General features: G+C 63.6%; 57 protein-coding genes (2 of these 57 cut by a window edge). 40 read left to right on the forward strand and 17 right to left on the reverse strand.

From position 1 onward, the window contains the following. A protein-coding gene (locus AC1D10_RS18415) for an ABC transporter substrate-binding protein (protein ID WP_477274272.1) crosses the window boundary here: on the forward strand, positions 1-989 show its 3' portion. 34 nt of this gene lie to the left of the window's left edge; the window shows 989 of its 1,023 coding nt (coding positions 35-1,023); its start codon lies beyond the left edge, outside the window; it ends in the stop codon at positions 987-989. Between the two features lie 137 nt (positions 990-1,126). Here the strand turns inward: AC1D10_RS18415 and AC1D10_RS18420 are convergent, their stop codons facing one another. Further along, positions 1,127-2,737: a tetratricopeptide repeat protein gene (locus tag AC1D10_RS18420; RefSeq protein WP_477274274.1), complete on the reverse strand. Its 1,611-nt coding sequence runs from the start codon at positions 2,735-2,737 to the stop codon at positions 1,127-1,129. A 281-nt stretch (positions 2,738-3,018) separates the two neighbouring features. On the opposite strand from AC1D10_RS18420, the gene AC1D10_RS18425 reads away from it, so the two are divergent. From AC1D10_RS18425 to AC1D10_RS18440, 4 genes are all read left to right on the forward strand, one after another. Continuing rightward, positions 3,019-3,654, forward strand: a complete 636-nt coding sequence (locus tag AC1D10_RS18425) for a methyltransferase family protein (RefSeq protein ID WP_477274276.1) — start codon at positions 3,019-3,021, stop codon at positions 3,652-3,654. 210 nt (positions 3,655-3,864) lie between these two features. Continuing rightward, positions 3,865-4,029: a DUF3309 family protein gene (locus AC1D10_RS18430; protein WP_379103714.1), complete on the forward strand. Its 165-nt coding sequence runs from the start codon at positions 3,865-3,867 to the stop codon at positions 4,027-4,029. 278 nt (positions 4,030-4,307) lie between these two features. Continuing rightward, positions 4,308-4,481, forward strand: a complete 174-nt coding sequence (locus AC1D10_RS18435; RefSeq protein ID WP_477274278.1) for a hypothetical protein — start codon at positions 4,308-4,310, stop codon at positions 4,479-4,481. A 19-nt stretch (positions 4,482-4,500) separates the two neighbouring features. Beyond that, entirely contained in the window at positions 4,501-4,986 is a 486-nt protein-coding gene (locus tag AC1D10_RS18440; RefSeq protein WP_477274280.1) for a pyridoxamine 5'-phosphate oxidase family protein, read from the forward strand. 6 nt (positions 4,987-4,992) lie between these two features. Here the strand turns inward: AC1D10_RS18440 and AC1D10_RS18445 are convergent, their stop codons facing one another. From AC1D10_RS18445 to AC1D10_RS18455, 3 genes are all read right to left on the reverse strand, one after another. Further along, the gene (locus AC1D10_RS18445) at positions 4,993-6,063 is read right to left on the reverse strand and encodes a sensor histidine kinase (RefSeq protein WP_477274282.1); all 1,071 of its coding nucleotides are present in this window, start codon (positions 6,061-6,063) and stop codon (positions 4,993-4,995) included. Between the two features lie 190 nt (positions 6,064-6,253). Continuing rightward, entirely contained in the window at positions 6,254-6,541 is a 288-nt protein-coding gene (locus AC1D10_RS18450; RefSeq protein WP_477274284.1) for a hypothetical protein, read from the reverse strand. A 209-nt stretch (positions 6,542-6,750) separates the two neighbouring features. Beyond that, on the reverse strand, positions 6,751-7,008 hold the full coding sequence (locus AC1D10_RS18455) for a hypothetical protein (protein WP_477274286.1): 258 nt from the start codon (positions 7,006-7,008) through the stop codon (positions 6,751-6,753). 71 nt (positions 7,009-7,079) lie between these two features. Between AC1D10_RS18455 and AC1D10_RS18460 the strand changes: the two genes are divergently transcribed. The 16 genes from AC1D10_RS18460 (at position 7,080) to AC1D10_RS18535 (ending at position 21,705) form a co-directional block, all read left to right on the forward strand. Then, positions 7,080-7,352, forward strand: coding sequence for a DUF982 domain-containing protein (locus AC1D10_RS18460; protein ID WP_379103703.1), 273 nt, complete (start codon positions 7,080-7,082; stop codon positions 7,350-7,352). Positions 7,353-7,563: 211 nt separating this feature from the next. After that, complete coding sequence (locus tag AC1D10_RS18465) at positions 7,564-8,289, forward strand: GntR family transcriptional regulator (protein WP_477274288.1); 726 nt, start codon at positions 7,564-7,566, stop codon at positions 8,287-8,289. A 3-nt stretch (positions 8,290-8,292) separates the two neighbouring features. Beyond that, positions 8,293-9,333 carry an ADP-ribosylglycohydrolase family protein gene (locus AC1D10_RS18470; RefSeq protein WP_477274290.1) on the forward strand — a complete coding sequence of 347 codons (1,041 nt, stop codon included), beginning with the start codon at positions 8,293-8,295 and terminating at the stop codon, positions 9,331-9,333. Beyond that, positions 9,330-10,301 (forward strand): PfkB family carbohydrate kinase, encoded by a 972-nt coding sequence (locus AC1D10_RS18475; protein WP_477274292.1) that lies wholly within the window; start codon positions 9,330-9,332, stop codon positions 10,299-10,301. Before AC1D10_RS18470 ends, AC1D10_RS18475 begins: the two co-directional genes overlap by 4 nt. Before the next feature lie 58 nt (positions 10,302-10,359). Then, positions 10,360-11,421: an ABC transporter substrate-binding protein gene (locus AC1D10_RS18480; protein WP_477274294.1), complete on the forward strand. Its 1,062-nt coding sequence runs from the start codon at positions 10,360-10,362 to the stop codon at positions 11,419-11,421. 67 nt (positions 11,422-11,488) lie between these two features. Further along, a complete protein-coding gene (locus AC1D10_RS18485; protein WP_477274296.1) occupies positions 11,489-12,352 on the forward strand; it encodes an ABC transporter permease in 864 nt (287 codons plus the stop codon). Next, positions 12,352-13,140, forward strand: a complete 789-nt coding sequence (locus tag AC1D10_RS18490) for an ABC transporter permease (RefSeq protein ID WP_477274298.1) — start codon at positions 12,352-12,354, stop codon at positions 13,138-13,140. The genes AC1D10_RS18485 and AC1D10_RS18490 overlap by 1 nt, the downstream gene beginning before the upstream one ends. Then, on the forward strand, positions 13,140-14,207 hold the full coding sequence (locus tag AC1D10_RS18495) for an ABC transporter ATP-binding protein (protein ID WP_477274300.1): 1,068 nt from the start codon (positions 13,140-13,142) through the stop codon (positions 14,205-14,207). Before AC1D10_RS18490 ends, AC1D10_RS18495 begins: the two co-directional genes overlap by 1 nt. A 71-nt stretch (positions 14,208-14,278) precedes the next feature. After that, positions 14,279-15,529 carry an aconitase X gene (locus AC1D10_RS18500; protein WP_477274302.1) on the forward strand — a complete coding sequence of 417 codons (1,251 nt, stop codon included), beginning with the start codon at positions 14,279-14,281 and terminating at the stop codon, positions 15,527-15,529. Beyond that, a complete protein-coding gene (locus AC1D10_RS18505; RefSeq protein ID WP_477274304.1) occupies positions 15,526-15,972 on the forward strand; it encodes an aconitase X swivel domain-containing protein in 447 nt (148 codons plus the stop codon). Before AC1D10_RS18500 ends, AC1D10_RS18505 begins: the two co-directional genes overlap by 4 nt. Before the next feature lie 321 nt (positions 15,973-16,293). Beyond that, positions 16,294-16,890 carry a thioredoxin family protein gene (locus AC1D10_RS18510; RefSeq protein WP_477274306.1) on the forward strand — a complete coding sequence of 199 codons (597 nt, stop codon included), beginning with the start codon at positions 16,294-16,296 and terminating at the stop codon, positions 16,888-16,890. A 30-nt stretch (positions 16,891-16,920) separates the two neighbouring features. Beyond that, positions 16,921-18,546, forward strand: a complete 1,626-nt coding sequence (locus tag AC1D10_RS18515) for an FAD-binding protein (protein WP_477274308.1) — start codon at positions 16,921-16,923, stop codon at positions 18,544-18,546. Continuing rightward, positions 18,543-18,869: a 4Fe-4S dicluster domain-containing protein gene (locus tag AC1D10_RS18520; protein WP_477274310.1), complete on the forward strand. Its 327-nt coding sequence runs from the start codon at positions 18,543-18,545 to the stop codon at positions 18,867-18,869. Before AC1D10_RS18515 ends, AC1D10_RS18520 begins: the two co-directional genes overlap by 4 nt. Before the next feature lie 32 nt (positions 18,870-18,901). Next, a complete protein-coding gene (locus AC1D10_RS18525; protein WP_477274997.1) occupies positions 18,902-19,738 on the forward strand; it encodes an ABC transporter ATP-binding protein in 837 nt (278 codons plus the stop codon). A gap of 12 nt (positions 19,739-19,750) precedes the next feature. After that, positions 19,751-20,650 (forward strand): ABC transporter permease, encoded by a 900-nt coding sequence (locus AC1D10_RS18530; protein ID WP_477274312.1) that lies wholly within the window; start codon positions 19,751-19,753, stop codon positions 20,648-20,650. A 35-nt stretch (positions 20,651-20,685) separates the two neighbouring features. Then, a complete protein-coding gene (locus AC1D10_RS18535) occupies positions 20,686-21,705 on the forward strand; it encodes an aliphatic sulfonate ABC transporter substrate-binding protein (RefSeq protein WP_477274314.1) in 1,020 nt (339 codons plus the stop codon). 55 nt (positions 21,706-21,760) lie between these two features. Here AC1D10_RS18535 and AC1D10_RS18540 read toward each other — a convergent pair whose 3' ends face one another. Further along, a complete protein-coding gene (locus tag AC1D10_RS18540; protein ID WP_477274316.1) occupies positions 21,761-22,789 on the reverse strand; it encodes a LacI family DNA-binding transcriptional regulator in 1,029 nt (342 codons plus the stop codon). A gap of 334 nt (positions 22,790-23,123) precedes the next feature. Here AC1D10_RS18540 and AC1D10_RS18545 point away from each other — a divergent pair, with 334 nt between their 5' ends. The 11 genes from AC1D10_RS18545 to AC1D10_RS18595 all read left to right on the forward strand — a co-directional run bounded on the left by AC1D10_RS18545 (position 23,124) and on the right by AC1D10_RS18595 (position 34,443). After that, the gene (locus AC1D10_RS18545) at positions 23,124-24,737 is read left to right on the forward strand and encodes an extracellular solute-binding protein (protein WP_477274318.1); all 1,614 of its coding nucleotides are present in this window, start codon (positions 23,124-23,126) and stop codon (positions 24,735-24,737) included. Positions 24,738-24,830: 93 nt separating this feature from the next. Then, a complete protein-coding gene (locus AC1D10_RS18550) occupies positions 24,831-25,679 on the forward strand; it encodes a carbohydrate ABC transporter permease (RefSeq protein ID WP_477274320.1) in 849 nt (282 codons plus the stop codon). After that, positions 25,676-26,635 (forward strand): carbohydrate ABC transporter permease, encoded by a 960-nt coding sequence (locus AC1D10_RS18555; protein WP_477274322.1) that lies wholly within the window; start codon positions 25,676-25,678, stop codon positions 26,633-26,635. Before AC1D10_RS18550 ends, AC1D10_RS18555 begins: the two co-directional genes overlap by 4 nt. After that, complete coding sequence (locus AC1D10_RS18560; RefSeq protein ID WP_477274324.1) at positions 26,632-27,723, forward strand: ABC transporter ATP-binding protein; 1,092 nt, start codon at positions 26,632-26,634, stop codon at positions 27,721-27,723. The genes AC1D10_RS18555 and AC1D10_RS18560 overlap by 4 nt, the downstream gene beginning before the upstream one ends. Position 27,724: 1 nt before the next feature. Beyond that, positions 27,725-28,786 carry an ABC transporter ATP-binding protein gene (locus AC1D10_RS18565; RefSeq protein WP_477274326.1) on the forward strand — a complete coding sequence of 354 codons (1,062 nt, stop codon included), beginning with the start codon at positions 27,725-27,727 and terminating at the stop codon, positions 28,784-28,786. 35 nt (positions 28,787-28,821) lie between these two features. After that, the gene (locus tag AC1D10_RS18570) at positions 28,822-29,907 is read left to right on the forward strand and encodes a Gfo/Idh/MocA family protein (RefSeq protein ID WP_477274328.1); all 1,086 of its coding nucleotides are present in this window, start codon (positions 28,822-28,824) and stop codon (positions 29,905-29,907) included. Positions 29,908-29,962: 55 nt separating this feature from the next. Continuing rightward, positions 29,963-30,877, forward strand: coding sequence for a sugar phosphate isomerase/epimerase family protein (locus AC1D10_RS18575; RefSeq protein ID WP_477274330.1), 915 nt, complete (start codon positions 29,963-29,965; stop codon positions 30,875-30,877). Positions 30,878-30,935: 58 nt separating this feature from the next. Continuing rightward, complete coding sequence (locus AC1D10_RS18580; protein ID WP_477274332.1) at positions 30,936-32,120, forward strand: aldose 1-epimerase family protein; 1,185 nt, start codon at positions 30,936-30,938, stop codon at positions 32,118-32,120. 61 nt (positions 32,121-32,181) lie between these two features. Then, a complete protein-coding gene (locus tag AC1D10_RS18585) occupies positions 32,182-33,276 on the forward strand; it encodes a fatty acid desaturase family protein (RefSeq protein WP_477274334.1) in 1,095 nt (364 codons plus the stop codon). A 17-nt stretch (positions 33,277-33,293) separates the two neighbouring features. Beyond that, a complete protein-coding gene (locus AC1D10_RS18590) occupies positions 33,294-33,608 on the forward strand; it encodes a MocE family 2Fe-2S type ferredoxin (protein WP_477274336.1) in 315 nt (104 codons plus the stop codon). A gap of 34 nt (positions 33,609-33,642) precedes the next feature. After that, positions 33,643-34,443 carry a 3-methyl-2-oxobutanoate hydroxymethyltransferase gene (locus tag AC1D10_RS18595; protein ID WP_477274338.1) on the forward strand — a complete coding sequence of 267 codons (801 nt, stop codon included), beginning with the start codon at positions 33,643-33,645 and terminating at the stop codon, positions 34,441-34,443. On the opposite strand, the gene AC1D10_RS18600 is transcribed toward AC1D10_RS18595, so the two are convergent. Together AC1D10_RS18600 and AC1D10_RS18605 are read right to left on the reverse strand one after the other, a co-directional pair. Beyond that, positions 34,408-35,925, reverse strand: a complete 1,518-nt coding sequence (locus AC1D10_RS18600; protein WP_477274340.1) for an HAL/PAL/TAL family ammonia-lyase — start codon at positions 35,923-35,925, stop codon at positions 34,408-34,410. The genes AC1D10_RS18595 and AC1D10_RS18600 overlap by 36 nt on opposite strands. Beyond that, complete coding sequence (locus tag AC1D10_RS18605) at positions 35,922-36,923, reverse strand: ornithine cyclodeaminase family protein (protein WP_477274342.1); 1,002 nt, start codon at positions 36,921-36,923, stop codon at positions 35,922-35,924. The genes AC1D10_RS18600 and AC1D10_RS18605 overlap by 4 nt, the downstream gene beginning before the upstream one ends. Positions 36,924-37,041: 118 nt before the next feature. On the opposite strand from AC1D10_RS18605, the gene AC1D10_RS18610 reads away from it, so the two are divergent. The 8 genes from AC1D10_RS18610 (at position 37,042) to AC1D10_RS18645 (ending at position 46,751) form a co-directional block, all read left to right on the forward strand. Then, complete coding sequence (locus AC1D10_RS18610) at positions 37,042-38,475, forward strand: DHA2 family efflux MFS transporter permease subunit (RefSeq protein WP_477274344.1); 1,434 nt, start codon at positions 37,042-37,044, stop codon at positions 38,473-38,475. Between the two features lie 270 nt (positions 38,476-38,745). Beyond that, positions 38,746-39,732 carry an ABC transporter permease gene (locus AC1D10_RS18615; RefSeq protein ID WP_477274346.1) on the forward strand — a complete coding sequence of 329 codons (987 nt, stop codon included), beginning with the start codon at positions 38,746-38,748 and terminating at the stop codon, positions 39,730-39,732. Positions 39,733-39,790: 58 nt separating this feature from the next. Continuing rightward, complete coding sequence (locus tag AC1D10_RS18620) at positions 39,791-40,816, forward strand: sugar ABC transporter substrate-binding protein (protein WP_477274348.1); 1,026 nt, start codon at positions 39,791-39,793, stop codon at positions 40,814-40,816. Positions 40,817-40,891: 75 nt separating this feature from the next. Next, positions 40,892-43,015 (forward strand): ABC transporter permease, encoded by a 2,124-nt coding sequence (locus tag AC1D10_RS18625; protein WP_477274350.1) that lies wholly within the window; start codon positions 40,892-40,894, stop codon positions 43,013-43,015. After that, on the forward strand, positions 43,012-44,061 hold the full coding sequence (locus tag AC1D10_RS18630; protein ID WP_477274352.1) for an SMP-30/gluconolactonase/LRE family protein: 1,050 nt from the start codon (positions 43,012-43,014) through the stop codon (positions 44,059-44,061). Before AC1D10_RS18625 ends, AC1D10_RS18630 begins: the two co-directional genes overlap by 4 nt. After that, positions 44,061-45,557, forward strand: a complete 1,497-nt coding sequence (locus tag AC1D10_RS18635) for a sugar ABC transporter ATP-binding protein (RefSeq protein WP_477274354.1) — start codon at positions 44,061-44,063, stop codon at positions 45,555-45,557. The genes AC1D10_RS18630 and AC1D10_RS18635 overlap by 1 nt, the downstream gene beginning before the upstream one ends. Before the next feature lie 225 nt (positions 45,558-45,782). After that, a complete protein-coding gene (locus tag AC1D10_RS18640; RefSeq protein ID WP_477274356.1) occupies positions 45,783-46,190 on the forward strand; it encodes a carboxymuconolactone decarboxylase family protein in 408 nt (135 codons plus the stop codon). 30 nt (positions 46,191-46,220) lie between these two features. Then, positions 46,221-46,751 carry an N-acetyltransferase family protein gene (locus AC1D10_RS18645; protein ID WP_477274358.1) on the forward strand — a complete coding sequence of 177 codons (531 nt, stop codon included), beginning with the start codon at positions 46,221-46,223 and terminating at the stop codon, positions 46,749-46,751. 57 nt (positions 46,752-46,808) lie between these two features. On the opposite strand, the gene AC1D10_RS18650 is transcribed toward AC1D10_RS18645, so the two are convergent. The 10 genes from AC1D10_RS18650 to AC1D10_RS18695 form a co-directional block, all read right to left on the reverse strand. After that, positions 46,809-47,696, reverse strand: coding sequence for an amidohydrolase family protein (locus AC1D10_RS18650; RefSeq protein WP_477274999.1), 888 nt, complete (start codon positions 47,694-47,696; stop codon positions 46,809-46,811). Further along, positions 47,696-48,814, reverse strand: coding sequence for a vWA domain-containing protein (locus AC1D10_RS18655; protein WP_477275001.1), 1,119 nt, complete (start codon positions 48,812-48,814; stop codon positions 47,696-47,698). The genes AC1D10_RS18650 and AC1D10_RS18655 overlap by 1 nt, the downstream gene beginning before the upstream one ends. 5 nt (positions 48,815-48,819) lie before the next feature. Continuing rightward, positions 48,820-49,701 carry an AAA family ATPase gene (locus AC1D10_RS18660; RefSeq protein ID WP_477274360.1) on the reverse strand — a complete coding sequence of 294 codons (882 nt, stop codon included), beginning with the start codon at positions 49,699-49,701 and terminating at the stop codon, positions 48,820-48,822. 9 nt (positions 49,702-49,710) lie between these two features. Further along, on the reverse strand, positions 49,711-50,715 hold the full coding sequence (locus AC1D10_RS18665) for a xanthine dehydrogenase family protein molybdopterin-binding subunit (RefSeq protein ID WP_379103644.1): 1,005 nt from the start codon (positions 50,713-50,715) through the stop codon (positions 49,711-49,713). A gap of 1 nt (position 50,716) precedes the next feature. Then, the gene (locus AC1D10_RS18670; protein ID WP_477274363.1) at positions 50,717-52,084 is read right to left on the reverse strand and encodes a xanthine dehydrogenase family protein molybdopterin-binding subunit; all 1,368 of its coding nucleotides are present in this window, start codon (positions 52,082-52,084) and stop codon (positions 50,717-50,719) included. A gap of 11 nt (positions 52,085-52,095) precedes the next feature. After that, on the reverse strand, positions 52,096-52,578 hold the full coding sequence (locus AC1D10_RS18675; protein ID WP_477274365.1) for a (2Fe-2S)-binding protein: 483 nt from the start codon (positions 52,576-52,578) through the stop codon (positions 52,096-52,098). A gap of 61 nt (positions 52,579-52,639) precedes the next feature. Further along, positions 52,640-53,434, reverse strand: coding sequence for an FAD binding domain-containing protein (locus tag AC1D10_RS18680; RefSeq protein WP_477274367.1), 795 nt, complete (start codon positions 53,432-53,434; stop codon positions 52,640-52,642). Between the two features lie 12 nt (positions 53,435-53,446). Beyond that, on the reverse strand, positions 53,447-53,890 hold the full coding sequence (locus AC1D10_RS18685) for an SRPBCC family protein (RefSeq protein ID WP_477274369.1): 444 nt from the start codon (positions 53,888-53,890) through the stop codon (positions 53,447-53,449). 137 nt (positions 53,891-54,027) lie between these two features. Continuing rightward, positions 54,028-54,855 (reverse strand): helix-turn-helix domain-containing protein, encoded by an 828-nt coding sequence (locus AC1D10_RS18690; protein WP_477274371.1) that lies wholly within the window; start codon positions 54,853-54,855, stop codon positions 54,028-54,030. Positions 54,856-55,091: 236 nt separating this feature from the next. After that, a protein-coding gene (locus AC1D10_RS18695; protein ID WP_477274373.1) for an ABC transporter permease crosses the window boundary here: on the reverse strand, positions 55,092-55,707 show its 3' portion. It continues 383 nt past the right edge of the window; 616 of the gene's 999 nt are visible here — the last part of the coding sequence; the start codon falls outside the window, past its right edge — the gene reads right to left on this strand; the stop codon is at positions 55,092-55,094.

The raw sequence follows: 55,707 nt of genomic DNA on the forward strand, positions 1-55,707 counted from the left end.
TGACCCTTGCCACGGGTGTTCCACTCATTGCCGGAGCGGGCCGGGCTCAAACGCAATCGGCGGTACAAAAGGTCACCGTCGCACTAGACTGGACGGTCAACACCAACCACATCGGGCTGTTCGTCGCCCGCGACAAAGGCTTCTATTCCGAAGCCGGACTCGAGGTCGACATCCTGCCCTACAGCGATACTGGGGCCGGCACGCTCGTTGCCAACCGCGTCGCCGATTTCGGCATCAACGGCACCATCAGCCTGTTCACCCAGAAAGCCGCCGGAGCTGACCTGAAGGGGGTCTATGCCGTGGTGCAATCCGAAACCGGCCGGCTGGTGTTCAACGCGTCGCGCAGCGAGATCAAAAGCCCGAGAGACCTTGACGGCCTGACCTATGGCGGCTTCGGCAGTGCCTGGGAAAACGCGCTGATCGGCACCATCATCCGCCACGATGGTGGCAAGGGCAAATTCGAGACGGTGACGCTCGGCACTTCGGCCTATGAGGCGCTGGCCAACGGTTCGGTCGATTTCACGCTGGAGGTCTCGACCTGGGAAGGTGTCGAAGCCGAGTTGAAGGGCGTCAGGCAGCGCAGCTTCATCTATGCCGACCATGGCGTGCCTGACGAGCACACGACACTGATCTCTTCGAGCGAAGCCTATCTCCAGGCAAACCCCAAACCTGCGGCCGCCTTCGTCCAGGCGACGCGGCGCGGCTACCAGTTCGCCGTCGACCATCCCGATGCGGCTGCCGCAATTCTGATCGCCGCCAACAAGGACGCGCTGACCAATCCGGCACTGATCGAGGCTTCGCTGAAGGCACTGATCGACGGCCATTACCTGCGCAGCCAAAACGGCGCCATCGGCACCATGGATCCGGCGCGAATGGACGCGATCGGCGACTACCTCTTCGCGTCCGGCATTCTGCGCGATGCCGACGGCAATCCGACCAAATCACGCCCGGATTTCGGGGGGTATTTCAGCAATACCTATCTGGGGTAGGTGACCAATCTGCCCCTGAGGGGAAGACCAGGAACTCGGGTGGTAGCCCAGTTGCTGGCGATCCAATAGAGCAGGGCGGTTTTGACATGTTCGCCCCGGCTCGCCCTGCAGCGACAAGGCAACCCTCCCCAAACCTGTTACAAGTCCTCGCCGGGTGCCTGTTCACGGCAGGTGCCGGCGCGTTTTGGATCAAGTTCGATCGCGCGCCGGCAGTCGTCGGCGGCGCTCTCATAGTTTCCCTGCGACGCCTTGGCGAGTGCGCGGTCATAATAAGCTTCGGCGTTGTAGGGATCCCGCTCGATTGCCCGGCTGAATTCGCTGATGGCGTCGCCGACGTTGCCTCGAATCTGCAGATCCAGCCCGCGCTGGATGCTCGAAGCTACGACGCCGGAATTATCCTGTTCGGGAAAGACGACAGGTTCGGCCGGCTTGGCCGCCTTGGGCGCAGCCGGGGATTCTGCGCCCGTCGCCTGCGTGCTGCATGCGCCGGTTTTTTTCGGATCAAGCTCGATGGCTTTTCGGCAATCAGCGGCTGCGCCGACGAGGTCTCCTTCGATCGTCTTGGCCAAGGCCCGATTGAAGTAAGCGCCGCTTTTGGGATCAAGGCTGATCGCCTTGTCATAGTCGGCGATTGCCCGGCCATGGTCGTTTCTGTCGGCCCACACCGTGCCGCGGGCAAAATAGGCGTTGGCGAAACGTGGGTCGATTTCGATCGCCCGGTCGAAATCGGCAATGGCGCCATCACTGTCGCCTTTGGCCGCCAGGTTGATACCGCGGTTGAGGTGAGGCGCGGCGTCCTTCGGATCGAGGCGGATCGCCTCGTCATATTCTGCCGTGCTCCTCTCCAGGTCGCCTTTTCGAGACCAGATAAAACCGAGGTTGTTGTGTGCCTTGCCGTTGTTCGGGTTGGCGATGATGGCTTGCTGGAAATCGTCGATGGCCCGTTCATTGTCGCCGCGGTTCATCCAGACAAGGCCCCGATCGAGGTAGGCCTCGCTGTTTTTCGGATCGAGGCCGAGCGCCGTGTTGTAGTCGGTCATGGCGCGCTGATCGTCGCCTTTTTGCGCCCAGGCATAGCCGCGAGCCGTGTAAGCCTTGGCAAATTTCGGATCGAGTACGATTGCCTGGTTGAAATCGAGCACGGCGCGGTCGCCCTTGTCTGTGCGGAACAGTGCCAGGCCACGCTTGTAAAAGGCGTCGGCGGCGCTCGGGTCGAGGCTGATCGCCTTGTCGAAATCGGCGATGGCGCGTTTATCGTCACCCTTCTTGAACCATGCCGTTCCGCGATTGAGATAGCTTTTGGTATATTGCGGATTGATGTTGATTGCCTGATCGAAGTCGATGATGGCGCGGTCGCTATCGCCCTTGTTGAACCACGCTGTACCTCTGTTGTAGTAGGCCGCCGGCTCGTTAGGGTCGAGGCTGACGGCCTGGTCGTAGTCGGCGATTGCGCGGTCATAGTCGCGCTTGTCATTCCACGCGATGCCGCGGTTGAAATAGGCGATCATGCGGTTGTCGTAGAATTCCCCCTTGTCCTCCGCGATCGGCGTGCAGGCCGCGATGCGCTGGTCCGGCTCGATGTCTTTGCCGATGCAGCCGGCATAGTCCTTCTCCGCCGCGAGAGCTGGTGCGTTCAGAGCGAGAAAGACGGCAAGCCCAGCCGACAGCGGCCAGCCGGGCGAAGTTTTCATCAGCGCACTCAATCCAATCGCGGCGGCAGCCAGCCCCACACCTTTCCAGCTCGCCATATATCGCTGGTCCTCCCCCCGAAACCCTTGTCCGCCTTGGCGGTAATCCTCGTATTGTTCCTTATTTGTTCCAAAATGCAAGCATAAATTGTAGACCTGCCCCCAAAGTGACTAAACCCGATCGCATGCTCGACGCAGAGGCGATTTAGCGAGGTTTCGACCTTGCCGGTTAACTGCCCGGCAATGGTTGCATGCAATGGTCGCCCTGAGGGATCATTGGGATGCTTGCGTTGCTCATATCAAAAAGTGAAGCCCTTTCGCACGTCAACGACGATGGAATTTTGTCCGCAGCCCGAAAGCGCGAAATCCTGGTCGACTTGCGGGAAGGCTTCTTTCGCGCCTGCGCGCTGGCTTTCGCGGGGCTGTTTGTCTATCGCGGCCTATATCACCTTATCCTCGACCCGACCCGTCTCAATGTGGCGCTGGTGGCGACTTCCGAGATTCTTACCTTCACCTGGCTGCTTCTGTCGCGGCGGCCGCAGGTTCGCGACTGGAACCCGCTCACGGTGATTGTCTCCATCATCGCCAGCTTCGGTGTCGGCTTCATCACCCTGGAGCCAGGCGCTGCCATCATCCCGGTCTATGTCGCGGCGCCGCTGCAAGCCCTGGCGTTGAGTTTCGTGATCTGGGGAAAGATATCGCTGGGGCGTTCGTTCGCCATCTTGCCGGGCAATCGCGGCGTGATGACCGGCGGTGCCTACCGCCTTGTACGACACCCGATCTATGCCGGTTATCTGATCGGCCATGTCCTGTATCTACTGTCGGCCTTTTCCTTCTACAATCTCGCCGTCTACGCCGTCATCACGTTCTTCCAGGTGCATCGCATCCTGCGCGAAGAGGCGCTGCTTGCCGCCACGCCGGAATACCGGGACTATATGCAGCGCGTCCATTACAGGCTGTTCTACGGGATCGTCTGACAACAAGGCGCCGCTAAGGCTGGAAAACGCCAGGGGCCTGCCGTCGCAAGGTGGTGGGCCTTTTTCATTTTGTCGGCGAATCTTCTTCATGCATGCGCCGGCGCGGCAATCTCGCGGAACGGTAAGGCCGCTCGAACGTTCACGTCATCGAAACATCGCGTACGACGATGTTCAAATCGGCGCGTCAGCGTCTACAGGAGCGGGAAAACCATGAGCCTTGGAACCATACTCATCATTCTTCTTGTCATTGCGCTGCTTGGAGGTTTCAGCGGCTTCGGCGGTGGTCCGTTCTACGGAACCGGCTACTATGGCGGCGGCGGCCTGGGGCTCGTGCTGCTCATCATCATCGTGCTTGTCGTGCTCGGGCGCATTTAGCCGTGCCGCTCGATCGTCGCCGGGCAATCGCAATCTCGTGACCGTGCCGATGCCGGCCTGCACCGGATTGTGATGTTTGCAAGCCGGCTTGTGATGCGGCTTGTTTCGAAACTTTTGTAAGATGGCCGCGGTCCACACCCCCCGTGGAAACAAGAGGAAAGGGTCCCACCCCTTGTCCTCCTCCAAGGCCCGCTCCGGTTTCGCCCGTGGCGGGCTTTTGCGTTGTGGTCGAGGGAACCGCCTTGCGTCGAGACAGTTGAGTTACGGAAGGCTGCCCAATGCCCGTGACGCTCCGGACGACACTCTGCGAAATTCGCGATGATCTTCACGTCCTGCGGCGGATGGTGGCGGCTCGCGGCCATATCGAGACCATCCAGGGAATCGATGCGCTGATTGGTGTGGCTGAAGCAGAGGCCGTCAAGGTCATCCGCCGCATCGATCGCGCTGCCTGAAACAGAAAGAAGGACCGCGATGAACGTCAAGGAGATGACGCGGCTGGACTGCGTCGCCCTGCTGAAGACCCAACGCCTTGGCCGCCTGGCCTGTGTGCGCGACCTCAGACCCTATGTGGTGCCGATCCATTTTGCCTTCGGCGACAACGCCATTTTCAGTTTCTCGCTTCCCGGCAGGAAGGTCGAGTGGATGCAGGCCAACCCCCGCGTCTGCCTGCAGGTCGATGATGTCGGTGGTCCGCACGGCTGGAGGAGCGTCGTCGTGGACGGCCTCTTCGAGGAATTGCCGAAAGGGCCGGACCTGGATGATAGCGCTGCCGGAGCCGAAAGGATGACTGCCACGATCGACAGCGAGCGCAAATTTGCCTGGTCGCTTCTTGCAAAGCATCCGAACTGGTGGGAACCGGGAGCCCTGAAGCCAAGCGCTGCGCCAGCGGTTTCGGGCAGCCATCTCTTCTATCAGATCAGGATCGAGGCGATATCCGGAAGGCAGGCATCGTGGTAGCGGCTTTTACGCCGCTCGCGGCACCCGCGAGGTGAATGTCGCCCGGGTCACCGACACGCTGGTGCCGTCAGCGTCGCTGATGATGTCCACCTTGGCCTCCAGCTGTTTGACGAGCGCCTCGACGATGGCCGTTCCAAGCCCGGTAGCCGGTACGTCGTTGGCGATCTTGCCGACGCCATTATCCGAAACCGTCAGTTTCCAGTCGCTGCCCGCGGTCTCGTAGCTGACCTGGATGCGAGCGTCGGCCTTCTCCTTTGGGAAGGCATATTTGATGGCATTGAGGACGAGTTCGGTGACGATCAGTCCCAAGCTGACTGCCCTTTGCGAATCCATCCTGCCGCCTTCGGCCGTCACGGTGACCGTGATCGGCTGAGCTTCGCCGACCATCGACGAGGCGAGGCTACTGCACAGTTTCGGCAGGTAGGAGCCGACATCGATCTCGTCGACACCGGCCGAGGTGTGGAGATGGCGTTGCACCTCCGCCACCGACAGAACGCGTTGATGGGCGTCCTTGAGGTGCTGGCGCGTCTCTTCCGATGTGACCGAGCGTGCCTTCAGCAACAGGATGCTGGCGATGATCTGCAGGCTGTTGGCGACCCGATGCTCCATCTCGCGCAGCAGGACGTCCTTCTGCCGAAGCAGATCCTCGGTGCGGCTGAGCAATTCTTCCTTTTCCCGCTCGATGACCCGACGGGCGGTTATATCGTTGAAGGCGAGAAGGATGGTGATGGCCGGACTGTGGTCGTAAAGCACCTTGCGGGCGTTGAGCAGCATGGTGCGGCGGCCGATGCGCGGGAAATCATGCTCGACCTCGAAGCCGTCCATGGCGGTCTTCTCGGGAATGATCGTCTCCAGCAGCAAGCGAAGTGCTGGAATATCCCACTGACCGTCGCCGAGCGCGTAGAGCAGCGAGCCCTGGGTCTGCGCGGGGTCGACTTCAAATGTCTTGTAGAAGGAGCGGCTGGCCGCCAGAACGCGAAACTGCTCGTCGAGGACGAGAAACGGCTCGGTGATCGTGTTGACGATCGCCTGCGCCAGCGTCTGCGCGTCCTCGATATTCGCAATGGGTTGAAACATGGGCACAAAGCCAAATGAGCGGCGTTCTGCCACCCCAAACAAGGACATTACACATTCGCTCGGCCATTGTCGCGAAGTGAATCCGCGGGCACGGTGATGTGATGTCTCACATCGCCGCTGAAAAAAGGCGGGCATTTGGCCCGCCTTTATCAAGCTGTTCTATCCGGGCATGCGCCCAAATCGCGGTGTGTCAGTTCGCGCCGCCGAGCTGCTTGGTCATCTTGCAGAAGTTGTCATGCAACTTGGCAATGGCCTCGTCGCCACATTCCTTCGTCATGCCGGCGCGGTCTTCTTCCTTCATGGCCATCCAAACGGTCTTGAATTCCGCCTCTGACTTCATGGTCTTCATGTCGGCATCGGTGAAGAAGGGCGACATCTTCGCCGGATCGTCGAGCGCGGATGTATTGCCAGCGGCAAGCGCCGAGCCAGTCATCATCGCAAGCGCCATCGCGCCCATCGTGAGCATCTTGAAGTTCATCTGGGGGATTCCTCTCTGTGGAGGTCATTGGAATAAACGACCTGCTGATTAACGGTATCGAGAGAACTCAGTTCCTTCAGATGTACGAATATTAAAACGAAGTTCTATTCTATGGGCTCTGTCTGGGACGCGGCCGAGCCAAATTGGAGGCGATATTCCCGCCCTGGCCGCCGACGTCGAGTTCGGGGCCAGGATCCCGGGCCAACAGACTACTCCATGTCAGGCACGTCGCCGCTGACGAACAGCGTGTTCGGCGGGCCGTACTCGCCAAGCGCCGGGTCCGCCTCGCGGCTCCAGGCGATAACGCCGGCATGTTTTACCGCCAGAGCCCTGGCGGTGCGGATGGCCCGGTCCTCGCTCTGCTGGTCGGCGGGTCCAAAGGCTGGAAACAATTCGCCATCCTCACCGCGATCGAACGCGACCACGACGATCAGTTTGGGACTTTTCTGGCCATTTGAATCGGACATCTTGCACCTTTCTTCCGGAACCTATCACAATACAGGAAATTGGGTCGGCACGTTCGATTTCGGGAGGTGGCGTGGTGCGAGACCAGCGTTTCGATGAGCCGGTCAGGATCGCGCTCGGCAGATCGCGAAACTCGATCTTCAACGTGGAGCGGGTCGCTCAGGCCGCCGATATTCTGATGAACCGCTGGCCGGTTGCGACAGGGCAAAGACACATGGCTGCCCGCAAGGTCTGCCTGGCCGTGCTTGAGGGCAAGAAGGAAGCCTCGGCGGCACGGGCAGCGTTCATCAGCGCCGCTATCGAGGCAGACATCCTCGTTGAACCTCGTGAAGTTTCGATGCCATAGAACTGTCGGGCCAAAATTGCATCAGGGCTTTGCTCTATCCTCTTGATTGATCGTTGTCTTTTCTGCGTTCGGATCGGTTTTTCGAAGTCCAAATTGCAGGAGTTTCCGCACCATTCAGTACCGGCAGGGCTTGCCTTCGGCATGCCGTTGACACGGCATCCTCATCCGTATATTGAACAGGACTATACAGGTTCACTAGACAGGTACGCATATGAAGCGCCGCGCGGTTCAACTGTCTCCTGGCACGGGCAAGCCCGAGCAGATCGCCACAGTCCTGGAGCACGAAATCCGCTCCGGCGTACTCGGTTTCGGCGACCGCCTGCAAAGCGAGAACGAGCTGGTCCAGCGCTTCTCCGTCAGCCGCAACACGGTTCGCAAGGGCCTCGAGGAACTGTCCAGCCGCGGGCTGATCACCACCAAGGTCGGCATCGGCTCGTTCGTCACCTTCGATGGCAAGCCAGTCGACGATGCGATCGGCTGGTCGCGGGCGCTCGCCGATGCAGGCGCCAATGCCGAGACCCGGACGCTGCGGCTGGAGGTGATCGAGGACGCCGACCTGGCCGCCTGGCTCGGCATTGAAAGCCCGTTTTTCATTGCCGTCGACCGGGTGCGCACGAACGCCAGCGACGGCCATGCGATTTCCATCGAGCGCAGTCGGCTGCCGCTGTCGCCGGAACTGGAGGACGTACCGCTGCGCGGCCTGCGCGAGGGTTCGCTGCACCAGACTCTGCGTGACGCTGGTCTCATTCCGGACCATGGCGAGGAATGGGTGGAGATCGAGATGCTCAATGCCGAGGACGCCGCCATCCTCGGCTGTCCGCAAGGCACGCCGTTCCTGCGCGGCCGCCGGTTGACCCGCGCCGCCGATGACCGGCCCATCGAATATGTCACCAGCCTGCTCAACCCGGCGCATTTCGCGCTGCATATGAGGTTCTGAGCGATGTCGGATGCAACCAGCAAGGCGATCGACCGCGCCATGGGCGCACTTGTCGGCGGGGCGATCGGCGATGCGCTGGGCATGCCGACGCAGCTTCTGTCGCCGGCCCGCATCGCCGAGCTCTATGGCCATGTCGACGATTTCGTCGCCCCGGTGGCCGACCACCCGGTGTCGAAAGGGCTTCTGGCCGGCACGGTCACCGACGACACCGAACAGGCGCTTCTGCTTGGCCGCATCCTGGTGGAGTCCGGCGACCGCTTCGACCATGCGCGCTGGGTCAACGCGCTGCTCGACTGGGAGCGCGAGGTCAAGGCACGCGGCAGCTACGATCTGCTGGGGCCGTCGACCAAGCGCGCCATCGATGCCATCAACAATGGCGTGCCGGCGGAAGAGGCCGGGCGCGGCGGCGACACCAATGGTGCGGCCATGCGTATTGCCCCTGTCGGCATCATGATGCCGCTGGAGCCGCTCGACGCGCTGGTCGCCAAGGTGGCGGAGGCCTGCCGGGCGACGCACAACACTTCGATCGCCATCGCTTCAGCCGCCGCCGTCGCTGCCGCCGTCAGCCGCGGCGTCGCGGGCAGCGGCTGGCGCGGCGCGTCCGACAGCGCCGTTGCGGCGGCCAGGCGAGGGGCGACGCTCGGCAATTGGGTGACCGGCGGCGACATCGCCGCGCGCATCGTATGGGCGCAGGATATCGTGCGTGGCAAGGCGCTGAAGGATGCGGTCCGGCTGATCACCGAGCTGGTCGGCACCGGCGTCGCCAGCCAGGAATCGGTTCCGGCCGCCTTCGCTGTGCTGGAAGTCGCCGGCGGCGATCCATGGCAAGCGGCGGTCATCAGCGCCAATCTCGGCGGCGACACCGACACGATCGGCGCCATCGCGGCGGGCATGGCCGGCGCCTGCGCCGGCTTTTCCCGATTGCCGCAACAGCAGATCGCCAGGCTCGTCGGCATCGACATGTCAGAGGTTCGCTCGCTTGCCGCCGATCTCGTGGAGGCAAGGTTGGCGAAAACCGGCTCCGGCAAGGACGCGGCGGCATGAGCGGGCGCCTCGTCCATATCGGCAGCGCCGTGGTCGACTATGTCTACCGTATCGACGCCTTGCCGGCGCCTGGCGCTGAGAAGACCGCATCCAGCTTCGCCCAGGTCGCCGGCGGCGGCTTCAACATGATGGTCGCGGCCTCCCGCACCGGCATGAGAGTGGTATTTGGCGGCCAGCTCGGCAGCGGACCGAATGGCGATTTTTTGCGCGCCGCCTTCGCCAGCGAAGGTATCGAGACGCTGACGCCGCCATCACCTGTCATGGACAGCGGCAACTGCGTCGCCATGATCAGCGCCGACGCCGAGCGCACCTTCGTCTCGTGGCCAGGAGCGGAGAGCGTGCTCAGCCTCGACATGATGGAGCCCGTGGGTGTCGCGTCGGGGGATTGGGTGTTCACCTCCGGCTATACGCTGAGCTATCCGGCAAGCCGCGACGCGCTCACCGACTGGATCGAGGCACTGCCGGCAGACATTCCCCTCGTCTTCGATCCGACGCCGGTGATATCGGACATTCCGCGCCCCATCCTGTCGCGGGTACTCGCCCGCACCACCTGGCTGAGCTGCAACACGACGGAAGCGGGCGAGATTGCCGGTTCGGGCGACGTTGAAACGGTCGCCGCGCGGCTGCTGGACGATCACTGCCCGAAGGCAGCGGGCGTGGTCATCCGCGCCGGCGCCAAGGGCTGCCTCGTGCGGCTGGCCGATGGCTCGGCGCGGACAATTGCCGGCTTCAAGGTTGCCGCCATCGACACCAATGGCGCCGGCGACACCCATATCGGCGCCTTCGTCGGCGCCCTGGCGCGCGGCATCCCGCCCTTCGAGGCAGCGCGCTACGCCAATGCGGCGGCCGCCATTTCGGTCACCCGCCATGGCGGCTCGTCGGCGCCGGCCGATCACGAAATCCAGACATTCCTTAGCCATGCCGCCGACCCGTCGCGCGCAGGCCGGACACAGGAGGCCAATGCATAACTGCCAGAAAGCCTGACAAGCCCGGGAAAGCGGGCAAACCCACAGAGAGGAACCAACCATGCGCATGCCTCACTTGACTGCTCTGCTGACGGCGACCGCCGTCTTCACCTCCGCACTCGCCTTCGCCGCCAAGGCCGACGACGTGCATGTGCTCAACTGGAAGGGCTACGGAACCGACGAGCCGTGGGCCGTTGCGGCTTTCGAAAAGGCCACCGGCAACAAGGTCATCAACGACTTCTTCAATTCCGAACAGGAAATGCTGACCAAAATCCGGACCAATCCCGGCCTCTATGACGTCGTCATGATCAATGCCGCCTTCAACGACCAGGCGATGGACGGAAAGCTGATCCAGCCGATCGACACTTCCAAGTTGCCGAACTACGCCGACATCAGCAAGGACAAGGCAGGCTCGCCAATGCTTGTCCATGACGGCAAGGTCTATGGCGTGCCGTGGGTGTGGGGTCTGACGGCGCTCGCCATCAACGAGAAATCCTTCGACAAGCCGCCAACCAGCATCGCCGAGATGTGGGATGCCGCCCACAAGGGACGTGTCGTCATTCGTGACGATGCCGTCGAGGCGGTGCAGTTCGGCGCCATCGCCACCGGCCAGAACATCAACGACATCAAGGATATGGACGCCGTCAAGGCGAAGCTCACCTCGCTGATGCCGCAGATCAAGACGTTCTGGAGCTCGGAGAACGACTGGAACCAGATGGTCGCATCCAACCAGATCGACATCGGTACCTATTGGAGCGGCTCGGCCGACCGCGCCAAGACGCACTTCAAGCTGCCGGTCGCGCTGGTTGTTCCGCAGGAAGGCGCCGTCGCCTGGCTCGACGCCTTTTCCATTCCGGTCGGCGCCAAGAACGTCGCTGGCGCCGAGGCCTTCATCAACTACATGATCGACCCGAAATTCTATGTCGAATGGGTCACCAAGGTGGGCGCGCCGGTGTCGGCGAACACCAAGGCAGTGCAAGCTCTGCCCGAGGATGCCTTCAACCGCAAGGTGATGGGCGACCCCGAAGTGGCCAAGCGCATCCAGTTCCAGGCGCCGATCACCGACGCACAGCGCGAGGCCTATCTGGCGCTTTGGCAGCAGCTCAAGGTCGACGTGAAGTAAAGCTCGCGTCCGGGCCAGCCGGCGGTTCGCGCCGGTTGGCACTTTCAATCCTGGGGAGGAGGGTATCATGGCAGCTGCGACAGCGTCGCGAAGCGGGCTGAGATCGGCATTGCCGCTGCTGGCGCCTGCCTATCTCTGGCTGACGGTGGCAATCTTCCTGCCGCTGTCGGCGATGGTCTTCTTCTCGTTCATGACCGAACTGCCGCTGTCGGGAAAGCCGTGGGCGTTCACGCTCGGCAACTATGCCGCCTTCTTCTCGCAAAGCCTCTATCTCACGCTGCTGCTCGCCTCGTTGCGCCTCGGCCTCGAGGTGACGCTGTGGTGCATCGTCATCGGCTACCCGGCTGCCTATGTGCTGGCCAAGGTGCTGAAGAGCCGCAGCCGCGAGGCGATCTTCCTGCTGGTCATCCTGCCGTTCTGGTCGAACGGGCTTGTGCGCATCTTCTCCTGGGCGATGGTGCTGCGCGAGGGCGGCATCCTCGACACGGCGCTCAACGCGGTGCTGCCGTTCAAGATCAACATCGACCTGATGTATTCCTATCCGGCCGTGATCATCGGACTGGTGCATTCCTACGTGCCTTACATGGTGCTGACCTGCTACCTCACGCTGCAGGCGATCGACGACTCGCTGATCGAGGCCGGACGCTCGCTTGGCGCCTCGCGGCTGCAGGTTTTGAAGCGGGTGATCATCCCGCTCTCCTTGCCCGGATTGGTAGCGGGTGCGGCGCTGATTTTTGTGCCGGTTGTCGGCTCGTTCATGGAACCGCGCATCCTCGGCGGCCGCACTGGCACCTTCTACGGCACGGTCATCGAGGACCAATTCGTGGCGGTGTTCAACTGGCCGCTGGGCGCGGCGCTCTCCTTCATCCTGCTGGCCGTCGTGCTGGTCATCCTGGCGGTGGCCTCGCCGGTGCTCAAGAGGGCTGCTTGATGGCGACGACCCGCATCCTTGAATGGCTCGGCCGCCTCTACATCTGGCTGTTGCTCGCCTTCCTATACCTGCCGATCATCATCATGGCCCTGATGTCGTTCAACGTCTCGCCCTTCTACCAACTGCCGTTCGAATGGACGACAGAATGGTACGCATCGCTGTGGCAGAACGATCAATTGATTGCCGCCACCTGGAACAGTGTCGAGATCGCCATCATCACCACCATCATCTGCACGGTGCTCGGCTCGGCGGCGTCGCTGGCGCTTTATCGCTATGAATTTCGCGGCAAGAAATTCCTGCAGGCGCTGCTGTTTCCTCCGATCGCCATTCCGTGGCTGATCACCGGCACGGCGATGCTGATCTTCTTCTTCGGCATCGGCATCGGCCGCGGCCTGCATGCGATCCTGCTCGGCCATGTCGCGCTGGCGCTGCCCTATGTCATCGTCGTCGTCTCGGCCCGGCTGCAGACCTTTGCGCCGGAACTGGAAGAGGCGGCGCGCTCGCTCGGCGCCAACCAGTGGCAAGTGACGCGGCGCGTCACGCTGCCGTGGATCATGCCCGGCGTCATTGCCGGCGGGCTGTTCGCCTTCGCGGTGTCGTTCGACCAGTTCGTGGTGTCCTATTTCCTGGCGACGCCGGGCCAGACCACGCTGCCGGTCGAAATCTACGCGGCGATCCGCAAAGGTTTCACGCCCGAGATCAATGCGGTCTCGACGATCATCATTGTCGTGTCGATGGCGCTGATGCTGCTCACGGCACGGTTCTTCAAATTCGGCGGAGAGAAGTAGTGGCTGGCGTGCAGGTATCGAATGTCTCGCGCAGCTTTGGTGCGCACAAGGCGCTGAACGACGTCTCCATCGATTTCGCCGATGGCGGCTTCTATGCGCTGCTTGGACCGTCGGGCAGCGGCAAGACCACGCTGCTGCGGCAGATCGCCGGGTTCGACTTTCCCGACAGTGGCCGCATTGCGATCGGTGGCGAGAGCGTCGAGCGGGTGCCGGTCGAGAAGCGGCGCATCGGCATGGTGTTCCAGAACTATGCGCTGTTTCCCAATATGAGCGTTGCCGACAATGTCGCCTTCGGTCTGTCGGTGCGTGGCGAGGCCAAGACGGTGATTGCCGACGAGGTGCAGCGCGCACTCGACCTCGTACAACTCGGCAAGCTGGGTGGCCGACGGCCGCATCAATTGTCCGGCGGCCAGCGCCAGCGCGTTGCGCTGGCGCGGGCCATCGTTACCAAGCCGCGCGTGCTGTTGCTCGACGAGCCGCTCGGCGCGCTCGACAAGGCGTTGCGCGTCGACATGCAGATCGAGTTGAAACGCATCCAGCGCGAGATCGGCATCACCACCATCTTCGTCACCCACGACCAGGAAGAAGCGCTGACGATGAGCGACCGCATCGGCATCTTGCGCGACGGCAGGCTGGTGCAGGAAGGCCCGCCCGAGGAGATCTACGACCGGCCGAAGAGCGAATTCGCCGCCACTTTCCTCGGCGACGCCAACATCTTTCGCGGCGACACGACCGGCGACGGCATCCGGCTGGCGGACGGCACGGCGATCGCCGCGGGTGCTGGCCCCAAGCTTGCCGCCGGCACCAAGGCCAGCTGCGCCGTGCGGCCCGAGCGGATCCGCATCGCCACCGATGCAGGGGCTTCGGATGCCGCGAACGCGAATGTGCTGCGGGGGCAAGTGTCGAAACGCATCTTCGCGGGCAACAACAGCACTTACTTCGTCGAGCGTGCCGGCCAAACGCTCAAGGTCATCGTGCAGAACACCGGCATCGAGCGACTGGCGGAGGGGCAGGACGTGGTGCTGCGCTGGTCGCCGGAGAGCACGGTGCTGATCGCTACAAACTGACACGTGCTGGGTCTTGCCAGACTGTTCGTAATCAGGGACACCATAACCGGGCACGAGCCCGGAGCACATCAATGACGCTGGAATTGACGGCCGAGGACCGATCCATGCTCGACGGCGAGCGCGGCCCGTCCGTAGCCGCCGCGATGAAGATCTTGGCCGCGTTTTCCAATGCGGTCGGGGCGGGCAGCCTGCTCGATATTGCCGGCTCGCATATCGACGGCTGTCTCTACCACGGCAAGGCAGGGCTCGATTTCGTCGAACGGCTGGTCGAGGGCGGCGGCCGTGTGCGGGTGCCGACGACATTGAATGTCGGCTCGTTCGATCTCATCCATCCCGGCATAGTGAAGATGCCAGCGGCGGAAGAGGTGCCGGCGCGGCGGCTGATGAAGGCCCATCTGGAGCTTGGCTGTCAGGCGACGTTCACCTGCGCGCCCTATCAGACGCGGTTCCGACCCGGCTTCGGCGAGCAGATCGCCTGGGGCGAATCCAACGCCATCGTCTTTGCCAATTCGGTCATCGGCGCCCGCACCAACCGCTACGGTGATTTCATCGACCTGTGCTGCGCCATGACCGGGCGCGCGCCGGCCTGGGGGCTGCATCTAAGGGAGAACCGGCGCGGCCGGATCCTGTTCGAGCTGGCCGTTGCCGAGCCGGAACCGAGCGACGGCCTGTTCGTCGGCGTCGGGCTGATCGTCGGGCAAGCGAGCGGCGACCGCATTCCGGTCATTGCAGGCCTGCCGCAGCCGCGCGACGAGGACCAGTTGAAGGCGTTGGGCGCTGCCGCGGCAACCACCGGCGCGGTGGCGTTGTTCCATGCGGTCGGCATCACGCCGGAAGCAAGAACGCTTGAGGAGGCGTTCCAGGGCCATGCGCCGGAAGAGACGATCGGCATCACCCGCGCTGATATCGATCATGCGCTGGCCAGACTGTCGACCGTGCCGGACGGCGCGCCGCTGGCGGCTGTGTCGCTGGGCACGCCGCATTTCTCGCATGAGGAATGGATGCGCCTGTTGCCGTTGCTGCGCGAGGTCGCGCCGCGCAGGCGCATTCCGATCTATGTCAACACTGGGCGCGCGACGCTGACGCGGCTGCAGGAAGAGGGCGCGCTGGCCGGCATGGAGGCTTTCGGCCTGATCCCGGTCGCAGACACCTGCACCTATGTGACCTCGATCCTCGAGCGCCTCGACGGCGTGGTGATGACCAATTCCGGCAAATGGGCGCATTATGCGCCGGGCAATATCGGGGTGTCCGTCGCCTTCGCCGACATGAAGGATTGCATCCGCTCCGCAGCAGTCGGGCATGTTGTGCGGAGCGCCTCATGACGCAGCCAGTGGAAACCAGGGCCGTCGAGCGGTCCGGCGCTTTCCAACTGGCCGGTGAGGCTTCAGGCCAGGCGCTGGTGTTTTCGCAGCCGCTCAGCTTCTGGGGAGGCATCAACGCCGAGACCGGCGACATATCGGATCATTCGCATCCTGGTCTCGGTCAGAATGTCGCCGGCAGGATCCTAGTCCTGCCGAGCGGGCGCGGCTCGTCGTCCTCGTCATCGGTTCTGGCCGAGGCGATCCGCAGGGGAACGGCGCCGGCCGGCATTCTCTTGGAGCGGCCGGACCCGATCCTTGCGGTGGGCGCCATCGTCGCCGAATTCCTCTACGACATCCGCATGCCTCTGGTGGTGTGCGATATCGGCGGCATCGCTTCCGGTGACCGTATCTCGATCAGCCTCAGCGCGGATGGCCGGGCGATCGTCAGCCGATTGCCAGATTGAGTGGACCGGAACTGCGTCCCGCATCTTCGCGTCGCCATTTCGACGGCTCGTTTAGGCGATGAAGCGCAAACACCAACCGGCGCGTTGAAGGCGCCACTGCGAGCAAATCTTTCCTTCGCAAATCGCATTTCTTTCCAGACAGCCCGCGCCCGAACAAACGTGCCGGCTCGGCCTGAAACATTGGCACGATATTCTAAGCCGCGCGGTTGACCGTCAGCGTGCTCTCCAGCCTATAATTCTACTAAATTAATAGACTAACTGCGATCGCTCAAAGCACTCGCATCTTGGCCTGTAGGACCGGTTGAAAAAGGGAGCGCATCGATGCCGAAGACAGAGGCCAACCCGATCGACCTTGGCACCAGGGCCGCCGATTTCCTGCTGCCCGACGCCCATGGCGTGCTGCACCGGCTTGCCGATTTCGATGCCAAGCCGGCCTTGCTCGTCGCCTTCATCTCCAACCGCTGCCCGTTCGTCGTGCTGATCCGCGAGGAGCTCGCCACCTTTGCCAGGGACTATGCCGCCAAGGGGCTTCAGATTGTGGCGATCAACGCTAACGACCATGAGGCGCACCCGGAGGAGACGCTGGCGCGCATCGGCGAAGAGGTGGAAAAATTCGGCTATTCCTTCCCCTATCTCAAGGACGCGTCACAGCAGACGGCAAAGGCCTATGGCGCGGCCTGCACGCCCGACTTCTTCCTGTTTGGCGCCGACCGGCGGCTTGCCTATCACGGCCAGTTCGATGACGCGCGGCCAGGCAACGGCAAGCCGGTAACCGGCACTGATCTGCGCGCGGCGGTCGACACGGTGCTGGAGGGCGGCAGACCGGCCGCCAGCCAAGTGCCGTCGATCGGCTGCAACATCAAATGGAGCGCCGGCAACGAGCCGGTGTGGTTCTCCAGCGCCGCCCGCGCCGCGTAGCGCTGTCACGAACCCAGTCACCGAGTATCCATGCCAAAGCCGCAACGATCCGCTTCCGACGCGCTGCATCTCCAGGCCGATGTGCTGGTGCTGGGCGGCGGTCCGTCGGCGGCCTGGGCGGCTGTCGCGGCGGCCGAGAGCGGGGCCAAGGTGGTGCTGGCCGACAAGGGTTATCTCGGCACCAGCGGCGCCACCGCGCCGTCGAACACCGGCACCTGGTGCGTGCCGCCGGGCGACAACAGGCATGCGGTCGTCGAGCGGCGCTGGCAGCGCACCGGCGAACTCGCCGACCCGCGCTGGATGCTGCGCTGCGTCGATACCGCCTACCGCAACCTGCTGAAACTGTCCGAATGGGGCTATCCCTTCCCGAGCGAGGACGACGGCCGGCTCTACATCGCCAATCTGCGCGGGCCGGACTACATGCGCTTCATGCGCCGCCGCGTGCTCCTCGCCGGCGTTACCGTGCTCGACCATCATCCCGCACTCGAATTGTTGTCGGATGGTGATGCCATCGTCGGGGCCGCCGGTGTCGCCCGGCAGGCTGGCCAGGACTGGCGCGTCGACGCCAATGCCGTGGTGCTGGCGACCGGCGGCTGTGCCTTCCGCGAGCGCATCCTCGGCGCGACCGGCTTGACCGGCGACGGCTACCTGATGGCGGCGGAAGCCGGCGCCAGCCTGTCGGGCATGGAGTTCACCGGCAAGTATACGCTGGCGCCATACGGCTCTTCGCTGAACAAGGGCCTGCCGTTCCGCTGGGCCTCGTTCCATCGCGAGGATAGCTCGCCGATCCTCGGTCCAACCGGCGAGCCGTTGCGCAACGGCATCGGCGATCGGGAGGAAGAGGTGGCGCGCGCGCTGATCGACGGCCCGGTCTATGCGCGGCTCGATCAGGCCGAACCGGCGCTGCAGGGCTGGCTGCGCCAGGGCCAGCCGAATTGTTTCGTGCCCTATGACCGCGCCGGCATCGACCCGTTCACCGAGCTGTTCCGCATCACCTTGCGCGCCGAAGGCACGGTACGCGGCACCGGCGGCATCGACATCGTCTCCGACGACTGCGCCACCGGCGTGCCCGGCCTCTACGTCGCCGGCGACGCCGCCAGCCGCGAGATCATGACCGGCGCGGTGTCCGGCGGCGGCGCCGTCAATTCTTCCTGGGCGCTGGCCAGCGGCTGGTGGGCCGGCAAGGGCGCCTCGACGCATGCCAGGCGCCGGAGCGGCAAGGCCTTCCGCGGCACGGTGCAGCCGCTCGGCCAGGCCGGCCTGCGCCCGGCGGCATCGCTGCGCGCCGACATCTCGGCAGGCGAGGTGATCGAGACGGTGCGCAACGAGGTGACACCGCTCGACAAGAATTTCTTCCGCAGCGGCGAGGGCCTGGAGAAAAGCGGCTTGCGGCTGGAGAGCGTCTGGTGCGACGTGCGCGACCATCTGCGGGGCGAGGGGCTGGATCGGGTCCGCACGCGCGAGGCGGCATCGATCGCGGCTGCCGGGCGCTGGTCGGTGGCCGCCGCGCTGCACCGCACCGAAAGCCGTGGCATGCATCGCCGCACCGATCTGCCGCGCAAGAGCCCGGCCCTGGCGCACCGGCTGGTCATCACCGGCGTCGATGAGTTCCGCATCGCCGGGGCGCCCGAGCGGCTGGCGGAGCTGGCGTCATGATCGAGATCGTCTCGGCGACGCGCTGTGTCGAATGCGACATCTGCGTCAAGGTGTGCCCGGCCAATGTGTTCGACGCGACTGAGAGCGGCGTGCCTGTGATCGCCCGCCAGGACGACTGCCAGACCTGCTTTCTCTGCGAGATCTACTGCCCGACCGACGCGCTTTATGTGGCCGAATTCGCCGAAGGGCCGACCGGCATCACCGAGGCGCAAGCCGAGGCGCGCCAGCTGTTCGGCGGCTATGCCCGCGCGCTCGGCTGGAAGCGCGGCAAGGCCGGCGGCTCGGAATTCGACCCGACGCACCGCATCCGCGTGGCCCAGTGAACCGATCGGAGACAGGCATGGACCGCCCAAACATGGACCGCATCGTCGTCAGCGACATCAGCAAGACCTTCCAACTCAAGCCGGGGCAGTTCGTCACCGTCGATGGCGAGGCGACCGACCGCGTCACCGTGCTCGACGGCGTCGATCTTTCCGTCCGCAAGGGCGAGTTCATCACGCTGGTCGGCCCGAGCGGCTCGGGCAAGTCAGTGCTGCTCGATATCATCGGCGGGCTGACGCAAGCGACCGGCGGCGACGTCCAGCTCGACGGCAGGCGCATCACCAGGCCTGACTCGAAGACCGGCTATGTCTTCCAGCAATACGCGCTGTTTCCCTGGCGCACGGCGCTGGCCAACATCGAATATGCGCTGGAAGTGCGCGGCGTCGCCAAGGCCGAACGCACGGCCACCGCGCGGCATTTGTTGTCGCTGTTCGGCCTTGCCGGCTTCGAGGACCGTTTCCCCAACCAGCTTTCCGGCGGCATGCAGCAACGCGTGGCGATCGCGCGTGCGCTCGCCAGCAATCCGGAAGTGCTGCTGATGGACGAACCGTTCGCGGCACTCGACCAGCAGACGCGCGAGCTCCTGCAAGGCGAGTTGTTGCGGATCTGGGGCAAGATCAAGACGACGGTGATCTTCGTCACACATTCGATCGACGAGGCGATCTTCCTCGCCGACCGGGTGGTGGTGATGACCGCGCGCCCTGGCACGGTGAAGGAGATCATCGACATCGACCTGCCAAGGCCGCGCGACGGCGACATCCGCGCCAGCGCCGAATTCAACGGGTATCGCGCCCGCGTCTGGGACGTGCTGCGCGACGAGGTCAACAAGGCGCAGAAGGACTGGACGCTGTCGCCAGCCTTCAGCCATTGAGGAGCTAGATCCATGGCCTATCTGACCGAAAAGTTTGGCACTGCCGGAGCTCTTCATCTGTTTGCCGGAGCTGGCGAAACGGTGGCCGCCGCGAGAGTGCCGGCCATCAAGGCCTACAGTTCCAAGGCCCGGCGCAAGAGAACGAGCCACGGCACTTTCCTCTATGGCCTGCCGCTGCTCGGCCTGTTCTTCCTGCTCTGGGAGGTCGCGCCACGGCTCGGCTGGCTGAACCGCATCTTCTTCCCGCCGCTGAGCGAGGTGCTGGTCGCCTGGTGGGACCTGCTCGCCTCGGGCGTGCTGATCGAACACATCGGCATCAGCCTGCAGCGCGCGGCGATCGGCTTCGCGCTTGGCGTGATGGTCGCCATTCCCCTCGGGCTGCTGATGGGACGCTATTCGCTGTTCGAGAAGGTCAGTGATCTACTGGTGCAGACACTGCGCAACACCTCGCAATTCGCATTGCTGCCGGTGTTTATCCTGTTGCTTGGCATCGGCGAGGAATCGAAGGTGGCGATCACCTTCTACTCGTCGGTGTTTTTTCTCCTCGTCAACACGATCAGCGGCGTCAAGTCGGTCGATCCACTGCTGATCAAGGCGGCGCGCTCGATGGGCACGTCCGACTTCGATCTGTTCCGAAAAGTCATCCTGCCCGCCAGCATTCCCTCGATTGTCGCCGGCGCACGGCTCGCGGTGAAATCCTCACTGTTCGCCGTCATCGGCGCCGAGATGCTGGCGGCAAAATCCGGCCTCGGCTTCCTCATCCAGAACTCGCAGCTGATGATGGAAACGGCCGACATGTATGCCGGAATTTTGACGCTGACCGTCATCGGGCTGACCGTCAACTACCTGCTCGTCTGGTTCGAACGCTGGGCGACCGCCTGGAAGGGCCAGTCCGAGACCTCGCTCATTTAGCTCATTCATTCATCCAATCAGGAAGGATTTTCCCCATGTCCACCATCTCATTCGACGGATTCCGCCGGCTTCTCCTGAAGGGCGCCATTGCCGTCGTCATCGGCCTTGGCGGCATGCCGGCCTTCGCGCAGGACAAGCCGGAGGTCATCCGCATCGGCAGCACTGCACCCGGGCATCTCAAGTTCGTCCTCGCCCAGAAGGGCGGCTGGTGGGAGAAGGAATTCGCCAAGGACGGCATCAAGGTCGAACTGGTGACCTTCAATGGCGGCTCCGAGGCGACGACCGCGCTGGCGACCGGTGCGATCGAGTTCACCTATACCGGCAACAATCCGGCGCTGCGCGTCGCCGCGTCCGGCGCCGACGTCAAGCTGATCGGCCTGTCGAGCTATGTGAAGGCCGGCGGCTCCTACATCGTCGTCAAGGCCGACTCGCCGCTGAAGACGCTACAGGATCTCAAGGGCAAGAAGGTTGCCTATCTCACCGGCACGGTGCGGCATTCGAATTTCAGCAAGGCGCTGAACAGCGTCGGCCTGACCACCAATGACGTCGAAGGGCTGAACCTGCCTTTCGAGGCGTCCGGCCCGGCGCTGCTGCGCGGCGACATCGACGCCATCGTCGAGACCGATTCGACCGCGGCCAAGCTGGTCGACACCGGCGAGGCGCGCGTGCTCTTCGACACCGGCACCCATCCGGAATGGAACGTGCCTAACGTCATCTCGGTCAATGGCGCCTTCGCGGCGAAATACCCCGATCTCGTCAAGCGGCTGCTGAAGGTCGACATCGAGATTTCGCGCTGGGCCGACGCACATCCCGAGGAGACGATCAAGATTTTTGTCGAGGCGACCAAGTCGTCGGAAAAATCCGTCCGCAAGACCTATGCCGACGGCGTATTCCACCAGGATCCGAAACTCACCGACGATGCGATCGCCGCGTTGCAGGGCGAGGAAAAATTCATGGCCGGTGCCGGGCTTTTGAAGCGCTCGATCGACTACGGCAAATGGGTCGACAAGAGCTTTGTCGACGCTGCGGCCGCGGAAGTCGCCGCCGTCCAGTAGACCAGAAGCTCCGATGGGGCGGGCCTTCGCCGTGCCGCCCCGCTTGTCCAACCCGTCAGATTTCCGGGATATTCTCCTTGAAGATCACCTGCAGCCTTGGCTGGTGCAATTCATAGGGCAGTCCCCTGACCGCATGGGTCAAGGTGTTGAGCGCCTCACGGGCCTCGACGCGCGGGTTCTGGTCGATGACCGCGTCGAGCGTGCCATCGAGCAGAAGGTCCTTGGTGCCGTCGGTCACCTCATGGCCGAGGAAGACCATGGACTGCGCGCGACCGCGTTCCTTGAGCGCGCGCGCGATGCCGGTGTTGCCGGCGCCGACATTGTAGATCGCGGCAAGGTCGGGGTGCCGTTCCAGCAGCGCCGACGCCTCCGAATAGGCCTTTTCGCGGTCGTCGAGCATTTCGCGCATCTCGACGATCTGCAGATTGGGCGATTCTTCCATCAGGATATGGCGGAATCCCATCTCGCGCTCCTCGTGGCCGCGATAGGACAGCGAGCCGGCGAACAGCGCCACCTTGCCCGGACGCCCCGATCCCATGAAGCGGTTGAGCAGATAGCCGGCAAGCCGCCCGGCGGCGCGGTTGTCTATCCCGATATAGGCAACCCTCGGCACATGCAGGATGTCGGAGGCGATGGTCACCACCTTGATGTCGTTGGCCGACAGCGAGCGGATCGCCTCGCGCACCGTCGGATGGTCGAGTGCGATGACGCCGACGCCTTGCGTGTGTCCGCGCAATTCCTGCAGCAGGCGGGCGAGGCCGTCCGGGTTGAAACCTTCGATGGTGGCGATGTGCACATCGAGGTCGGGCCGTGACTGCGCCTGCGCCTCGATCTGCCGGTGCAGCATCTTGATGAAGGAATTGGTGCCGGCCGGAAGCGCGAAGTCGAGCCGGATGACATCGCCGGGCAAATGCCGCGGCGGCGCCCCGTTCGGGCTTTCGGCGATGTAGCCGAGCCGCTGCGCCATTTCGAGCACGATTTCACGCGTGCGCGCCCGCACGCCGGAGCGATTGTTGAGCACTCGGTCGACCGTGGCGGCCGAGACACCGGCTTCCCGGGCTATGTCAGTCAAGGTGGACCGCACTGTCTTTCATCTCCTGCATGCGTCAGGTCGGCTGGCGACGGCTTCTGTGTCATCCGCGATTCTGATGGGAAATGATGTATCCGCCCTTGGCCGATGCGCAAGCCGCCGGGCTAAATCAAATCGTCGGGCAGGGCTGCGCAGAGCTGGCAAGATTGATTTTCCCTCAAATCGAGGCACCTGGAGCGATGTATGGATCCCGGTATGACGCATCTCTCTGCCCTATTTGCAATATTGTGATGTGTTTTGAGTATTTATGATGTTGACAGCCTTGCCATGCTGCCGTCAATATCCTTCATCGGGTCGTGGAGGAAACGTGGCCCTGAGGAGGAGTTCAATGTCTGACTTGATCCGCATGTCGCGGCGCCGCTTGCTGGCGTCCGGAGGAAAAGCGGCCGTGATCATGGCCGCCGCTGGTATTGCACCGAAATTCATTCGTCCGAGCCGCGCCTATGCGGCCGACGCGCTGGCGCCAGGCATGATCGGCGGCCCGACGGGCTTCGATGGAGCCGAGCACTACCAGTATGGCGCCGACACGCCGGAAGGCCGCGCCATCGAGGCGGCGAAGGCGCTGAAGGGTTCCGGCAAGGCGCCGGCCAAGATCGTGCTTGGCCTGTCGGACGGTTCGATCGGCCAGCTAACGCAGCCGTTCCCGGCCGGCGCGCCGTCGATCAAGGATCTTTGGGAAAAGGAAACCGGCATTCCGATCGAAATCGTCGGCCTGCCGAATGGCCAGGAATTCACCAAGACGATGCAGGACATCTCCACCAAGGGTGGGGCGTACGACATCTACTCGACGGAATGGAACCGCCTCGGCGACCTCGCCGAAACCGGCGGGATCGCCAAGCTCGACGACTTTGTCGCGCAGTACAAGCCCGAGTGGGACGATCCGGTCACCGGCTATGTCAACGGCGCCAAGGGCGTGTCGCTGCTCAACAAATATCGCGGCTCGAACTATGGCGTGTCGCTGGACGGAGACTTCCAGACCTGGGTCTACCGCACCGACCTGTTCGGCGACGAGGCCGAGAAGAAGGCCTTCAAGGACAAGTATGGCTACGATCTGGCGCCGCCGAAGACCTGGAAGCAGCATGGCGACATCGCCGCCTTCTTCCAGCGCCCGGACAAGGGCCTGTTTGGCTCGACCGACCTGCGCAACCAGGGCTGGGGCTACACCAACTGGTACCAGCGCTATGTCTCGATGGCCTCGCCGAACCAGTTCCTGTTTGGCGATGACGGCAAGCCGCTGATCAATTCGGAGCAAGGCATCGCCGCCACCAACGAATATATCGCATCGTTGTCGCATCATTCGCCGGATGCGATCTCGTGGGGCTGGCCTGAGCAGTATGGCAATTTCGCCAAGGGTGGTGCGGCGATGACCTGCGCCTTCTCCAACCTGCCGAAATTCCTCGACAATGCCGGCAACAAGGATTCAGCTGTCACCGGCAAGATCGGTTCAATGCTGCCGCCCGGACGCGAGATAGACGGCAAGCTGATCAGCCGTTCCGTCCTCTGGTTCTCGCTGACCGGCATGGTCTCGTCACAGTCGAAGAACCAGGAAGTCGCCTATCTCTTGCTGCAATGGCTGGGCTCCGCCCGCATCTACGCCTGGATGAGCGCCAATCCCGGCGGTTATCTGGATCCGTTCCGGCTTTCGGATTTCTCCGATCCGCTGGTGCGCCAGACCTACCATGCCTACCACATGGACATTGTGCGCGAGACGGTGGCGCGGACGGTGCCGACCATCAATTATCCCGGCGCGACAGCCTTCCACAATGCGCTGGACGAGAACCTCATGGCGGCACTGACCAAGGCCAAGACCGCCGATCAGGCGATGGCCGACACCGAAGCCGAGTGGAAGAAGATCGCCCGGCGCACCGGCGAGGACAAGCTGCTCGAAGCCATCAAGTCCAACAAGGAGGCCTGGCCGACAGTTCTCGATCCAATCGCCTGATCCTTCTCCCAGGATCACATCGAAGGAGGGGAGGAGCTTGCTTCTCCCCTCCGCCCGCAACGCCACCAGCAAAGCCGCCAGATGAAGCGTTCCATGCCTTTCGAGATATTCCGCTACGCCGCGATCTTCGCGGCCATGGCGGTGACGCTGGTGCCGATCCTGTGGATGGTGTCGATGGCCTTCAAGCCGATCGCCGAATGGTCGGCGACGGGTGCCGACCTGACATGGTGGCCGAAGAACCCGACGCTCAGCAATTTCCGTTTCGTCTTCGGCGAATCCACCAACAATCTGATCGTCGCGCTCGACCGCACAGCGCTGAAGCCGATCGCCTCGTCGCTCTTGTCGGCGGTGTTCGGCACGGTGATCGCGATGTCGGCGGGCACGGCCGCCGCCTACGGCCTGTCACGTTTCGGCTCGGGCCAGAACTTGCCGCTGGCGCTGATCCAGCTCAGGCTGTTTCCGCCGATGGCGGTCATGATCCCGGTGATGATCATGTGGGCCTTCCTCAATTTCACCGACAGCTGGTGGGGGCTGTCGCTGATCTACGGCATCGTCACCTTGCCTTTCGCCTTCTGGCTGATGAAGACCTTCTTCGACGACATGCCGCGCGAAATCGAGGAGGCCGCACTTGTCGAAGGCTGTTCGCGGCTGCGCGTCTTCACCCGCATCACGCTGCCGATGATGCGCGCGCCGCTCGCCAGCGCCGCACTGTTCGTCTTCATCCTCAATTGGTCGGACTATCTGATCGCGCTGCTTCTGACGACGCGCGAATGGGTGACGATCCCGGTCTACATGGCTTCGCTGTCGTCCTCGATGACCGGGCAGCTCTATGGCGCCAAGGCAGCCCTTGGCCTCATCGCCGCCGTGCCGCCCGTCATCATGGGCATTGCCATCCAGCGCCATCTGGTGCGCGGGCTGACTTTCGGGGCGCTCAAGCAATGAGCGCGGTGATGGCCACGATTACAGAGGACGCGATGAAAACCGTCCAGGCAAGACCGGTCCTGCGCGACGAAGGGGCAAGGCTCGGCTTCCGGCTGACGCTGCCGGCGCAGATCCTCGTGCTGTTCATCTCGGCCTTCCCGCTGTTGATGCAGCTCTACATCAGCGTCACCGACTGGTCGCCGCTGTCGGGTCTTGGCTGGTGGAACGCCTGGTCGCTGTGGAACAGCTTCGCCAACTACACCGACCTTGCCGCCGATGCGCGCTTCTGGAGCGCCCTGCAGCGTACGGCCATCGTCATGATCGTCTGCGTGCCGGCGGAATTCCTGCTCGGGCTGGCGCTGGCGACGCTGTTTGCCGACGATTTCCCCGGCAAACGCATCTTCTACTCGATCCTGCTGATGCCGATGATGGTGGTGCCGGCGGTGGCCGGCTACATGTTCTTCATGCTGTTCCAGTCGGGCGGACCGGTGAACGACATATTGTCGTCGCTTACCGGCTCTCCCGTCACCATCGCCTGGCTCTCGGATCCGACGCTGGCGCTGTTTGCCGTCATGGTCGCCGACATCTGGCAGTGGACGCCGCTGATGTTCCTCATCCTGCTTGCCGGCCTGGTCGGCGTGCCCGAGGACCAGATCAAGGCGGCGACGCTGCTCGGCGCCAATCCGTGGCAGCGCTTCGTCACCATCGTGCTGCCGAAGATGAAGACGATCATCATTATCGCGCTGGCGATCAGGGTGATCGAGAACTTCAAGATCTTCGATACGCTCTACATCATGACCGGCGGCGGCCCCGGCGTCGCCACCGAAACCATCTCCGTCTACATCTACAAGCTCACCACGCAGGACCTGATCTGGGGCTATGTGGCGGCGATCGCGCTGGCCATATTGATCGTGCTCTCCATCGTCGCGGTGTTGGCCATGAAGCGCATGGCGCGGTCGCGCGAGGTGCCGGTATGAGTGCCATCCACCTGCAGAGCCTGGTCAAGAAGTTCGGCGACTTCACGGCGCTGAAGACGATGGATCTTGCCATATCGGACGGCGAGTTCATGGCGCTGCTTGGGCCGTCGGGCTGCGGCAAGTCGACGACGATGAACATGATCGCCGGCATGGAGGAGCCGACCGGCGGCAAGATCCTGTTCGGCGAGCGTGACATGGCCGGCGTGCCGATGGGCAGGCGCGGCGTCGGTTTCGTCTTCCAGAACTATGCCATTTTCACGCATATGACGGTGCGCCAGAACCTCGCCTACGGGCCGAAGATGCGTGGTGCGGCGAAGGCCGAGATCGATCGCCGCGTCGGCGCCATTGCCGAGATGCTGCAGCTGACGCCGCTGCTCGACCGCAAGGCCGATCGGCTGTCGGTCAACATATTGCAGCGGGTGGCGATCGGCCGCTCGGCGATCATGGAGCCGGCGATCTTCCTGCTCGACGAGCCGCTTTCCAATGTCGACGCCGCTTTCCGGGCCGTCATGCGCACCGAACTGAAGCAGTTGCAGCGACAGTTCCGCCAGACGATGGTGTATGTCACTCACGATCAGCTCGAGGCGATGACCATGGCCGACCGCATCGCTGTCATGGATCATGGCGTGCTGCAGCAGGTCGGCACGCCGCTCGAGGTTTATAACGATCCGGCCAATGTCTTCGTCGCCCGCTTCATCGGCGCGCCGGGCATGAACCTGCTCAAGGGCAGTCCAACGGAGAGCGACCGTGGGCTGGTCGTCGATCTCGGGCCGCTGGGCGTCACGCCGCCGCTGCCGGACGCGCTCGCGGCGGCCTTGCGCGGCGCGCGCGGCGAGGTGCTTTACGGATTTCGGCCCGAACAGGCGTCCCTGGTGCAAAACGGGCGGGGTCTCGCCATGCCGGTAAGCTTCGTCGAACGGATCGGTGCGCGCACCATCGTCCATCTCGGCGAGGGCGAAAGCGCGGTAAAGACGGTGTTCGACAATGATGTCGGACTGGCGATCGGCGACACCGCCGTCGTCGCGCCCGCCGCGTCGTCGGTGCGTGTCTTCGACGCCGCTACCGGCCTTGCGATCAAGGCAGGTTGAGATGGCCGATATCGTCTTTCGCAATGTGACCAAGCGCTACGGCAAGACACTCGCCGTCGATGACGCCTCGTTCACGGTCAACGACAACGAGTTCTTCTGCTTCTTCGGTCCGCCGCTGTCGGGCAAGTCGACAATTCTGCGCCTGGTGCTCGGGCTGGAGACGCCTGACACCGGAGAAATCCTGATCGGCGGCAAGCCGGTCAACATGGTGTCGCCGGCCGAACGCAACGTGGCGATGGTGTTCCAGAACCTGGCGCTGTTTCCGCATATGAGCGCGCTCGACAATGTCCGCTTCCCCCTGGTCGAACGCCGGGTCGCCGAGCTGGAGATCAAAAGGCGGGTCGCCGACGTCGCGGCAAAGCTGCATATCGGTCATATCCTGCACAAGCCGCCGGCGCAGCTTTCGGGTGGCGAGCGGCAGCGTGTGGCGATTGCCCGGGCGCTGGTGCGCGATCCCAATGCCTATCTGATGGACGATCCGATCTCGGCGCTCGACGCCAGGCTGCGCGAGGAGACGCGCGTCGAGCTGAAGCGGATCCAGCGCGAGCTCGGCAAGACGCTGATCTATGTCACGCACGACCAGGAAGAGGCGATGTCGGTCGCCGACCGCATCGCCATCCTCGAGGACGGCAGCATCAGGCAGATCGGCGCACCGGCCGAAATCTACGACCGCCCGGCCAGCACCTATGTGGCGCGGCTGCTCGGCTCGCCGATGATGAACATCCTCAGATCGGCGCGCGGCCAGGACGGTGTCGAAGCGGCCGAAGGCACGATCCGCATTGCCGACAAGGCTGCTCCCGCCGATGCCGTCGAGATCGGGCTCAGGCCGGAAGATATCAAGGTTGGACCGTGGGCTGGCGGGGGCTCGGGCCGCCCGGCGCGGGTGTTCGAGGTTGAGCCGCTTGGCGGCTACACCGTGGTGACGCTCGCTGCCGGGCAGGCGCGGCTGAAGGCATTGCTGCGCGGCCAGCCTGACATCAGGCCCGATGCCATGGTGGCGATATCCTGCGAGCCGGCCCGCGTGCATTATTTCGGGCAAAGCGGGGCAGCGCTGGCAAAATGACGGCAGCCGCAAGAAAAGACCTTCGGGAGGATCAGATGGCAGACAATGGCTTCGAGCCGGACGTGAAGGTGCGCACGAAAGAATACAGGATCGGCTGCGTCGGTGCCGGCATGATCATGGCCGAGTGCCATCTCGCCGCCTACAAGGAAGCCGGCTTCCCTGTGGTGGCGATCGCCTCTCGCACCAGGGCCAGCGCCGAGAAAGTCGCCGAGCGCTGGGGCATCCCGACCGTCCATGACACGCCGGAAAAGCTGATCGAGGATACAAATGTCGAGATCATCGATCTTGCCTTTCCGCCCGACCAGCAACCGGCTCTGATCCGCCACGCGCTGAAGCAGAAGCACATCATGGCGATCCTGGCGCAGAAGCCATTGGCGCTCTCGGTCGAGGAAGCGGTCAAGCTGCGCGATGAGGCGGCGAAGGCGGGCAAGATTCTCTCGGTCAACCAGAACATGCGCTATGACCAGTCGATGCGGGTGTTGAAGCAGATCATCGAGAGCGGCGCGCTGGGCGACATCGTCTTCGCGCAGATCGACATGCACGCCATTCCGCACTGGCAGAGCTTCCTCGAGGACTACGACCGGCTGACGCTCGCCAATATGAGCGTGCACCATCTCGACGTACTGCGCTTCCTGTTCGGCGACCCGGATGAGATCACGACGCTGACCCGCAAGGATCCACGCACGAAATTCGACCATTCGGACGGCATCACCGTGTCGACGCTGCGCTTTCCGTCCGGCGTGCTCGCCGTGTCGCTGGAAGATGTCTGGTCCGGCCCGCGCCAGGACGACTACAAGGACGACCAGCACATCAACTGGCGCGTCGACGGCACCAAGGGTGTCGCCAAGGGCAGCATTGGCTGGCCAACTGGCGCTGCCTCGACGCTGACCTATGCTTCGACCGAGACAACCGGCGGCGCGTGGGTGACGCCGCGTTGGGACACGATGTGGTTCCCGCATGCCTTCATCGGCGTGATGGAGCAGCTGCAGCACGCGGTGAAGACCGGCACGCCGCCGGCGCTTTCCGTCGCCGACAACGTCAAGACCATGGCGCTGGTCGAGGCGGGCTACCGCTCGATCGACGAAGGCCGCACGGTCAGGCTTTCCGAAATCGCCGTCTGATCACCACAACCGAATCACCAGTCAACTGAATCGCTTACAGGGAGGAATTCACATCATGATGCAGGCAGGTATTTTCACGGGCTATTTCCCGTATGGTCTCGAAGAGACGGCGAAGAAGATCCGCGGGCTCGATTTCAACACGGTGCAGCTTGACCTGCATTTCAGGGATGTCGACCTGTCGGCCGGACAGATCACCAAGGACAAGGCCAAGAAAGTCCGCGACACGTTTCGCGAACACAATCTGCCGATCTGCTGCGTGTCGGGCTACACCAACATCATCCATCCGGACAAGGCCGAGCGCGACAAGCGTGTCGGCTACCTCAAGGAGATCATCCGCAACGCCCGCCATTTCGGCAGCCCCTACGTGATCTCGGAAACCGGCACCTACAACACCGAATCCGACTGGGTGCATCACCCGAAGAACAAGACCGAGGAAGGTTTCGAGGAATGCCGCAAGGTGGTCGCCGACCTCGCGCAGACGGCCTATGACCACGGCGCGGTCTTCCTGCTCGAAACCTATGTCAACAACGTCGTCGGCTCGGTCGAGGAAACGGTGAGGATGTTCGCCCAGGTCGATCATCCCGGCCTCGGCCTGCTGATGGACCCGACCAACTATTTCGAGACGCACAACATCGACAGGATGGACCAGATCCTGAACCAGGTGTTCGACACACTGACCGACAAGATCAAGATCGCCCACGCCAAGGACGTCAAGCGTTCGGGCAGCGACAAATCCGAAAAGCACGCCGATATCGGCGATGACAACGCCATGGAAAGCCACACATTCCGCGGTGTTGGCGAGATCGAGCTGCCGGCGCCCGGCCTCGGCTCGCTGAACTACGATCTCTATCTCCAGCGGCTGGCCGAAAAGCATCCGAACATCCCTGTCATCATCGAGCATCTGGCCGAAGACGACGTGCCGCGCGCCAAGAAATTCCTCGACGGGAAGTTCCGCGCCAACGGCCTGTGATGGTCACCGCGCGCCGCCGGTTGAAGGGACGACAGTGAAGTGAAGAAGCGGCCGTGACATGGTAGAACTCTACGGCAAGACGCTGTCGCGACGGCAGGTCCGAGAACGCTCGGGCATGCTGTCGCAATTCGCCGGCGTGCGGCTGATGACACTCGGCGACGGTGTGGAACGCGGCATACGCATGCTGGAGTTCCGCACCGGCTCGGGCCTGCGCTTCACCGCGCTGGTCGACCGGGCACTCGATATCGCCGACTGCGACTTCAAGGGCCAGGCGATCGGTTGGCATTCGCCGAGCGGTTTTCGCAACCCCGGTCTGCACGAGCATGAGGGGGAAGGGGGGCTGGGCTGGGCTCGGTCGTTCTCCGGTCTGCTGGTGACGTGCGGTCTCGACCACATATTGGGTCGGGAAGAAGTGCCGGCCGAAAACTACAACTACCCAGGCAAGAAGACCGTGGTCCATTCGCTGCATGGCCGCGTCGGCACCATTCCGGCCAGGCTGACCGGCTATGGCGAGACCTGGGACGGCGACCGCTGCGTGCTGTGGGCCGAAGGCATGGTCCAGCAGTCGGCGGTGTTCGGCGAGGATCTGCATCTCCTGCGGCGCATCGAGGCCGATGTCGGCGGCAACGAGATCCGGCTCTTCGACCGTGTCGTCAATCACGGCTTCAACCGCACGCCGCATATGTATTTCTACCACGTCAATGTCAGCAATCCCTTGCTCGACGAAGGCTCGCGCTATCTGGCGCCGATCCGGGATGTCGTCTGGGCCGGCCATGGCGGCGAGCGCTACCGTGCGCAGAAAGTCGGTTACCGCACGGTGCCGGCGCCGCAATTGGGTTTCAGCGAGCAGGTCTGGCAGCACGAGATGGCGGCCGATGCCAATGGCGACGTGCCCGTGGCTGTGGTCAACGATCAGCTCGGGCTTGGCTTTGAAGTGGTGACGCGCAAGGACCAGCTGCCTTGCGCCTACCAATGGCAGAATTTCCAGGCGGGGCAGTATGCGCTGGGCATCGAGCCCTCGACGCATCATGTGCTCGGCAATCTCGCCGCGCGCGAACGCAGCGAAATGATCTGGCTGGAGCATGGCGACAGCCGCTCCTATGATGTGGTGTTTCGCGTTCTCGACGGCGCCGGCGCGATCGCCGCATGCGAGCAGCGGATCGCCGCGACCGCCATGCAGCCGCAAGAGGATTACCCGATGCCGTCGGGCGTTTTTGCGATGCTCGGGGGCAGAGGTCAATGACGGGCGCGCGCCGCCAGAAAGGGCAGGCCGATCAGCCCGCCCGGTTCACTATCCGGAGGCTATGATGACGGCTGGCAAGACAAAGCGCGACTACAGCCTGGTCGGCGAAAGCACGCGGACCGCGATCGAGACCGGGCTGGCCTCGGCCGAATGGTATCACACCGACGTCTCGCGCAAGGCGATGAAGGAGCTGATGCAGCGTTCCGACGGGCCTGCAATCCGCGACACCGTGATCTGGATTCTCGCCATTCTCGGCTCCGCCGCCGGCGGCATCTGGTTCTGGGGTACATGGTGGTGCCTGCCGTTCTTGTTCGTCTACGGCGTGCTCTACGGCTCCTCCAGCGACTCGCGTTGGCACGAATGCGGTCATGGCACCGCTTTCCGCACCCGCTGGATGAACGACGTCGTCTACCAGATCGCCAGCTTCATGCTGATGCGCAATCCGGTGACCTGGCGCTGGAGCCACGCCCGCCACCATACCGACACCATCATCGTCGGCCGCGACGCCGAGATCGCCGTGATGCGCCCGCCGGACCTGTTGCGCGCCGCACTTGCCTTCACCGGTGTCCTCGATTTCCGTTATTCACTGCCGACATTGGTGCGCAACGCGTTCGGCAACCTCTCGCCCGACGAAAAAAGCTTCGTACCCGAGATGGAACAGCCCAAGGCTGTCATCGCCGCGCGCTGGCATGTTGCCATCTATGTCGCTGCGTTCGCGCTGGCGCTCTATTTGTGGTCATTCCTGCCGCTGGTGCTGATCGGCCTGCCGCGCCTCTACGGCAGCTGGCACATGGTGCTGACCGGGCTGCTGCAGCATATCGGCCTCGCCGACAATGTCACTGACCACCGGCTGAACACGCGCACCGTCCACATGAACCCGATCAGCCGCTTCATCTACTGGAACATGAACTACCACGTCGAACATCACATGTTTCCGATGGTACCCTATCACGCGTTGCCGAAGCTGCATGACCTGATCAAGCATGACCTGCCGGAGCCGAACCCTTCGATGTGGCATGCCTATCGCGAAGTCTGGCCAGTGCTCATCAAACAACTCCAGTACGAGGACTATTTCCTCAAGCGCGAGCTGCCACCGACGGCGCGGCCGTACCGGGAGGAGTTCCACGCCCTGACCGTCCCGGCGGCAGCGGAATAAAGTTGCAGGAGAGACAGATGGCCGACTGGGTTGAAGCGTGTGGCATCCATGATGTCGAGGAAGAGGACGTCATCCGCTTCGACCATGGCGGACGCAGCTTCGCCATCTATCGCAGCCCGGACGACGAGTTCTTCGCCACCGACGGGTTCTGCACGCATGAGAAGACCCATCTGGCCGACGGGCTGGTGATGGACGACATCATCGAATGCCCCAAGCACAATGGCCGTTTCAACTACAAGACCGGTGCCGCCAAGGGCGCACCGGTTTGCGTCAATCTCGCGACCTATCCGGTGAAGGTCGAGGCCGGCAAAGTGATGATCCAGATCGGCTGACCCACCGCAGCACGTGACAGAGGGAACCCCTTCGATGAGCCGAAAAAGACCAACCGTCGCCGACCTGCGCGCCATGAAGGGCAAGCGTCAGCTGACCATGCTGCGTGTGCTGACGATGGACGAAGCCGAGGCCGCCGAGCGGGCGGGGGTCGACATCGTCTCGGTGCCGCCCGAACTGGTGCTCAACCCGCAATACCGCGACGCAGCCCCCAGCCTGTTCACCATGCCGGGCGAGAACTTTTTCGAGATCGGCACATCAGACGATTTTGTCCGCTGGGCCTTCCGGCTCTACAAGGCTAGCGCCGACGCGGTCTATTGCAGCGCCGGCTACGCCACGATCAAGCGGATGGCCGACGAAGCCATACCGGTCATCGGCCATGTCGGCCTCATTCCATCGCGCGCCACCTGGACGGGCGGCTTCAAGGCGGTCGGCAAGACCGCCGACACCGCCATGGAGATTTTCGCAGCGGTGAAGCAGTTGGAGGCCGCCGGTGCCATCGGCGCCGAGATCGAAGTGGTGCCGGTCGAGGTCGCGAAAGCAATTTCGGAGCGTACGTCACTGATCATGCTGTCGATGGGGGCAGGGACGGGCTGCGACGCGCAATATCTGTTCGCCGACGACATTCTCGGCCAGAACCGCGGTCACATGCCCCGCCACTCCAAGGTCTATCGCAATTTCGCCGCCGAATATGATCGCCTGCAGGCCGAGCGTATCGCCGCGTTCTCGGAATATGTCGCCGACGTCAACAGCCTGGCCTATCCCGAGGACAGGCACGTCGTGCACATGGACCCGGCCGAGCTACGGCTGTTCCTCGACAAGGTCGGCCGGACGTAAGGCCGTCTGCCAAGGCCCATTGGCGAGCGCGGCATAGAGCGCTTCGGCGTCGATGCCGAGCGGCCGGTCCTCTTTCAGGGCCGGGACGAGCGAGCGTATCGCCGCGTGAACAGCGGTGGTGCGGGGCGCCGTCGTGAACCCGTCGCGCATGTCGATCGCCTGTGCGGCCGCCATCAGCTCGAAGGCAATCAGCCTCCGCCACAGCGCGATCATCCCGGCGCATTTCGCAACCGCCAAAGGGGTCTGCGTGGCATGGTCCTCGACGCCTTCCGAAACGGCCAGAAAATCCAGCATCACCGGATTGGCCTTGTGGCGGATGGCGGCCAGGATCGATGTCGCCGTCTTCTGCAGCGGCACGAAACCCGCCGAGGCGCCGCCGACCGGCGACAAATATTTGGGCAGGCCGTTGCGGCCGGAGCCGGTGAGCTGGATGAAACGGGCGGCACTCGCGGCAGCGCATTGAGCGATCGCCAGGCCGAGCGTCTCGAAGGCGAGCGACAGCGACGCGGTGTGGAAATTGCCGGTCGACAGCACCAGTTCGTCGTCGCTTAGCACCAATGGGTTGTCGCCGGCGGCATTGAGTTCGATCTCGACGGCTTGCTGGGCCTGACCGATCGCCTCGATCAGCACGCCATGGATCGAGGGCATGCAGCGGATCGACAGCGGGTCCTGCAAGGTGGTCGGTTCCGGCACCTCGTCGCGGGCGAGCAGATCGTTGAGGGCTTTGGCGGCTTCCTGCTGGCCTGCCGCCGGCCGCGCCATGTGCAGGCGCGGGTCGAGGATGGTGCGGTTGGCGCCAATGCCTTCCATGGTCAGAGCGCCGGCCTGCTGCTGCTGGGCAAGGGCGGACAGCGCATCCGTTACCACCAGCGCGCCGCCGCCGGCAGACACCGCCGAAGCGTTGATCAGCGACAGCCCGTCCTTGGGCGCCAAGGTGATGGGGCCGAGGCGGGCCATCATCAACGCCTTGACGGCCGGCATGCGCCGGCCCTGATAGTCGGCTTCACCTTCGCCGGTCAGCAGGCGGGCGAGCGCCGTCATCAGCACCAGATCGCCGGCGCCGATTGAGCCGAGCGACGGCATCACCGGGTGGACGCCGGCATTGAGTGCGTCGACCAGGGCGACAAATACGGCAGGCGAAAGGCCGGAGCCGCCGGCTGAAAGCATTGCCGCGCGCGCCACCATGGTTGCCCGCACGCTTTCGACCGGCAGCGCTTCGCCGACGCCGCCGCTGCGTCCTTCCAGCAGCTGGCGCTGGAAGGCGCTGGCGTCGCCCTCTACCGTGGTGCCGAGATTGGCGCCGAGTCCGGTGTTGAGGCCATAGATCTGCTGGCCGGACGCGGCTGCCTGGTCGAGCACTTTTCGCGCCCTCTCCAGCCTGCCGATGACATCAGGCGCGACCTCCACCTTGCGCGCGTCGCGGGCGACTGCGGCGACATCCGCAGTGCCTACGCCGGCTCCGGTGAGGACGAGCGCGCTCATGCGAAGCGTAGTCTCTGGCCGATGCCTTGCGCCTGCGCCTTGGCCAGCATCGCCTTGCCCAACGCAATGTCGGACAGCGACAGGCCGCGGTGCCAGAACAGGATAGTCTCGCTGTCGTTTTCGCGCCCTGCCTTGAGGCCGGCGGCGATCTGGCCGAGCTCGGCATGCAGCGTCTTTTCGCTCAGCCGCCCGGTCTCGACATGGGGGCGCAGCGAGCCGAACTTGCCGCCCTTGCACTGCCCCCAGTCGTCGACGACCATTTTCTGCATGATGTCGGTCAGCGACAATTCCACCGCGCTCATCGTGCCATACGGCACAACCAGCGCGCCGGACTTGATCCATTCGGTCTTCAAAAATGGCTGCGGCTCAGGCAGCCGCGAGGCCTCGACGACGATGTCGGCGCCTTCGATGCAGCTCTTCCAGTCGGCTACCGCCGTCACCGGCTTGCCAAGATCGGCGGAGAGCTTGGCGGCAAAGCCGTCGCGGCTTTCCGGGCGTCGCGAATGGACGCGGATCTCGTCGAAGTCGAAAAGATGGTCGAGCAGGCGCACATTCCAGTAGGCGGTGCCGCGCGCGCCGACATGGGCCAGCACCTTCGAATTCTTCCGCGCCAGATGTTTGGCGCCGATGGCGGTGACGGCGCCGGTGCGCATGTCGGTGATGACGGTGGCGTCGAGGATGGCGCGCGGCGTGCCGGTGCGCGGATCGAACAGATTGAGGATGCCGAATTCCGAGGGCAGGCCGTGCAGGTAATTGTCGACATAGTCGCCGACGATCTTGACGCCGGCGGTGTCGAGCGGCGCGACGTAGCCGCGCAACACATTGAAATGACCGTGGAAGGACGGATCCGGCTCGAGATGAACGCGCGGCTCGATCACCGTCTGGCCATTGCCTTGCGCCACCAGGCCAGCCTCGACGGCGGCAATGATTTCACCATCGGTCATGGCAAGGGCGTCAATGTCGAACGCATTGAGGTAGTCGATATAGATGGGTTTCATCTGCTGCGTGCACTTTCCCCGGTCGCCGCTCATCCATAACAGGCCGCGATGCGACACGAAAGTTTGTTGCGCCGTGTCTGGACGCGGCCGGCCAAATGCTGTTCAAACCGGTCCCGTCATGACTGCCATTCCCGAGACTGAAGCTTTACCCGAAACGGCCACCAATGCGCGGCGCGTGGCGCTGATCGTTGCCCTCGCCTTCTTCATGCAGTTGCTGGATTCGACGATCATCTCGACCTCGCTGCCGCAGATGGGCGCGTCCTTCGGCGTGCCGGCGGTGGCGATGAGCATCGGCATCACCGTCTATATGCTCACCATGGCGGTGTTCGTGCCGCTGTCGGGGTGGCTCGCCGACCGGTTCGGCGCGCGCAACATCTTCCTGCTGGCGATCATCCTCTTCACGCTGGCCTCGCTCGCCTGCGGGTTCTCCCAGAATCTGACCCAGTTCGTCGCCGCGCGTGTCGTGCAAGGGCTGGGCAGCGCGCTGATGACGCCGGTCGGCCGCATTCTCGTCTTGCGCAACGCCTCGAAGTCCGAGCTGCTCAATGCCACGGCACTGATCACCTGGCCGGCGCTGTTCGCGCCGGTGGTCGGGCCGGTCCTCGGCGGCTTCATCACCACCTATCTGTCATGGCACTGGAATTTCTTTATCAACATCCCGCTCGGGGTGATCGGGCTGGCGCTGGTCGCCCGCTTCATTCCCGGCGACCGCGAGGCCGATCCCAAGCCGCTTGACTGGCCGGGCTTCGTGGTGACATCGGCCGGGCTCGCCCTGTTGCTCTACGGCCTCGAACGCATCGCGCACCCTGAGGACGGTGTCCTGCCGACGGTGCTGCTGATCGCCGCCGGCATCGTCATCGGCTGGCTGGCAATGCGCCATCTCAGGCGTGCGCCGCATCCATTGCTCGACCTCTCATCTTTCAAGGTGCTGACCTTCGCCATATCGACGCTTGCCGCCGGCACCATTTTCCGGGTGGCGATCAACGCCACGCCGTTCCTGCTGCCGCTGCTGTTCCAGGTCGGTTTCGGCCTCAGCCCCGTCGATGCCGGCATGATGATCCTTGCCTATTTCCTCGGCAATCTCGGCATGAAGACGGTGACGACGCCGACGCTCCGGCGCTTCGGCTTCCGCTCGGTGCTGGTCGTCAACGGCCTGATCGCCTCGGCGGCGATCGCGGCTTGCGCGGCTATCTCGCCGCAAACGCCGCAAGCGATGGTGGTTGCGCTGATGCTGATCGCCGGCCTGTCGCGCTCGATGCAGTTCACTGCCCTCAACACGCTGGCCTTCGCCGACATCGACGCGGCGCAGCGCAGCTCGGCGGCAACACTGTCCAGCATGTTGCAACAAGTGGCGATGCTGTTCGGCGTCGCGGTGGCGGCGGCGATCCTCAACCTGTCACAGATCGCCAGGGGCCGGCCGGCGCTCGACCTCGTCGATTTTCGAATCGCCTTCCTGGCGATCGGCGCCATCGGGCTGGTGGCTTCGTTCCGCTTCCTCGCGCTGCCGCCGGGTGCGGGCGCCGAGGTTTCAGGCCACGCGCCGAGGAATTGAAATCGAATTTTCCGCCTGATGCGGAGATAAGTTCCGCTCTGTCCTTTCTTCTTGGTGTTGAGCTTTCGCGAGCTGCCGCTATGGCGCAAGCAATTGCCAAAAATGCAGGCTTTTCCGCGCATTGCGCCAGTTTTGGCAATCGATGCGTCCACCCGGTGGATATCGCCGCCGAGCGGGCTTCTGAACGCGGATTCATTTGACGAACCGGCTGTGGGCCGATTAGCTTTCTTTCCCAGGGATGGCAGCGCTGCCATCGGGGCACACGCAGACATGAACACGATCGGCTGGCCGAATTTCAGAAGCCTGAATCAGGAAGGTATTGTCTTTGCCATCGCGGTGGTGCTGTTCGTTGCTGCCGCCATCGGTCTGCCGGGCTTCCTCGACCCCAACAATCTCGTCGCCATCGTCCGCTCGGTATCGGTGCTCGGCATACTGGCGCTCGGCATGGCGGTCGTCATCATCGGCCGGGGCATCGACCTGTCCGCCGTGGCGATCATGGCGATGTCGGTTGCCTGGTATCTGCAACTTCTGAATTCGGGAACAGCCGACGGGCTGGCCTTCGCCTATGTGCTGGCCGGCGTGCTCGCCATCGGCCTGCTCAACGGCTTCCTCGTCGCCTATGCCGATGTGCCGGCGATCTTCGTGACGCTGGCGACAGGCTCCTTCGTCTTCGGCTATGTGCGCTCGCAATTGATCACGCAGGATGCCGTGCCGGTGCCGCAGGGCCATTGGGTCGAGCTTCTCGGCGGCCTGCGCTTCCTCGACATTCCCATCGAGGTGTTCGTCTTCGCCGGCCTGGCTTTCCTGTTCTTCCTGTTCCTGCGCTACACCAAATGGGGCCGCTACATCTATTTCGCCGGTGACAATCCGGTGGCGGCGCGCAACATCGGCATTCCGGTGCGGCCGATGCTGGTGCTGCGCTACGTGCTGTCTGCCTTCGTCGCGCTGATCGCTGGCCTGCTGACGGCAGCCAGCCTGCATTCGATCAACACCCGCGTCGTCAACTCGACGCTGCTCTACGACATCGTGCTGGTGGCGGTGATCGGCGGCATCGGCCTGTCCGGTGGGCGGGGCGGGGTGCGCAATGTGCTGGTCGGCGCGGCGCTGATCGGCATCCTCTTGAACGCCATGACCATCATCGACATTCCGCTGCTCTACCAGAACCTGATCAAGGCGGCGATCCTGCTGGGGGCGATCATCGTCGACGGCATCATCAACCCACGTGACGAACAGACCGCGCAGCAAGGCGATATCTAAACCAAACGCGGGCGGTTGGGGCCGTCCGTGGAGACCAACAGCAAACAGAGGATGTGACATGAAACTGATCAAGACACTCATGGCCGCCGCCACGGCGCTTGCCGTTACCGCCTTCGTGGCGCCCAGCTTTGCCGCCGACGATCCGGGCCCGGCCGCCTATGCGCAGGCGCTGAAGGGCAAGCGCGTCATGCTGGTGCCGCTGGCGATGGGCTTTGACCTGGCACAGGGCTGGTCACACTATCTGAAGACCGAAGTCGAGGCCTGGGGTGGCGTGTTCGAGACGCGCGACCCGAACTGGGTGGTCGATGCCGGCGCGCAGGCGATCACCGACGCCATCTCGTCGGATACCAGGCCGGACGTGCTGATCATCCACGCGCCGGACCTCAACTCCTATTCCAAGCTGATGAAGAAGGCGCAGGCCGCGGGCACCTATGTGCTGTTGGTCGACAATCCGGCCAACTTCCCCGCCGACGCCTTTGTCGGCAGCGACTGGGACCGGCTTGGCCAGCTCGAGGCGGAAGCGGCGATCAAGGGCTGTGGCGAAAACTCGTCGAAGAAGATCGGCCTGGTGCAGGGCGACCAGGCGAACTCCTCCAGCCTCTACCAGTATGCCGGCATCATGAAGGTGCTGGACAAGCATCCCGACTTCAAGGTGGTGGCCAAGCCCGACTCCAACTGGGATGCAACGACCTCGCGCAACGTGACGACAACGATGCTGCAGCAGAACCCCGATATCTGCTCGATCATCGACTTCTGGGATGGTGACGCAACCGGCGCCTCCGCCGCGATCCGCGATGCCAAGCTCGAGGGCAAGGTGTTTCTGGTCACCACCGGCGGCGGCGAGAAGACCGCCGATTGCGACAAGCTGCAGGATGGCACCTATGGCGCCGTGGTAATGACCGATCTTGCCCGCCAGTCGGGTGACATGAACGCCATCATCAAGTTCCTGCTGCAGAGCGGCCAGCCGGCCGGCACCTCGCACACCTACATCTACACGCTGGAGAAGGCGACGACCAAGGCGGACCTCAAGCCCGACAGCTGCTGGGACCTGAAGGCGCTGCAGGCCGAAGCGGCGGCGAAATAGACCGATCCTTGCCAACACCAATCAACGAGGTGGCCGGATTGCCCGGCCACCTCTTTCTCTTGCAGCAGTGACCTGATGTCCTTTCGCGAACGCCTGCAGTCCTGGCGCTACAATCTCGTGCCCGACCATCTGGTCGGCGAGATCCTGACCAAGCGCTGGACCGACAACGCCATTCCGTTCCTGGCGCTGGTGGTGACATTGGCGACCTTCGGCTCGATCATTCCGGGCTTCTTCAAGCTGACCGCGCTGCAGGAATCGACCCGCCAGCTTGGCGAGTTCTCCATGGTCGTCACCGGTATGACGGTGGTGATGCTGGGCGGCGGCATCGACCTGTCGGTCGGCTCGATCTTCGCACTGTCGTGCTTCTCGGCCGTTTATGTCTTCTTCATCCTCGGACAGTCGATCTGGCTGGCGCTGGCCGCCTCGCTTGCCACCGGCCTCGTGTTCGGCGCCATCAATGGCTATCTCGTCGGCTACCTCCGCCTGCGCGCCTTTCTCACCACGCTGGTCACCTTCATCTTCGGGCGGGCGCTGTTCGATATCCTCGTCACCACCTATGCCGCCGATGTGCAGCTTTCGACAGCTACATCGGATGTACTCGACTTCATCGGCGACAGCACTTTCTGGGGCCTGTCCGTCTCGGTGTGGCTGGCGATCATCCTGGCTATGGTCACCCACATCGCCCTGACGCGTTCGCGGCCGGGCTGGCACGTACTGGCGGTCGGCGGCTCGAGGCGCTCGGCGCACAATGCCGGTATCCGCGTGCGCCGCACAGTATTCATGACCTATGTCTTTTCCGGTTTCTGTGCCTCGATCGGCGGTTTTCTCATCGCCTGCCGGCTGAGCGGAGCAGGGCCGGGGACCGGCCTCAACCTCGAGATCATGGCGCTGACGGCGGCGGTGGTCGGCGGCGTGAGCCTCGGCGGTGGCCGCGGCTCTGTGATCAAGGGGCTGATGGGCGCGATCATCGTCTTGACCATGACCAACGGGCTGATCCGGCTGGGCTACGGCACCGGTACCAACCAGATGGTGCTGGGCATCATGCTGGCGGTCGCGGTGACCATCGACATCCGCTGGCTGAAGAACCGCCACAAGGTGCTGAACGAGGTCTATGTCGCGCCGGTCTATCTCAAGATGGGCGCGACCCAATCGGCCGCGCCCGGCTCAGGCACGCCTTACGAACTCGACAACCGGTTGTCTGCCGCCGACCATATAGGGCTTGGCGAACTGGAAGGACCGGAAGATGTCATTCTCGACCGCGACGACCATCTCTATTGCGGCACGCGCCATGGCGAGATCGTCCGCTTCTTCGCGCCGGACTATGTCAAATCGGAAGTGTTTGCCCACATCGGCGGCTTTCCGCTCGGCCTTGCCTTCGACAAATCAGGCAATCTGATCAGCTGCGTCGGTGCCATGGGGCTCTATTCCGTCTCGCCGGATCGCGAGGTGAAACGCCTGTCGGCCGAGACGTCGCGCTCGTGGACCTCGATCGTCGACGATGCGCGGCTGCGCGACCCCAACGACTGCGACGTCGCACCCGACGGCCGCATCTATTTCACCGACTCGACCAAGCGCTACGACGCCCATGACTGGGCGCTGGACTCGATCGAGAACCGCGCCACCGGACGGCTTTTGGTCTACGACCCGAAGGACGGATCGACGAAGACGCTGCTCGACGGCTACCGCTACACCAACGGTGTGTGCATGGCGCATGACGGCAAGTCGCTGTTTTTCGCCGAAAGCTGGGCCTGCCGCGTGCATCGCTACTGGCTGGAAGGGCCGAAGGCGGGCACCGCCGAATGCGTCATCCGCGACATGCCGGGCTACCCCGACAACATCAACCGCGCCTCCGACGGCAACTACTGGATGGCGTGGCTCGGCATGCGCACGCCGAGCTTCGACCTGTCGTTGCGCCACCCCGACATGCGCAAGCGCATGACGCGCCGGCTGCCGCAGGACGAATGGCTGTTCCCCAACATCAACACCGGTGGCGTGGTGAAGTTCAACGAAAAGGGCGGCATCATCGAGGCGATGGGCGACCTCACCGGCGGCGCACACCCGATGGTCACCTCGATGCGCGAGCACAAGGGTTATTTGTTCGTCGGCGGCATCCTCAACAACCGCATCGGCCGCTACAAAATCGCAGGCGCCGACCCGAACTGGACCAGTCCCGCTTCGTATTGGGGAGCAAAACCATGATCCTCGATCCGGTGCTGGACCTTTTTCGCAGCAAGGCGGTGACCATTCCGCCGCTCGATGGGGCCTTCCGCCCCAACACGCGGCTGGATGACGCGCCGGCTTTCACTGAGCTGACCGAGCCGGACAATCTGTTGATTTCCAGCGACAGGCTGTTGTCCTCCAGCGGCAACGCCATCTTCGCGATTGCTGCCGGGGCGGAGCCAAGCGTGGTCGAGACTTTTCCGTCTCCGGTCACGGCGCTGACGCTCTCGCCATCGGGTGAACTGACGGTTGGGTTGGAGAGCGGCAGGCTGCTGACTGGCGGCAAGGAGGTTTCGCTGCCTGCCGGGGTCCGTTGCATCACAGCACTTGCCTATGCCGACGACGGCACGCTGTGGCTAGCCAATGGTTCGGCCGAGCATACGCCGTCGCAATGGGCCGCTGACCTGATGAAGAAGGGCGCGTCTGGTTCGCTTTGGAAGCTGGACGCGGCGGGCGGCAACTTCCACAAGGTGGCCGGCGACATCGCCTACCCCTATGGGCTGCATTCGATGGGGCGGGATGTGCTGGTCAGCGAAAGCTGGCGTCACCAACTGGTGCGGTTTGACGGCGTGACCGGCAACCGTTCGACGGTGTTGACGCATCTGCCCGGCTATCCCGCGCGGCTATCGCCGGCGGCCGATGGCGGGGCGTGGCTGACCTTGTTTGCGCCGCGCAACCGGCTGATCGAGTTCGTGCTGCAGGAGACGCACTACCGCCAGGACATGATCGAGCAGGTGCCGCCGGCCTATTGGATCGCGCCGGCGCTGGCCTCCAGCCGCAGTTTCCTCGAACCGCTGCAATGCGGCGGCATCCGGACCATGGGCATCCACAAACCGTGGTCGCCAAGCCGCTCCTACGGGCTGGTGGTCAGGCTCAACCGCAACATGCAACCGCAATTCAGTCTGCACAGCCGCGCCAACGGCACGCGCCACGGCATCTGCAGCGTCGCCGAAAAGGACGGCCTGCTGTTCGTCGCCTCCAGGGGCGGCGACTGCGTGCTGTCCGTCGCCACGGGGGGCTTCTGATGGAACCGATCGTTCGTCTGGAGAACGTCACCAAGACTTATCGCGGCGTGCCGGCGGTGAATAACGTCAACTTCGAGCTGCGTAAGGGCGAGATCCGCGCGCTGCTCGGCGAGAATGGCGCGGGTAAGTCGACGCTGACCAAGATCATTGCCGGGGTGGTCGACGCCACCTCCGGCAAGATGTTCCACAAGGGCCAGGAGATCGCCTACGCCTCGCCGCATGCAGCGCTTGAGGCCGGTATCGCCATGGTGTTCCAGGAGACCAGCCTGGTGCCGTCGATGACGGTGGCGCAGAACCTCTATCTCGGCACCGAAAAATTCCTCAACCGGCTGCGCGGCACCTACATCTCGGCGCAGCAGTTCCTGCAATCGCTGAATTTTCCGGTCGACCCCAACGCCATGGTGGCGACGCTGGGTGCGGCCAAGCGGCAGATGGTCGAGATCGCGCGCGCCGTCCACCACAATGCCGAGATCATCATCTTCGACGAGCCGACGGCGACGCTGACGCCGGAGGAGAAGCGGCACTTCTTCGCTCTGATCCGGCGGCTGAAGGCGAGCGGCGTGTCGATCGTCTTCATCAGCCACGCGCTGGAAGAGGCGCTTGATATCGCCGACCGCATCACCATCCTGCGCGATGGCGAACTGGTCATCACCGACGACACATCGACCTTCGACCGCGACCGGATCGTCGCCGCCATGGTCGGGCGTACGCTGTCAGGGCAGATCTATCGGCAACGCGACGAAGCGAAGCTGCGCAAGGCCGGCAAAAAGGTGCTGTCGGTGCAGGACATCTCGATGAGCAATGTCGTGCGCAACAATTCGTTCTCAATCTTCGAGAGCCAGATCACCGGCGTGTTCGGGCTGATCGGCTCGGGCCGCACTGAGACGTTCAAGATCGTTTCCGGCATCTACAAGCGCGATTTCCTGCGCGGCGGTGCCATCGAACTCGACGACAAACCCGTGCGCTACCTCGTGCCGAGCGAAGCGGTGGCCGACGGCATCGTCTACGTCACCGAGGACCGCAAGAGCGAAGGCATTTTCGAGACGATGGGCATTGCCGAAAACCTGTTCGGCGGGCTGCTGGCGGCGGGCCGCGAAAAGGCCTGGGTGATCAACCAGCAGGAGATGCGCGCGCTGTCGGCCGAATGGACCAGGACGCTGAACATCAAGGCGATCAACGACAATGCGCGTGTCGTCGAGCTGTCCGGCGGCAACCAGCAGAAGGTGGTGATCGGCAAGGGACTGGTGCAGGAGCCGCGCATCGTCATCTTCGACGAGCCGACGCGCGGCGTCGATGTCGGCGCGATCGCCGAAATCCATCAGATCATCAACCGGCTGGCCGACGAAGGCCTCGCCGTCGTCGTCATCTCGTCCTATCTGCCGGAAATCATGAACCTGTCCGATCGCATCCTGGTCTGCAGGCAGGGCCGCATCGTCGAGGAATTCTCACCGGCGGAGGCGACGGAGGAGAAGATTATGTATGCGGCGGTGCATTAGATTCAGGTGAGGCCGGCCTGCAAATGGCGGCTCCCTCCGCTTCCGGTGCTCACGTACGAAAAGTACGCTCCGCTCCGGTTTCTCGGAATCCACCATTTTCGACTCGGCCTGACCTGAATCGTTACGCTGCCGCTAGAAAGCTGAATCATCCAAATGGATTGGCCGCGATTGCTTAAGGCCTGATTCAATGCGCTCACACGACGATTCAAATGAAAGGACGACATCATGGCCACCACAAGACTTCTGAGCGATGCCGAGGTGGAGAAAATCCCGGCCGTGAAAGCCGTATTCGACGACATACGCGCTACGCGCAAATCCGATTTCGTCAACAATTTCTGGCGCGGGCTGGCCAATGATCCACCGGCGCTGAAGCGGATCTGGGAACAGCTGAAGGTGGTGATGGTCGCCGACAGCGCCATCGATCCGCTGACCAAGGAGATGATCTATATCGCGGTGTCGACCGCCAATGGCTGTTCCTACTGCGTCCACTCGCACACCGCCGCCGCTCGTGCGAAAGGCATGACCGATGCACAGCATGGCGAACTGGTGTCAATCATCGGGTTGGCCGGGCAGACCAACCATATGGTCACCGCGATGCAGATCCCGGTCGATCCGCAGTTCGAGGTGAAGTGAGGGCGGCTGCTTTCCGGGGCTGGAATTTCCATGGACAAAAGCACCAGATTTCCAACCTCGCTCTCTGGCTACGAGATTGAAGGCCTGATTGGAATTGATGCTCCACGACTGGTGCCGCTGTATCAGGGCTGCTCGGACTATGTCGTGCTGGAACGGGGCGAGCCGCCCAACGCTGCCAGTGCAAAGGAGGAATTTGAGAACTTTCCACCGAACCGGACGGAAGCCGACAAGTTCGTATTCGGGGTGAAGGCAATCGATGGCGAATTTGTGGGCTTGCTGGCCTGCGACCGCAACTATCCGCGAGTGGAGTGTTGGTGGATCGCATTGTTCATGATCGACAAAGAACTTCGCGGAAGAGGGTTGGGGCGAGCACTGTGCGACGACTTTTTCAGGTGGCTGAAATCCCAGAACGTCAAGTGGGTGGAACTCGGCGTGCTCGCAGAAAATGAGCAGGCTCATCGCTTTTGGCGGCGGCAAGGCTTCAAGCTGGTGCGGACGGCGGGACCAGTCAGCATTGGGGCAAAACGGCATATGGTCCAGGTTTTAGGCCGGCCGTTGTGAGCATATTCATCACAGGCGCTGAGCCACCTTCTTGAAATGAGAAGGGAAGGCGTGCGCTTATGTCGGCCGATACACCTTCTCCGCAGTGTTCCAGAAGATATCCGCCTCTGCCGCCGCGCCGTGTTTCGCCACCGCCGCGCGATGCGCCTTGGTCAGCTCGGCATGGCTGGTCCACAGTTTCTCGACCGGGAAGTTCGAGCCGAACATCAGATGGTTCGCGCCCAGGATGTCGATCGTATTGTCGACTATGTAGGCGATCAGCTCTGGGTCGTTGCGGTGGACGAAGGTGCCGAGGCCAGACAGCTTGGCGTAGAAATTGGGCGCGGACGACAGCGTGCGCAGGCCTTCCTTCCAGGCCGCGGTGGTTTCCGGCTCCATGTCGGTCAGCATCCCGGCGTGGGTGAGGATGAAATTCGTCTCGGGGTTTTCGCCGACCAGCGTCAGGCCGTCTTTCATCTGGGCGGGGAAGAGCTGCAGGTCGAAGGAGAGACCATAGTCCCTGAGTCGCGCCACATTGGCGCGCACCTTGGGGTCGATGACCTGATCAGCCGAAGCGGCGAAGCGGAAGGCCGGCGTCTCGTGCCAATGCAACTGCATGCGCACGCCGCGCAGCAACGGATATTTTTTCAACCTGTCGATCTGCGGCCTGACATCGTCCACGGTCATGTCGGTATAGCCGACAATGGCGTGCGGCCAGCCGGTCTCGTCTGCGGTCTTCTGCAGGAAGGCGACTTCCTTCTCGAAATCCTCCTTGGCCCAGTTGGTCTGGACATAGACGGCCTTCTCGACGCCAGCGCCCTTCTGGTCGGCGAGGAATTCCTCGATCGGGTAGTCGCGGCGGATCGGCTCGTAGGGGCCGAAGATGCGCGGCACCATCGGCCCGACCAGCCAGGGCTGGTCTTGCTGGCGCCAGATGTGGAAATGCACGTCGATTGCTTTCTGCATCACGAAACCCTCTTCCAGATTGCCGCCGCCGCCGGGGCTGGGCGGGCGAGCGACAGGATGAAATCGGTGAGGCCCTTGAGCGAAGAACCGTCGATGAGATCGTCGAGCACCGGCAGGATGGCGGTGAGTGCCGCCGTTGCCGGCCGGAAGCGCGGGTCGCCGGCCAGCGGCGTTGCCAGTGAAAGCCGGAAGGCACGGGCGCTCAGCCGGCGCATCGCCGTCTCCAGTTCGGCGTGGTCGCCGCGCTCCAACGCATCCGAGAGGATGACGACGGCAGCCCCGCGGGCGAAGGCGGAAAAGCGCGGCACCGAGAGGAAGGCGAGCAGCGTCGGCCCCATGCGGGTGCCGCCATCCCAGTCGTCGACCTGGGCTGCTGCGCGGGCCAGCGCCTGGCCGCGGTCGCGAACACGAAGCGCCGTGGTGATGCGGGTCAGCCGCGTGCCGAAGGTGAAGATTTCGGCGCGGTCAGCACCCTGCACGGCGGCATGCGCGAGTTTCAGATAATCGGATGTGTGCAGCCTCATCGAGCCGGAAACGTCGATCAGGATCAGCAGCTTGCGCGGCACGGTCTGGCGGCGGCGCAGCAGCGGCCAGGGCACGTCGCCATCGGCGCTGACGATCTCCCTGAGCGACCGGCGCAGGTCAAGCTTGCCGCCCGAGTGGGTGCGCACGGTGCGGAAGGAGCGGCGGGCGGGCAGGGCGCAAGCGAGCTTGTGGCGAAAGGCTGCCAAGCCATCGATGTCGCGCTGGAAATCGCGGGTGCTCAACTGTTCGGCGCCGGAGGTCAGCTCGCCGCCTTTCTGCTGGCTGATCACCTCGACCTCTTCCTGGCTCGCGCCGCCATCGTCCTTGATGCGGGTTTCCTCGTCCGCATCGCCTTCGACCACCGCAGATGCGTTGCCATAAAAATGGCTCTGGAAATGCGCCTCGAATTCCTCGCGGCGGTCGGGCGGCGGCGCCAGCGTGGCAAGGGCTGCCTCGCGGATGTCGGCCATCGAGCGCGGCCCGAGCAATGTCACCGCCTGCATGAAGCGGGACACCTGCTCCGGCGCGACGGCAAAGCCGTAGCGGCGCAGCAGCCGGCCGAAGCCGAGGAACGGCGTGGCCGCGCGGGGCATGGCGCTCACGCCAGTGCCTCCTCGACAATCCGGCCAAGCTCCGGCGCGATATAGGAGAGGTCTTCCTCGTCCTTGATCAGCACGCCGATGGCGCGGCGGAAGGCTTCGGGCCATGGGCTGCCGCCTTTTTCCAGAATGGTCGCGGCGTTGGCCCATTCGACAGCCTCGGCGATGCCGGGCGGCTTGGCCAGCGGGCGGGCGCGGATGGTCTGCACGGCTGCCGCCACCGCGCGTGCCGTCGTCTCGGCAACATCGCCGGCGCGCAGCATAATGATGGCGGCCTCGCGCTCGGCGTCGGGATAGCCGATCCAGTGATAGATGCAGCGCCGGCGCAGGGCCTCGGCGAGTTCCCGGGTGCGGTTCGAGGTCAGGATAACGACCGGCTGCGCGGTTGCGCGGATGGTGCCGCGCTCGGGAATGCTGATCTGGAAATCGGAGAGGAATTCCAGAAGCAGCGCTTCGAACTCATGGTCCGAGCGGTCGATTTCATCGACCAGCAGCACACGCTGATCCGGCGCCTTCAGCACCTGCAGCAGCGGCCGGGCGATCAGGAAACGGTCGTCATAGATGTCGATCTCGTGCTCGCCGGCGTGGCGTATGGCGAGCAGCTGGCGCTGGTAGTTCCATTCGTACAGTGCATGCGCGGCGTCGATGCCCTCGTAGCATTGCAGCCGCACCAGATCGCGGCCGAGCAGCTGCGCGATCGCCTTGGCCGCTTCCGTCTTGCCGACGCCCGGCGCGCCTTCGAGCAGCAGCGGCTTGCCCAGCCGAATGGCCAGGAAGATGGCGGTCGCCAGGCTTTCATCGGCCAGATAGCGCGAGGCGGCGAGGTGCTCCGCCACCGCCTCCGGCGAGGCTGCCGATGTCTGGGCGTTCACCTCAGGCATTTCGATCACTCAGTTCGCCGCTTGCGCCTTGAGCGCGCGCAGGATGCGCTCCGGCGTGATCGGCAGCGTATCGATGCGCACGCCGACGGCGTCGAAGACGGCATTGGCGACCGCTGGTATCTGCGGATTGGCGCACATTTCGCCCGGCCCCTTGGCGCCATAAGGCCCGTCGGCCGACGGCCGCTCGAGCACGATGATCTCGGTTTCGGCAAGGTCGCCCGGCCCCGGCATCAGGTACTGGTTGAAGTCGGTGCCACCATGGTCGCGGTTGGGGTAATAGGGCTCGGTCGTCTCATAGAGAGCGTGGCTGATGCCCATCCACGAGCCGCCGACCAGCTGCTGTTCGACCATTTTCGGATTCAGCGCGCGGCCGATCTCGAAGATGTTCTTCACCGTCAGCACGGTGACCTCACCGGTCTCGTCGTCGACCTCGACCTCGGCCACCGTGCAGGCGTGCGCATAGCAGGTCGACGGCTTCATCGCGCCGGTCTCTTTCTCGGGATAGGAGCGCGGGATCAGGAACATGCCGCGTCCCGAAATCGAGCGGCCGCGCTTGAAGTGCGCCGACAGCGCGACATCGAAGATCGAAATCGATTTCTGCGGCGCGCCCTTGACCAGGATGTTACCCTGGCCGTCGGTCTCGAGGTCGGAGGCGTTGACCTCCAGCTCCTCGGCGGCCACTTCCAGCATCACCTGGCGGGCTTCCTTCGCCGCCTGGATGACGGCGTTGCCGGCGCGGTGGGTGCCGCGCGAGGCGAAGGTACCCATGCAGTGCGGGCCGGTGTCGGTGTCGGCTGTGTCGACGACGACGCGGTCGGTCGGCACGCCGATCGTCTCGGCGCAGATCTGCGCCATGATCTGCTTCATGCCCTGGCCGAGATCGACCGATGACAGTGTCACCATGAAATTGCCGGTCGGTGTCGAATGCACCAGCGCCTGCGTCGGGTCGCCACCGAGGTTCATGCCCGTCGGGTAGTTGATCGCGGCAACGCCACGTCCGCGCCTGATCGCCATCTCAAGCTCCCTTCACGTAGGACGACATCGCCATGAATTTTTCCGCCACCGGCCAGTTGGCGGCGCGCGAGGCTTCCTGCATGCACTCGATCATCGCAGCACCCTCGGTCGGCTGGCGATGCGCCTTCATGTCGCCGTCACGATAGGCGTTGATGAAGCGGAATTCGAGCGGATCCATGCCGATCAGCCGCGCCAGCTTGTCCATCTGCACCTCCAGCGCGAAGTCGCCGATGGTGACGCCGAAGCCGCGCATGGCGGAGGAGGGCGTGCGGTTGGTGTAGACGCAGTAGGTGTCGATCCAGACGTTGGGGATGGTGTAAGGACCGGGATAGTGGCCAGCGCCCTTCTGCGCGCCATAGGGCGAATGGCGGGAATAGGCGCCGGCATCGGTGTAGCCGGTGACTTTGCGGGCAACGATGCGGCCATCCTTCATGACGCCGTCCTTGATGACGACCTTTTCTGCGGCGCGCGGCGAGGAAATCTGCATCTCCTCCTCGCGGCTGTAGATGAAGGAGACCGGACGGCCGGTGAGCTTGGCGCCAAGGATGGCGATCGGCTCGACGATGACGTCGACCTTGCCGCCAAAGCCGCCGCCGACGGTGCCACCGACGAAATGGAGCTTGTTGCCGGGCATTTGCAGAATGATCGAGGCATTGTCGAGGGTGAAGAACATCGCCTGCGTGTTGGTGTAGCAGGTGAAGCGGTCATTGCCTTCGGGGACCACTACGCAGCCGGTGGTCTCTGTCGGCGCATGCTCGATCGGTGAGGATTGATAGCTCTGCTCCAGCACATGGTCGGCGGCCGCGAAGCCCGCCTCGACATCGCCAAAACGCACCTTGCGGCATTCGCCGCTGTCATAGAGGTAGTGGTTCTGGCCGTGATATTCGTTGACCAGCGGAGCGCCCGGCTTCAGCGCCTCCTCCATGTCGAAGACGGCCGGCAGCACCTCGTAGTCGACCTTGACCTTGGCGGCGGCTTCTTGTGCCGCGCGCTCGGTTTCGGCGAGCACCGCGACGACGGCTTCACCTTTCCAGCGCACCTTGCCGTCGGCCAGCACCGTCTCGTCCTCCGGGCCGATCTGGATCAGGATCAGGATGGTGTACACATTGTGCGGTACGTCCTTGGCGGTGAGGATTTTTACCACGCCGGGGTGCTTCCCGGCTTCCGAGGTGTCGATCGAGCGGATGCGGGCATGGTGGTGCGGGCTGCGCACCATCTTCAGGTGCAACATGCCGGGGAAATTGCGGTCGGCGAAAAAGGCAGTCTTGCCGGTGACGTGGCCGGGCGAATCCGAGCGCGGTCTCGGCTGGCCGATCTCGTGCAGATCATCCTTGCGGACATCGGCGAAGTAGCTCTTGCGCAGTTCCATGTTTGCTTCCCTCAAGCGGCGTTCTGCGAATTGGCGCGGGCGGCGATCAGAACCGCCTGGATGATCGGCTCGTAGCCGGTGCAGCGGCAGATGTTGCCCGACAGCGCCTCGATCACCTCGTCGCGGCTGGGGTTGGGCGTGTGGTCGAGCAGCACCTTGGCGGCCATGATCATCCCTGGTGTGCAGAAGCCGCATTGCGTGGCGAATGCATCGAGGAAGGCACGCTGCAACGGGTGCAGAACGCCGCCCTCCGAAAGCCCGGACGTCGTGTTGATGGCCGCCCCGTTGCAGGTCTCGGCCAATGTCAGGCAAGACAGCCTGAGCTCGCCGTCGATGATCACCGAGCAGGCACCGCAGGTGCCCTGATGACAGCCGCCTTTCGGCGAGGTGTCGCCGATCTTGTCGCGCAAGGCGTGAAGTAACGTCGTGCCACTGTCGATGAATTCGGCCTTTTCAGAACCGTTGAGCGTGAACTGGACCGGGACCTTTGCCATGTTTCCTCCTTGCGCGCCTGCCCGATTGACCGGACAGACGCGCGCCCCCCAACCGGTGTTTTCAGGCCAGCAGCAGCCGGCCGAGATGGACCGGCAGCACTTCGTTGCGATACCAGGCGCTGGCGATGGGATCGGTCGCCGGCGAGGTGCCCTCGTTGGCCAAGGCCAGCGCCGGCGCGATGCCGTCTAGGGTCAGGCTTTGGCCGATCAGCGCTTTTTCCGCCGCTTTGGCGCGCATCGGCCGGTCGGCCATGCAGCCCAGCGCGATCCGTGCCGAAGACACCGTGCCGTCCGGCGATTGTTCCACAGCGGCGGCGATGCTGAGCACCGAGACGCCTTTCGGCTTGACCCTCGACACTTTCAGGAAGCGAAAGCCGTCAGCCTTCGGAAGCGTGAAACCGACGGAGGTGACGATGGCGCGGTTGCTGTCGCGCCCTGCCAGAAAGGTCTCGACCGGTATCTCGCCATTATCGGTGTTGACCGTCGCATCGAGCGCCAGCAGGGCAACGGCGAAATCGCCATAGGGCGCCGGTGCGAACAGATTTCCGCCGACGGTCGCCATGTTACGGACGGCCGGACCACCAACGGCGCGCGCGGCACCGGAGAGGGTGCTGAGGTCCGGATGACGGGCGATCGCCGCCATGGTGACCGATGCACCGATGCGGACCTTGCCGTCGGTGACGGTGATTGCTGAAAGCGACGGTTCGGTCGAGCGGACAAGGCTGGAGACCGAAACGTCGCCTTCATTCGCTGCGCGCACCACAAGCGTGCCGCCGCCGAGATAACGGGTCCCGGCGGATTTCAGCGCTGCGTTGGCGTCCTTCACCGTTGCAAAAGTCTGCAGTGCTAGCGCCATGATCTGGCTCCTTCAGCTCTGGCCGGCGAAATGGGTCTTCAGCGCATTGAAGCCGCCCTGGAAGACATTGGCGCCCATGCCCTCGGCCAGCTTGTCGGCTTCCTCGGGCGCGGCGTCGAAGCTGGCGGTCCATTCGGCATAGGTGCGGTCCCCATCGGTCACGCGCCTGAGTTGCAGGGTCGCCTTGTGGTTGGTCAGCGGCTGCGGCGTCTCCAGGATGGAGTAGCTGACGAGGAAATTCGGATCGGAGAAGTCGAGCAGCTTTTCACGGATGCGGGCGCCGCTGGCGAGCTGGAAATTGCGCACGCAGCCGATCGTCGCGGCGTCCTTGCCATCCTCGATATGGCTTTCGACCATGCGCGGGTGCCAGCTTGGCAAACCGTTGAAGTCGCGTATGCGCGCCCAGACCTTTTCGACCGGCGCGTCGATGACGCTGGAGATGGTGACGTTCGCCATATCAGATGTTCCCTTGCGATTGCGACAGTTGGGCAAGGGTAGGGCGGCCATTTCAGGGGCGCTTATCAATGCGTCTTGAGCACGTATCAATGCGTCTGAAAAAGGGTGGAGTCTGAAAAGGGTGGCGGCCGGTTGGCTCAGGCGATCATCCGCGCCGCCTCGCGGTAGAGCGTCGGCGGCACGCCGACGTGGTCACGGAAGAAGCGCGAGAAATTGCCCTGCGTGGTGAAGCCGAGATTGCAGGCGACTGAGATCAGTGGTTCTCGCGACCATTGCAATTGCCGCACGGCTTCCTCCATGCGCAGCGTGTTCCAGTAGACATTGGGCGTCAGATTGGTCTGTTCCTTGAACAGCGCGAAGAAGTGCGGCCGCGAAAGGCCGACGCTGCGTGCCACGTCGTCGAAGCAGATGCGCTCGCAGACATTGGCCTTCATCAACTGGATCGCCTTGCGCACGCGGAAATCCTGCATGGTGTTTATGCGGACGCGCGTCTCCTGCGGCGCCGAGGCGTCCGCGGCATCGAGCACGCTGTCGATGAAGCGCTCGATCTCGTAATTGGCGACGTCGTCGACGCTCTCATTATCGCTGAGGTGGTCGAGCAGATTGCCGGCGGCCTGGTGCAGCCAGGGCTCGAGTGTGATCGCCGCCTGTGAGAACAGTGGCGCGGACGAAGGCAGGTCGCGGCGCCGGCGCGCCCAGTCGGGGTCTATGTAGAAGGCGAGAAACAGGCCTGGCGTGCCGTTGTGCGACAGGACGTGGCTGTGCGGCTGGAACGAGTTGATGCCGGCGGCGGTGCGGGGTCCAAGCCGTACCGTTTCACGGCCAATGGTCATCTCGCCGGCCGTGCCTTCCAGCCAGATGATCAGATGTGCCTCGCCATGGGCGTGGGTGACGAAGTCGCTTGCGACATTCAGGACAGAAACATGTCCGAACCGGCCCCAGTAGAGCCTGATCGCTTCCGTCATGGTAATCCTCCCGCAGACGACTGGCCTCCCTTCGCCTGCGACGGGGATTGTGCGGCTGAGTTCGGGCGCGCGTCAAGGTGCAGGGCGGCCGTGGTCTTCTGCGACGTGCCTTGGCTGTGGATTTTCAGACTGGGCGATAGGTAGTGAACCGAACAACGGTTGGATGGCCGCGCCGGCGTTGGTGCCTAAAACCGAAGCCGTCATGCCACGGGTTTCCACCTTTCGGCATCATGGTCCTAGTCGCTGCGGCGGAAATTGCGGATGCGATCGAACAGCACCGCAAGCAGGATGGCGCCGCCGATGAACACGCCTTGCCAGAAGGCATTGATGCCGAGCAGGCCAAGGCTGTTGCGGATCACCTCGATCAATGCCGCGCCGACTATGGCGCCGAATGCGGTGCCGACGCCGCCGGCCAGATTGGCGCCGCCGATGACGGTGGCGGCGATTACCTGCAGCTCCATGCCGGTGCCGAGATTGGTGGTCACGGCGCCCAGCCAGCCAGTTTGGATGATGCCGGCAATACCTGCCGACAGCGCCGAGATCATGTAGACGGCGACCTTGATCTGACGCACCGGAACGCCGGTCAGCGTCGCCGCATGCTCATTGCCGCCAATGGCGAAGATGTGGCGGCCGAATTTGGTCCAGCGCAGGATGAAGCCGGTGATCAGCGCCAAAAGGATCATGTAAAGCACTGGATTGGCGATGCCGAACACCCAGGCGCCGCCGCCCAGCGCCAGAAGCTTGGCGTGGTCCGGCCCGAACTGGAAGACGACGGTGTTGTTGGAAGCGACCATGGCCAGGCTGCGGGCGATCGACAGCATGCCGAGCGTCACCACGAAGGGTGGAAAACCG

This window comes from Mesorhizobium sp. P2_A8, assembly GCF_056404935.1.

Excerpts from the sequence above, each read along its gene's own strand:
- AC1D10_RS18525 (WP_477274997.1), top strand. The coding sequence starts at position 18,902 with ATGGACCGCATCGTCGTCAGCGACATCAGCAAGACCTTCCAACTCAAG.
- AC1D10_RS18635 (WP_477274354.1), top strand. The coding sequence starts at position 44,061 with ATGGAACCGATCGTTCGTCTGGAGAACGTCACCAAGACTTATCGCGGC.
- AC1D10_RS18580 (WP_477274332.1), top strand. The coding sequence starts at position 30,936 with ATGGTAGAACTCTACGGCAAGACGCTGTCGCGACGGCAGGTCCGAGAA.
- AC1D10_RS18595 (WP_477274338.1), top strand. The coding sequence starts at position 33,643 with ATGAGCCGAAAAAGACCAACCGTCGCCGACCTGCGCGCCATGAAGGGC.
- AC1D10_RS18560 (WP_477274324.1), top strand. The coding sequence starts at position 26,632 with ATGAGTGCCATCCACCTGCAGAGCCTGGTCAAGAAGTTCGGCGACTTC.
- AC1D10_RS18440 (WP_477274280.1), top strand. The coding sequence starts at position 4,501 with ATGAACGTCAAGGAGATGACGCGGCTGGACTGCGTCGCCCTGCTGAAG.
- AC1D10_RS18660 (WP_477274360.1), bottom strand. The coding sequence starts at position 49,701 with ATGCCTGAGGTGAACGCCCAGACATCGGCAGCCTCGCCGGAGGCGGTG.
- AC1D10_RS18615 (WP_477274346.1), top strand. The coding sequence starts at position 38,746 with ATGAACACGATCGGCTGGCCGAATTTCAGAAGCCTGAATCAGGAAGGT.
- AC1D10_RS18685 (WP_477274369.1), bottom strand. The coding sequence starts at position 53,890 with ATGGCGAACGTCACCATCTCCAGCGTCATCGACGCGCCGGTCGAAAAG.
- AC1D10_RS18585 (WP_477274334.1), top strand. The coding sequence starts at position 32,182 with ATGATGACGGCTGGCAAGACAAAGCGCGACTACAGCCTGGTCGGCGAA.
- AC1D10_RS18570 (WP_477274328.1), top strand. The coding sequence starts at position 28,822 with ATGGCAGACAATGGCTTCGAGCCGGACGTGAAGGTGCGCACGAAAGAA.
- AC1D10_RS18505 (WP_477274304.1), top strand. The coding sequence starts at position 15,526 with ATGACGCAGCCAGTGGAAACCAGGGCCGTCGAGCGGTCCGGCGCTTTC.
- AC1D10_RS18670 (WP_477274363.1), bottom strand. The coding sequence starts at position 52,084 with ATGGAACTGCGCAAGAGCTACTTCGCCGATGTCCGCAAGGATGATCTG.
- AC1D10_RS18605 (WP_477274342.1), bottom strand. The coding sequence starts at position 36,923 with ATGAAACCCATCTATATCGACTACCTCAATGCGTTCGACATTGACGCC.
- AC1D10_RS18620 (WP_477274348.1), top strand. The coding sequence starts at position 39,791 with ATGAAACTGATCAAGACACTCATGGCCGCCGCCACGGCGCTTGCCGTT.
- AC1D10_RS18545 (WP_477274318.1), top strand. The coding sequence starts at position 23,124 with ATGTCTGACTTGATCCGCATGTCGCGGCGCCGCTTGCTGGCGTCCGGA.
- AC1D10_RS18645 (WP_477274358.1), top strand. The coding sequence starts at position 46,221 with ATGGACAAAAGCACCAGATTTCCAACCTCGCTCTCTGGCTACGAGATT.
- AC1D10_RS18430 (WP_379103714.1), top strand. The coding sequence starts at position 3,865 with ATGAGCCTTGGAACCATACTCATCATTCTTCTTGTCATTGCGCTGCTT.
- AC1D10_RS18610 (WP_477274344.1), top strand. The coding sequence starts at position 37,042 with ATGACTGCCATTCCCGAGACTGAAGCTTTACCCGAAACGGCCACCAAT.
- AC1D10_RS18625 (WP_477274350.1), top strand. The coding sequence starts at position 40,892 with ATGTCCTTTCGCGAACGCCTGCAGTCCTGGCGCTACAATCTCGTGCCC.
- AC1D10_RS18550 (WP_477274320.1), top strand. The coding sequence starts at position 24,831 with ATGCCTTTCGAGATATTCCGCTACGCCGCGATCTTCGCGGCCATGGCG.
- AC1D10_RS18450 (WP_477274284.1), bottom strand. The coding sequence starts at position 6,541 with ATGAACTTCAAGATGCTCACGATGGGCGCGATGGCGCTTGCGATGATG.
- AC1D10_RS18475 (WP_477274292.1), top strand. The coding sequence starts at position 9,330 with ATGAGCGGGCGCCTCGTCCATATCGGCAGCGCCGTGGTCGACTATGTC.
- AC1D10_RS18520 (WP_477274310.1), top strand. The coding sequence starts at position 18,543 with ATGATCGAGATCGTCTCGGCGACGCGCTGTGTCGAATGCGACATCTGC.
- AC1D10_RS18420 (WP_477274274.1), bottom strand. The coding sequence starts at position 2,737 with ATGGCGAGCTGGAAAGGTGTGGGGCTGGCTGCCGCCGCGATTGGATTG.
- AC1D10_RS18480 (WP_477274294.1), top strand. The coding sequence starts at position 10,360 with ATGCGCATGCCTCACTTGACTGCTCTGCTGACGGCGACCGCCGTCTTC.
- AC1D10_RS18590 (WP_477274336.1), top strand. The coding sequence starts at position 33,294 with ATGGCCGACTGGGTTGAAGCGTGTGGCATCCATGATGTCGAGGAAGAG.
- AC1D10_RS18490 (WP_477274298.1), top strand. The coding sequence starts at position 12,352 with ATGGCGACGACCCGCATCCTTGAATGGCTCGGCCGCCTCTACATCTGG.
- AC1D10_RS18435 (WP_477274278.1), top strand. The coding sequence starts at position 4,308 with ATGCCCGTGACGCTCCGGACGACACTCTGCGAAATTCGCGATGATCTT.
- AC1D10_RS18515 (WP_477274308.1), top strand. The coding sequence starts at position 16,921 with ATGCCAAAGCCGCAACGATCCGCTTCCGACGCGCTGCATCTCCAGGCC.
- AC1D10_RS18675 (WP_477274365.1), bottom strand. The coding sequence starts at position 52,578 with ATGGCAAAGGTCCCGGTCCAGTTCACGCTCAACGGTTCTGAAAAGGCC.
- AC1D10_RS18640 (WP_477274356.1), top strand. The coding sequence starts at position 45,783 with ATGGCCACCACAAGACTTCTGAGCGATGCCGAGGTGGAGAAAATCCCG.
- AC1D10_RS18575 (WP_477274330.1), top strand. The coding sequence starts at position 29,963 with ATGATGCAGGCAGGTATTTTCACGGGCTATTTCCCGTATGGTCTCGAA.
- AC1D10_RS18445 (WP_477274282.1), bottom strand. The coding sequence starts at position 6,063 with ATGTTTCAACCCATTGCGAATATCGAGGACGCGCAGACGCTGGCGCAG.
- AC1D10_RS18630 (WP_477274352.1), top strand. The coding sequence starts at position 43,012 with ATGATCCTCGATCCGGTGCTGGACCTTTTTCGCAGCAAGGCGGTGACC.
- AC1D10_RS18680 (WP_477274367.1), bottom strand. The coding sequence starts at position 53,434 with ATGGCGCTAGCACTGCAGACTTTTGCAACGGTGAAGGACGCCAACGCA.
- AC1D10_RS18485 (WP_477274296.1), top strand. The coding sequence starts at position 11,489 with ATGGCAGCTGCGACAGCGTCGCGAAGCGGGCTGAGATCGGCATTGCCG.
- AC1D10_RS18500 (WP_477274302.1), top strand. The coding sequence starts at position 14,279 with ATGACGCTGGAATTGACGGCCGAGGACCGATCCATGCTCGACGGCGAG.
- AC1D10_RS18535 (WP_477274314.1), top strand. The coding sequence starts at position 20,686 with ATGTCCACCATCTCATTCGACGGATTCCGCCGGCTTCTCCTGAAGGGC.
- AC1D10_RS18665 (WP_379103644.1), bottom strand. The coding sequence starts at position 50,715 with ATGGCGATCAGGCGCGGACGTGGCGTTGCCGCGATCAACTACCCGACG.
- AC1D10_RS18530 (WP_477274312.1), top strand. The coding sequence starts at position 19,751 with ATGGCCTATCTGACCGAAAAGTTTGGCACTGCCGGAGCTCTTCATCTG.
- AC1D10_RS18690 (WP_477274371.1), bottom strand. The coding sequence starts at position 54,855 with ATGACGGAAGCGATCAGGCTCTACTGGGGCCGGTTCGGACATGTTTCT.
- AC1D10_RS18555 (WP_477274322.1), top strand. The coding sequence starts at position 25,676 with ATGAGCGCGGTGATGGCCACGATTACAGAGGACGCGATGAAAACCGTC.
- AC1D10_RS18655 (WP_477275001.1), bottom strand. The coding sequence starts at position 48,814 with ATGCCCCGCGCGGCCACGCCGTTCCTCGGCTTCGGCCGGCTGCTGCGC.
- AC1D10_RS18600 (WP_477274340.1), bottom strand. The coding sequence starts at position 35,925 with ATGAGCGCGCTCGTCCTCACCGGAGCCGGCGTAGGCACTGCGGATGTC.
- AC1D10_RS18465 (WP_477274288.1), top strand. The coding sequence starts at position 7,564 with ATGAAGCGCCGCGCGGTTCAACTGTCTCCTGGCACGGGCAAGCCCGAG.
- AC1D10_RS18565 (WP_477274326.1), top strand. The coding sequence starts at position 27,725 with ATGGCCGATATCGTCTTTCGCAATGTGACCAAGCGCTACGGCAAGACA.
- AC1D10_RS18650 (WP_477274999.1), bottom strand. The coding sequence starts at position 47,696 with ATGCAGAAAGCAATCGACGTGCATTTCCACATCTGGCGCCAGCAAGAC.
- AC1D10_RS18455 (WP_477274286.1), bottom strand. The coding sequence starts at position 7,008 with ATGTCCGATTCAAATGGCCAGAAAAGTCCCAAACTGATCGTCGTGGTC.
- AC1D10_RS18470 (WP_477274290.1), top strand. The coding sequence starts at position 8,293 with ATGTCGGATGCAACCAGCAAGGCGATCGACCGCGCCATGGGCGCACTT.
- AC1D10_RS18510 (WP_477274306.1), top strand. The coding sequence starts at position 16,294 with ATGCCGAAGACAGAGGCCAACCCGATCGACCTTGGCACCAGGGCCGCC.